We start from the raw sequence: 47,201 nt of genomic DNA on the forward strand, positions 1-47,201 counted from the left end.
CCGCTGTTCCTCACGATCCACTCGTAGGTGTCCGCGCCCATCGCCAGTGCCCCAACGGTTTTGATGAAATCGTCGTAGCCGAACGGTCCGTCGGGGTCGATCGTCCGGGAGATCAGCCAGTCCAGGCTGCCCTCCGCGTCCACGAGGTAACCATCCAGGCTTGAGCCGGTGTAGTAGACCGTTTTCACTGCTCACTCTCCCGTCATCGACGCCGTACAGCTGAAAGGATTCCGGTGGCTCACACAGCGCGTCAATCACGGTGTCAGCTGTCGAGCACGTCGTCGACCCTGGCTTCGAGGTCGACGCGGTCCTCAAGGTCACCCAGATCGATGCCGAACCGGCTGGTGAGTTCGTCGAGCACCTGGACGGCCGTGTCGAAGCGCACCCGTTCGGTGGTTCCGCCCTTGTGGATAGCCAGGTTCCGGCCCCGCAGGTTATAGCGGGCGTCGTCGGTGACCAACGCGGCGGTCAGACCGGTGACGAATATTCCACCGGGATACGTTGAGACATACCAACTTCCAACCTCGAGGTCGATGCGCTGCTGCGGCGCGGTGGTGAAGGTGTACAGCGTCAACCACTCGTCGCGGATCTGCGTCTGCAGGACGTATCCACCTTCGTGCTCCAGCAGCCGGTACGGCTCGTGACGGGTCTGCTGCACCGGCCCGGCGACGAGCCGGAGCGGCGAAGACGGCGTCTGTCCGCCGAATCCGACGTCGACCAGATAGCGCTCATCCGCACCCGGCGCCGTCACAGCCAGGACATTGTGGGTCTGGGCCGGCAGTGGCGCTTCGGGCTGACGCATCCACGCCACCCGGCAAGACAGCCGGTCGACCCCAAAACCCAGCCCGTCGAGCACGTAGCCGAGCAAGCCGTTGTGTTCGTAGCAGTACCCGCCGCGGCGCCGGCTCACCAGCTTGTCGGCCAGAGCCTCGGCGCTCAGGTCGACCACCGGGATACCCAGCAACGGGTCGAGGTTCTCGAACGGGATGGACCGGTTGTGTGCAGCGACGATATCGCGCAGCGTGTCCAGGTCGGGCCGGGCCGGGCCCTGATAGCCGATCCTGCCGAAGTACCCGTCAAGGTCGATTGCCGATGTGCCCACAATCGCCAATGATGCGTCCTCAACAGCGGTTCAGGTCAAGCAGGGGCAGACTTGTGTCATGCCCGCGCACCTCACCGAGCCACTCCGGGAAGATCTGCTCGCCCGCTGGTCGGAATCCCACCGCAAGCACCACAACGTCGAGCATCTGCACGAGCTCCTGGATGCGGTCCAGTCGCTCGCCGATGACGGCCTGAGTTTCGACCGCGAGGCCGTCGAGTTGGCGGCGTGGTTCCACGATGCGATCTACGAAATCGGCCGAGACGACAACGAGAACCGCTCCGCCGACTTGGCGCGTGAGCTCCTGGCGTCGTCCCCGGTGCGCGACGAGGTGGCCCGGCTGGTGCTGGCCACCAAGGCTCATGACGTCACCGACGACGACGTCAACGCAGCGGTGCTCAGCGATGCCGATCTGTCGGTGCTCGGCGCAACCCCCGCGCGCTACCACCGGTATGCCGCGGCAGTGCGCGAGGAGTATGGCGCGGTTGCCGACGACGTGTTCAAGCCGGCCCGGGCAAGGATGCTCGCCGAGTTGCTGGACGGGACGATCTTCCACACGGCACCCGGCCGGGACCGCTGGGAGGCGCAGGCCAGGCGAAATGTCACCGCCGAGATTACCGCGCTGATCAGCTGACGCCGTGGTCCGCCGGGCCGGTGTGGGCGTTACGCCCCGCCGGCCCGCCAGATAACGCGACGAGGAGCCACCGCCATGACGACGATCGATTCCCTGGCCGCCGTGCTGCCGGCCGGCGCGGTGTTGCGCGACCCTGACATCCTCGAGCGATACCGGCGCGATTCCGCGGCAGACCCTGGCGCCGGCAGGCCGCTGGCAGTGGTGCGCGCCACCTCCACCGAAGATGTACAGGGGGTGCTGCGCTGGGCATCGGCACACCGTGTCCCGGTGGTGCCGCGCGGCGCCGGATCGGGGTTGTCCGGTGGTGCGGATGCGGTAGACGGCGCCATCGTGCTCAGTACCGAACGGATGCGCGACATTCGGATCGACGTGGCCACCCGCACCGCGGTGGTTCAGCCCGGCCTGACCAACACCGAGGTCAAATACGCTGCCGCCGAACATGGTCTGTGGTATCCGCCGGATCCGGCCTCGGTCGATATCTCGTCGATCGGCGGCAATGCCGCCACCAACGCCGGCGGACTGTGTTGTGTCAAGTACGGCGTCACCGGTGATTACGTGCTGGGCATGCAGGTGGTACTGGCCGACGGTACTGCCGTGCGATTGGGCGGACCGCGCCTCAAAGACGTTGCCGGGCTGTCGTTGACGAAGCTGTTCATCGGTTCGGAAGGCATCCTGGGGGTCATCACCGAGCTCACCCTGCGACTCATCCCGGCCCAGCCCCCGGCGTCGACCGTGGTGGCCCTGTTCGGCTCGGTACAGGACGCCGCGAACGCGGTCGTGGCGATAACCGGGGTGGTACGCCCGGCGATGCTGGAATTCATGGACCACACCAGCATCAACGCGGTCGAGGACCATCTGAAAATGGGGCTGGACCGGTCGGCGCAGGCCATGCTGCTGGTCCAGTCCGACGCACCCGGCGCAGCGGCCGACGAGGTGACCGTCATCGTCGCTGAATGCGAGAAGTTCGGGGCGACAGAGGTATTCGCCACCGACGACCCCGCCGAAGGTGCGGCATTCACCGCGGCGCGCCGAGCGATGTTCCCCGCGGTCGAGAAACTGGGCAGCCTGCTCTTGGAGGATGTGGCGGTTCCGATACCTCAATTGCCCGCCATGGTCACCGGGGTCGAGGACATCGCCGCCGACTGCGATGTGCTGATCTGCACCGTCGCCCATGCCGGGGACGGCAACACCCATCCGGTCATCGTGTTCGATCCCACTGATGCCGACGCCACCGACCGCGCACACCGCGCTTTCGCCCGGATCATGGAGCTGGCGATCGGGCTCGGCGGCACCATCACCGGTGAGCACGGGGTCGGACGACTCAAACGTGACTGGCTGCCCGTCCAGCTCGGCGATGACGTGATGGGCCTGACCCGTCGCATCAAAGATGCCCTCGACCCGCATGGAATTCTCAATCCCGGTGCCGTATTGCGCTGAGCGATCCGCCCAGCCGGCGCTGGACGTCACCGCCGGCCTCGCGAGCGTGCGGGTCTGCTGCCCGACACGCTGGGTTTTACCGACAGTGCACGCACGCTCGCGGCGCCTACGCTCACGGCATGGCGGTCAGTCGAACTCGTCGTATGCGGGCGGCCCGCAAGCGTAAGCGTCGTCTCGACAATGTCGTCAACGATCTGACCGACGAGCAGTGGGTTGCAATCAAGGACGCGTGGAACGGTTGCGCATACTGTGGCTCGACCGGCCGGGCACTGCAGCGTGATTGCGTCATGGCGATCTCGCGGGGCGGGCGATACACCATCGACAACGTGGTGCCGGCATGCGCATCGTGCAATGCGAGCAAATGCAATGACGAGGTGACCGGCTGGCTGCGGCGCAAGCGGCTCGACGAACGCCTCTTCCTGACGAGGTACGTGGAGATCCGTGCTGCACTGGCCGATACTGCACGCTGACGGCGCCACGAGCGTGCGCGAAATGCTGCTGATTCACGGTGTGCCGGGCAGCAGACACGCACGCTCGCGGTGCCTGGGTTAGCGCACGGCGGCGCGGCTTCGGATCCGGCCGAGCACCACCAGGGCCAGCAGGGTGACCAACAACAGGATGGTCGTGCACGCCGCGGCCTGGAACGCCTGGCCTCGGTCGGTGAGCCCGAAGATGGTGACCGGCAACGTCTTCCACGTCGCGGGGTACACCATCACGGTGGCTCCCAGCTCACCCATCGACAGCGCCACGGCCAGCCCCGCCGACGCCCCCAGCGCAGGCATCAGCAGCGGTAGCGTCACTCTTGCCAGCACCCGAACCGGGCTCGCGCCAAGGGATTCCGCAGCCTGCCGATAAGCCGGGTCGATCCGGTCCAGCGCCGCCGACACCGCACTGAACGCGAACGCCAGTACCAGCACGGTGTGGGCCAGGATCACGATCCATCGGGTGCCGCCGAGGAGCAGCGGGCGGGAGTTGAAGGCGATGAGCAACCCGAGGCCGATCGCCACCGAAGGCACCGCGATGGGCAGGTGAAACACGGCATCGGTGATACGGCGCAACCACGCCGGGGATTCCACGACAGCCAGCGCCGCCCAGGTGCCCAGCACGAGCGCGATGGCGCCGGCCAGGAACGCGGTCTGCAGGCTCACCGAAAGGCTGGCCAGATTGTCCCCCGACAACGCGTTCTGGAAATGGCCGAATCCCAGGTGGGACGGCAGCGCCGAGGTCCACGTCCCGGCCAGCCCGGCCAACACCACTGTGGCCAGCGGCGCCACGAACACCACCAACACCACCGTCGCGAACAGTGCGAGCACAACGGTCCTAGTTCGCCGGTTCCACAGCAGCATCGACCGCACCCTTTCCAGTTGCCATGCGGGCGAACACCATTCGGTACACCGCGTACAGGCTGAGCGACAGGACGACCTGGACGGTCGCGATCACCGCGGCGCCCGGCAGGTCGAAGGTGACGATGCCGCGGGTGTAGATCAGCACCGGAAGCGTGATGACGCCCTTGGCCCCGGTGAACAATACGATGCCGAACTCGTTGAGCGTCAACAGCAATACCAGGCTGCCGCCGGCCATCAGCGCCGGCCATGCTTCCGGCATGATCACCGACCGCAACACCCGCAGCGGTGAGGCACCGAGACTGGCCGCCACATCGAGTTGCGCGCGCGGTAGCAGCGCGAACGCCGCCAGCAGCGGACGCACCACAAACGGTGTGAAGAAGGTGATCTCGGCGGCGACCACACCGGCCGGCGTGTAGAGGAAGTTCAGCACCGGTTCGTGCCCGCCCGTGAGGCTCAGGATCGCGGCGTTGACCGCACCCGCGGTCCCGTACAGGAACGTGAACGCCAGGGTGATGAGAAAGGACGGCAGCGACAGCACGGTGTCGATCAGCCGGCCCACCAGCTGCGAGCCTGGAAACGGCACGAATGCCAGCACAATCGCGAGGAAGCTGCCGAGGATCAGACACCCGACGGTGGCGGTGACGGCGATGGCCACCGTGCGCCACAACGCATCCCGGAACACCGCTGAGCCCAGTACCTCAGCCCAGCTGCCGGTGTCGGCGGCCTCGCCGAGCACGCGCAGCAGCGGGTAGAGCGCGATCAGCAGCACCACCAGCAGCGGCGGCACAACCCACAGCGCGGCACGCGACCGCGGCGGCGCGGGCCGGTCCACGGTCGTCACAGCCGGTTCGTCGAGAACGGTCATGTGGCCACGTGCACGAGCACCCCGGCCGGCTCCGGTATCCGGACACCGACTTCACTGCCCACCTCGAACTGCGCGTGGCCGGTTACGTCGAGCTCGACGAGGCAATCGGCAAGACCGTTGACGGACAACACAAGACGTGTCGTCGCGCCGCGCCACACCGCGGACTTGACCTCGGCTCGCATCGCCTCCCGGTTGCCCAGCGACACGAGTTGCAGCGCGTGCGGGCGGATACACAGCAGCGCTGCGGATCCCGGTGCCCAGTCGGCCTTGCCGACGGCAGGTTGCGGCGCCTCCGCGCTGACCGTCCGGCCGGCGATCGTCACCAGCGCGGAGGTCCCGATGACCCGGCCCACCGTGCACGGAATCAGGTTGGCCCCACCGAGGAACGCTGCAGTGAAACTGGTCGGCGGTCGTTTCCACAGATTCTCGGCGGTATCGACGTCCATCAGCCTGGCGTTGTTCATCACCACGATCCGATCGGCCAGTGCCAGTGCCTCGGATTGATCGTGCGTGACGTAGAGCATCGCCGTATCGGGCAACGACTCCTTGAGCTGCTGCAGTTCGGCCAGCATCGACTGGCGCAGCTGCGCGTCGAGCGCCGCGAGCGGCTCGTCGAGCAGCAGCACCTTGGGCCGGATCGCCAGCGCCCGGGCGATCGCGATGCGCTGCTGCTGGCCACCGGAAAGCTCACGGGGCAAACGCTTTCCGTAGGAGCTCATGCCGACCATGTCCAGCGCTTCGGCCACCCGTGGACCGATCTGCGCCCGCGGGACCCGCTGAGCCTTCAGGCCGAACGCCACGTTCTCGGCTACCCGCATGTGCGGGAACAGCGCATAGGACTGCAGCACCACGCCGATGCCGCGTTTGGCCGGTGGCAGGTCGGTGATGTCGCGCCCGGCCAGCCGCACCGTCCCCGACGTGGGCCGCGCGAAGCCTGCGAGCGCGCCCAGCGCTGTCGACTTCCCCGACCCGCTCGGCCCCAGCAGCGCCACCGTCTCTCCGGTGGCCACGCGCAGGTTGAAGTCGATCAGGGCCTGCGTCACGCGCTTGCCGCGCCCGTAGCGCACACCCACCCGGTCGAATGTGATTGCCGGGATGAGAGATTCCTGCTTCTCATCCTGCTCGTGTGCGGCGGTGGTCTTCGTTCCGCTCACTCGGATCTCGGTCATGTCAGTTCCCGGTGGCTTTCTGGTACTCAGCGACATCGGCGTCGAGCCCGCCGAGCACCTCGTTCCAGTCCGGCACCCACACTTCGACGCCGTTGAGCACACCGGCGGGTGTATTCGGCTGCGGTGCAATGCTACTGGCAAGGCTGTCCCGCACCGGAAGGCCCAGCGCACCGGGCGCGACGGTTTTCTGCACGGCGTCGGAGAGCAGGAAGGTCAGCAACTTCTTGGCGTTGTCGGCGTGCGGCGCACCTTTCGTGACACCGGCGACATAGGGCAGCGACACCGTGGTGCGCTTACCGTCATGAGCGGGGATGAAGATACTGAAGGTCGATCCGTCGTCCTTGATGGAACCCAGGTTCATCTGCACGTCGCCGTTGGCCACCAGCAGTTCACCGTTGCTGACCTTGGGTTGCAGCTTGCCCGTGGACGAGGACGGACCAACGTTGTTGGCTTGCAGCTTGCTCAGGTAATCGAGCGCGCCGTCACGCCCGCGCAAGTGCTGTAGCAGCACGAGCACCGCGGTACCGTCACCGGCCTGTCCCGGTGTCGAGTACTGCAGCTTGCCCTTGAACCGCGGGTCCAGCAGATCGTCCCACCCGGCCGGAGCCGGCTGAACCGACGGGTTGGCGATGAAGCTCAGCGCGTTGTTCACGATCGGCACGTACCTGCCGTCCGGCCCGACCTGCCCGGTCGCGATACCGGTGGTGTCGACCGCGCTGGGCACCAGAAGCCCGGATCTGTCCGCCTTCTGGATAAACGGCGGCAGCGTCACCAGCAGGTCGGCCTGCGGATTGGACTGTTCCTTCTCCACCCGGGATACCACTTCGCCGGAGCCTGCCTCGACCAGGTTCACCGCGATACCGGTGTCCTTGGTGAACGTGTCGAACGTCGACTTGTACCAGGCGCCAAGGCCATCGGCGCTGTAGACCGTGACGGCGCCCGCAGCGCCTGAGCCGCTTGACCCGGTGCCACCGCAGGCTGTGCTCACCATGCCGGTGAGCACGGTCGCGGCGATTGCCATCGCGCGCAGGAGATGTCGTGCCTTCATGAGTTCCTTCTCTGATCAACCAAGCAACAACAGGTCGACGAAATCGGTGACGGATCCGACCACGTGGGTGGCTCCGGCGGCCCGCAGCTGTTCTTCGGAATGCGCACCGGTGAGAGTGCCGGCGGCCACCGCAACGCCTGCGCGAAGCGCACTTTCGATGTCATTGGCGGTGTCGCCGAGAGTAGCGACGTTCTCCACTCCGTCGACCTCCAACCGGAGCAACGCTGTGAGAATCAGATCCGGGTACGGCCGGCCACGCACTCCCGGGCCCGGCGCGAGGACGAGATCGGCCAGGTCCTGCCAGCCGAGCGCGGCCAGTAGCTTGCCCTGGGTGACGGCGCTGAATCCGGTGGTCAGCGCGACCTTGATGCCAGCCTCACGCAACTCGGTGATCGCCTCTGCCGCACCGTCGATAGGCTCGGCACGCCCGCCGGCGATCAGCTCGGCGTAAGCCTGTTCGAATTCGGCGTTGGCACGCTGGGCGATGTCCTCGGCGCCGAACAATGCCCGGAATACCTCGATCTTGGACTGCCCCATGGTGTCGAGCACGTACTTGCGGGCGCGGTCGCGTTCCGGACCTTCGACGGGAAGTCCCACAGCGTTGCCTGCAATGTCGAAAGCGCTGACCACCAAGCCGCCGTCAGACACCGTGGTGCCGGCCATATCTATCACGGCGAGTTGTATGTCATCGAGTGTTATCTCATTGCTGGACATGCGTTTTCCCTTACTCAGAATTCGATCAGATCGGCGGTGTGCTCGGCGCCGAGAATCCCTCCACCGAACCATCGTCACGCGCATGGTTGATAACCATCGCCGCTGATCACGTCCGCCCGCAGTCTTGCGGGTGTTGCGACGCCGAACAGCAGGTTAAGACTGGTATAGACCAAATGTGGTTACACTCTCGGCATGCGAGAGATCGCCGAGCTCCGCCAGGTACTGGACTCGCTGCGCGGGGTGTGGGACGAGGAAGCCGTCGACGAACTGGACCACGCATTGCAGTCGGCGGCCCGCGCACTCGATGACGATGCCGACGACGAACTGGTGCTCGCCGCAGCGCTGCACGACCTGGCCCACAGCCCACTATTCGACGGACAGGACGGCGCCGACCACCACGACCGGTTCGCGCAAGACTGGCTCACTCTCCGGTTCGGTGAGCGGGTTGGTTGGTTGGCTGGCGCGCATGTGGCGGCCAAGCGCTACCTGGCCGCGACCGATCCGACGTATGCGCTTTCCAATGCGTCGGCCCTGTCGCTGCAGCACCAGGGTGGCGCGGGCGTGGACACGGCGTTCGTCGAGCACCCGTGGTGGCCCGACGCCCTGCGACTGCGGCACTACGACGACGCGGCCAAAGATCCGCATGGTCGCGGAGCCACCGTGGACGACGTGATCTCTGTCGCCGAACGAATTGTCCGGCAAGGTAACTGACCAGTGACCAAGCCGCTGCCGAAACCCTATGTGATTCGCACAGCGCTCGACACCATGCTTGCCGATCTCGCCGAGGGCGATCCGGTACCTGCCGAACGCGAGCTCGCCGGCCGGTTCGGCGTGGCTCGCGAAACCGTACGACAGGCGTTACACGAACTGCTCGTGGCCGGGCGCATCGAACGACGCGGTCGCGGCACCGTGCTCTCGCGTCCCAAACTCGTCCAACCCCTGGGCCTGCAGTCCTACACCGAGGGCGCAGTGGCGGCGGGACGAACCCCGGGCCGGCTGCCGGTCACCACGGAGATCATCGATGCCGGCGCTGAACACGCTGTGAGCCTTACGATTCCGGTAGGAGATCCGGTGCTGCACCTGGAGCGGGTCCTGCTCGCGGACGATCAGCGGATCGGCCTGGAAAGCACGTACTTGCCGGCGAAGCGGTTCGCCGGGCTGACCGCCACATTTGATCCCACCACCTCGCTCTATGCGGCGATCCGGGCCACGGGCGTGCAGTTCGGTTCGGCCACCGAACGGATCGAGACGGCCCTGGCGTCACCTCGCGAGGCCGAATTGCTGGAATCCACCACGACAATGCCGATGTTGCTGCTCAACCGCCGGTCACTGGACACCGACGGACTGCCTATCGAGTCTGTACGGGCGCTCTACCGCGGAGACCGAATCGCGTTCGAGACCGTGCTGACATAAGCGATGAGCACGACGTGTGATGCCCACCGATGCAACACCTTTGGCGTCAACTTGCGCGTTTGGCACTTGTCGGGCGCCAGATGACCGCCATCACTGCACATCCACCGGCGAGCACCACGAATGCCATCGGGAACGAGCCCGACGTGGCGAGTGCGCCGACCACCAAAGCGCCCATTCCGGTTCCGCTGTCGAAGCCGACATTCCAAGCCGCACTCACCGTGCCGCGGGACTGTCCGCCCGCGGTGACGAACGCCTGCACCAGGGTGAGGTTCTGCAGTCCGCCGTACGCCAGCCCGAGGAGTAGAGAGCCGACAATGATCAGCGCAGGGCTGTAGCTGATTCCCACGGCAATCACGGCCAATCCGGCAGCACCGAGATACAGCATCGGGGCAATGAATCGGGTTGCCCCGAACCGATCGGCGAAACCGCCGATCAACCAGCGCGCGAGCGTCGCCGGTCCGGTCAGTGCCAGCAGTGCCGCGAAGGACGTTGCCGCGTTGCCGAATTGGGGTGCAAACGTGAGGACGGCGCCACCCCCGGCGGTGATCACGACCAGTGCGCCGACCGGGCGCAGCAGCCCCCGGCTCACCCTGCGGAATTCTCCGCGCTGCACCGGAGGTCGGGGCACGGGATGAATGACCGTCAGCGCCAGCGGTACGGCCAGCAGGGGCGCGGACCCGAACACGAAGACCGGCGTGTATCCGACGTGGTGGACCAGCCACGTCGACATCGGGGTGAGGACGAATTGTGTTGCGGCGATGGCAAGTCCGTATGCGCCGGCCGCCCGACCCCGTTGCTCCTGGGCAAACAAGCCGGCAATACCGTCGACGCCGTACACCGTGAGAATGCCGAATCCCAACCCGCGCAACGCGGCGAGCAGCAGCACCGCCGGCAGGTCGTGGGCGACGAGATGCGCGATTGCGGGGGCGCCGAGCAGTGCCAGCCCGATCGCCAAGGTGACCGGCCACCGCAGACGGCGCAGTACCAGCCCGACCGACAGTTGTGCCAGCACAGTGCATGCCATCAGGACGGCGTTGACCAGTCCGGCGCCGAAATCGTCGGCACCGTTGTGCACCGCCCACATCGGCGCCACCGGCAGCAACAGGGCGAATCCGACGAAGCCCAGCACGGCGGCACCCAACAATGCCGGCATGCCGGGAGCCCTCCACACCGTTACGAGCGTCACCGGTGGAACACTACGGTCCCACCGATCACGGTGGCGGGCACTACCGCGTCAGGGCAGTCTCGTCGTCGGCGACGCGTTCGGCTACCCCCGCCGAGCGGAACGGCGCACGCAGCGTCGCGCCCACGTGGTGCCGGTTCACCACGAAGCCGACCAGCGCCAGTGCCGCGTACACCCCACACAACACCAGCCGACCATCCGTCGAGGTGATCGGGAACTGCACCACGAATAATACGAGCAGGGCCAGCGCAGTGTAGCGGTGGAACCGCAGCGCCAGGATCAGCGCGATACCCATCATGGTCTGGGTGGCGGTCAGCAGGACCTCTTCGATCTGTCGGCTGTCGAGCACCAGCGCGGTACCGCCACCGCCCGCGACGTAGGCGATAGGTAGCGAGCCCATGAGCAGCGTCCACTGGTTCACCTTTGACGAGATCAGCGTGGCGATCGCGGCGGTGCCGTTACCGCGGCTGGCGAAGATGATGGCGATGATGAACTCGGGTGCCTCCGAAGCCAGCGGCGCGAGCCACTGCACCAGCAGGAATTGGTCGATACCGAGCTGCGTGCCCGCTGCGATCAGGCTCTCGGCGAACGGTTTTGCGCACATCAGGATGACGGCGCCGGCGATGACGAAGAGCGCCACCACCGTCGACCGGCGGGCCCGCGTCGGCAGCGCGCCGATCGCGGCCGCGGTGCCGATAAGATCAGGTTCCTCGACCTCGCCGCGGCTCATCTTGTAGAGGTAGAACCCGAACCAGGCCAGCAGCGCGATACCGAGCACGAGGTGGATCCGCCCGGTCGCCGGAATCACGAAGGCGATCACGCCGGCGATCAACAGAAACCCCAGCTCGATACGGTTTCCAGGGTCCAGCAACATCGACCCGGTCTTCTTCCCGGACATCTTGCGGGCCACCCACAAGCCCACCAGGACGACGACGGGCCAGCCGATACCCATCAGCAACCGGTTGGAGCCGGTCATGTTGGCAGCGGCGAACTGCACGTAGTCCGGGTTGTGGCCTGCCGTGTAGGCGTAATAGAGGTCGACGGCGTATTCGGGTAGCACCGCGATCAGGGCCAGTACCGCGATGGCGAGGCCACCCGAGACGTCGATCTGCGCAGATTCAGCGGCCCAGGCCAGCAGGAAGCTGGCGGAGACTACGGCGGCGCCGTAGATCACCATCGCGACAACGGGGTCGGGATGCATGCCGCCGAACCTGATGATCACGGCGGGCAGGATGAAGAGGGACGTGGTGATCAGCGACCGGGCGAGTGTTCGTCCGTGCGTGCGGGTCACGTGAAGTCCTTAAGTCTTTCGCGGCGTCTTCCGGCGGTCCGTGACCTCATCGACGGCGCAACGAAACCTCGGACCGACACGAGCATGTCCGCCGAGGTCCTGCTCGCCGGATATCGCCTCAAGTGGATGGCCGGGCGGCTTCCGCCGCCAGGCTGTCGGCTATCCGTATCCCGCCGGCTGAGTCGACGGTGACGGTCAGGAACTACTCCCTTCGATGATGGGGAGGCTACCCTATGCCGTACCGCTCAGCAACGTAGCGAGGCTATGAATATCTGCATCCTGGCTGCGGAAATTTGCTGGTGAAAGCCTTGAACAATAGTTTTCGGGAGGCCCAAATATTGATTGTGGCAACCCTGTCTCTAGTTCACCGGCCACCGTAAGTTCACCCCGCAGCGGGGGCCGTCACGTTGCGTGACGTCACCAGGGTGCGCGAAATACCGACACATTGCGGCGCGTCTATCAGCAGACCCGCACGGTCGTGGTGTCAGGCCTGTTCGGCCAGGCGCTGCTTGAGCGCGTCGAACTCGGCCTTGATGCCGGTCGGCAGCTTCTCGCCGACGAACTCGAACCACTCCTCGATCAGCGGCAGCTCGGCCCGCCACTCCTCGGCGTTGACGACCAGGGCCTCATCGACGTCGGCCGCGTCGACATCCAGGCCGGACAGGTCCAGATCGGCGGCCGTCGGGACGACGCCGATCGGGGTGCTCTTGCCATCGGCCCGGCGCTCGATACGCTCGACCACCCACTTGAGCACACGGCTGTTCTCACCGAAACCAGGCCACAGGAAGCGTCCGTCGTCACCGCGGCGGAACCAGTTGACGAAGAACACCGCGGGCATCTTCGACTCGTCGGCGTTCTTGCCGATGTCGATCCAGTGCTGGAAGTAGTCGCCGACGTTGTAACCCATGAACGGCAGCATGGCCATCGGGTCGCGGCGCACCGTTCCGACCTTGCCCTCGGCAGCGGCGGTCTGCTCGGAGCCCAGGGTGGCGCCGATGAACACACCGTGCTGCCAGTCGCGGGCCTGCGTGATCAGCGGGACTGTGGTCTTGCGGCGCCCGCCGAACAGAATGGCCGAGATCGGCACACCCTGGGGGTCGTCCCATTCCGGCGCCAGCGTCGGGCACTGCGAGATCGGGGTGCAGTAACGCGAGTTCGGGTGCGCCGCCTTCTCCTCCGACCCCCGGTACCAGTCGTGGCCCTTCCAGTCGATGAGGTGTTCGGGATCGCCTTCCAACCCCTCCCACCAGGCCTCGTCGTCGTCAGTCTTGGCGACGTTGGTGAAGACTGTGTTGCCCGCTGCGATGGTCTTCATCGCGTTCGGGTTGGACGACCAGTTGGTGCCGGGTGCAACCCCGAAGAAGCCGAATTCGGGGTTGACGGCGTACAGCCGGCCGTCCTTACCGAAGCGCATCCACGCGATGTCGTCACCCACGGTCTCGGCGCGCCAGCCCGGGATGGTGGGCTGCAGCATCGCGAGGTTGGTCTTGCCGCAGGCCGACGGGAACGCGGCGGCGATGAAATAGGCCTTGTTCTCCGGCGAGATCAGCTTCAGGATCAGCATGTGCTCGGCGAGCCAGCCCTCGTCGCGGGCCATCGCCGAGGCGATGCGCAACGAGTAGCACTTCTTGCCCAGCAGGGCGTTGCCGCCGTAGCCGGAACCGTAACTCCAGATCTCGCGGGTCTCCGGGAAGTGGGTGATGTACTTGGTGTCGTTGCACGGCCACGGCACGTCTGCTTTTCGGACGCCTGCGCTGTCCACCAGCGGAGCACCGATCGAGTGCAGCGCCTTGACAAAGAAACCGTCGTCGCCGAGCTTGTCCAGCGCGCCCTGCCCCATGCGCGTCATGGTGCGCATCGAGACGACGACGTACTCCGAGTCGGTGATCTCCACACCCAGCTTGGGATCCTCGGCGCCCAGCGGGCCCATGCAGAAGGGCACCACCCACATGGTGCGCCCGCGCATCGAGTCGCGGTACAACTCGGTCATGATGCCGCGCATCTCGGCCGGGTCCATCCAATTGTTGGTCGGCCCCGCATCGATCTCGCGCTCCGAGCAGATGAAGGTCCGGGATTCCACCCGGGCCACGTCGGACGGGTCGGAGAGAGCGAGGTAGGAGTTCGGCAGCTTCTCTTCGTTGAGCTTCTGGAAGGTTCCGGCCTCGACCAGGTGGGCGGCGAGGCGGCTGAACTCCTCCTCGGAGCCGTCGGCGAACACCACTCGGTCGGGCTGCGTCAATTCAGCCACTTCACGCACCCAGGCCAGCAGCCCCTTGTGGTCCGTCGGTGCGGTGTCCAGACCCGGAATGGTCACTGAGGTCATCGAAATCTCCTGCGTGAGTTTTCTCCCGGAGCGCGTACCGCGTAACAGCGCGGTCACGGTGATTCCTGAGTACGAGGTTAACGCGGGTAAGAGACCCGTTGTGGCCAGTGCGATGTCCGATCAGTCACAGGAACGATTCAGTTGCCGGTTAATGTTCGGCCAGACGCCGACCCGCCATAAAGATCTGCCCGAACAGCGTCGAGGGCGCTCTGCAGCGCAGGTATCCGGCGATCTCGCTGAGCGGCCGCCTGGGCCGTCACGATGGCATGTTCGCGCAGTTCCGCATCGATGACGGCGACCTGTTTTGCCGCGGCGTCGGTCTCCGCGTCCTCGATCGCGGCCAGTCCGGTGATCAAGGCCGTCTCCGCGGCGAGCACTCGGGTTGCGACGAGCTCCTCGACCGTCGACCGCAACGACGCGATGGTATCGACGACCCAGCGGTCGAGCACCGCACGATCCCGCAGCAACCCGCGGACGCTGACCACCCAGATGGTCAGCAGCAAACCCACCACGGCCCCGACCGCGAGGCCGGCGACCGCCAAGTGCGGCGCCGCCCCCACCAGCATCCGGCTCACCGCGAACGCCACACCCAGGCCGAAACCCACGCCGAGCACCGCCATCAGCCGGGTTTCCAGCGCTCGTGACCGCAGCGACGGCGCCTCGACGACCGGTTCCGGTCGCAGCGCCGGAGCCGCGGGGGCCGCCAACTCGAATTCGGCCGCCACGTCGCCGAGGTGATGGGTGACGCCTTCGTCGACCTCCTCGACCACGTCGTCTGCCCGCCGCTGTACATATGCCTCGAACGCGTGCATGCGTCGCCGCCCGAGTTCGGCGATGTCCTCCTGTAGTTCGGTGCGCACCGAACTACACCGATTGCGGGCGAAATAGCCCAGCTGCACGCGGGCCTGCTGGAGTTGGCTGCGCAACGAGATGCTGCGCTCGGTTCGTGCCAGCCTGCGCGTGCGGGTGATCTCGTCCCGACGCCGGCGCAGCAGCTCCACCCGGGCCTTGCGGTCCGCGCCCGCGCCATCGGCCTCATACCGGTCGATCACCGCGCCCAACCGCGCTTCCCAGGCCCGCAACCGGTTGCGGCGATGCACTTCGGGATCGGCCAGCCGCACTGTCAGCAGGTCGACCAGCTCGTCGAGCCGAGGCTCACCCAGATCCGGCGCCGCGGCAACGCCGACCCACGGCAAGTGCGCGTACCGAGCGGCCCGCTCAGCCAGGATCACCGCATCGCCGTCCCGGGTCTCGCGCCAACCGCGGTGCGCGTCGGTCTTCGACACCACCCCGATCACCAGATCGGTGTGGGTGGACGCCGAATCGACCAGGGCGCAATCGGATTCGGTCAGTGGCGCGGCTGCCGAAACCACGAAGACGACAGCAACCGGGGCCTCGCCGGCCGCCAGTTCGGCGGATTCGACAAAAGCCTGCTGCGGCATCCGGTCCCGCAGTGCCGCCAGCACACTGGTGGTACCGGCCAGCCACGGCCCGGTGACGAGGACGACGTTGCGAGCCTGGACACCCGGCGACGTCAGCCCGGGGTCGACCTTCGCGACGACGGCGTCGGCCGCAGCGACCGGATCTTGATAGGGGTCGGCTTCGGTCATCGGGCGCCCAACAGCCGCAGCGAGCCACGGACGATATCCGCGCTACAGCTGCGGTGCAGCGCGTTCACCGGACCCCGACCATAATTTCGCCAGTATCTGGCTCGTCGCAGATGCGCTTGCGGCTCGGCACCCGGGTCAACGGCCAGACCGTGCGCCTGCATCACGTCGACCGCCGCGGCCATCACCGAGATCACGGTGTCGTCAGCCCCCAGAAAACGTCCGACCTCGTCGCTCTCGTCCTCACCCAACGATCGCAACTCGGCCAGCGCGCGACGCATCCGCCGGTAACGCACCGGCGCGGCCACCCCGGACAAGGCGGCGAAGACATCTTCGACGCCGCTGAGCCGGCGGAGCAAGCCCGGCAACTCGTCGACATCCGCTCCACGGGTCAGGGCCAGGCTCACGTGAGCGACACCAAACCGGTCGAGAGTGGCCAGCAACCGCGCCCGGAGCGTCTGCGACACCGGGTGCTCTGCAAAGACAAACGCATCGGCCGATGTCAGATCCGCCGGTTGAACCGCCAGGATCCGCATGGCCGCGACCAGATCGGCAGAAAGTGTCACGGTGGCCAACAACGCCACCATCGGAACCACGGGCAACCCGGTGAGTGTGTGCACTTCGGCCGCACGACGACGCGCGGTGGCCATCGGGCCGCCCGGACCCGAACCGGCCAGGTCGGCCTTGTTGAACACGATCAGAGCCGGGACCTCGGCACGACGGAGCTCGGCGAGCACCGCCCGATCTTCGGGCTTGCATACCTCGGCGATCACCAGGACGACGACGTCACCCGCGTCGGACACCACCACGCCGGCTCGGCGCAGCGCGTCGGCCACCGTTCCGGCGCCGACGCCTGGCCGGCCCTGCACGGCAATGCTCAGCGGAGCCGATACCCGAGCGCTGATCTGCGTCAATGGTGATCCACCGCCACGGCCGGCAAAGCGTGCGAGCTCATCTGCGAAAATGTGACGACCTTCCCTGCAACATCCAGCCACGATTCGGTCCCATTGGAAATCGTGGCACGTCCCAGGCAAGCTCACGAACGGCCATTTGGCCCCGACAGGTCAAGGCAACTGTTGGGTATCAATCTCTACCACGATGCGGGGACTTCGGCGCCGATGAGACACCATGGACAAATGCACGTGCCCTGGCCGGATGTCGCCGGTGGGCCGGCTCCGGAACCGCATGACGCCGGAACCGTCGACGGGCCACACCGCCTGCCCCGGGTGACCAGCTTCCGCACCCGGCGTTCGACCCTGTCCGGTGGCCAACAGGCGACCTGGGATCGGCGTTGGCCCGACCTGGGCATCCAAGCCCGCACCGACGACGGCAAACCGGTCATGAACCTGGACACCGCGGCCTGGTTCGGCCGGACCGCTCCACTGGTCCTGGAGATCGGCTCGGGCACCGGAACCTCGACGCTTGCGATGGCGCTGGCCGAACCCGATATCGACGTGATCGCCGTCGAGGTCTACCGCAAGGGCCTGGCGCAGCTGCTCAGCGGCATCGACCGGGCCGGCATCAACAACATCCGACTGGTCCGTGGGGATGGCGTCGACGTGCTGGAGCACATGTTCGCCCACGAGACGCTCACCGGGGTGCGAGTCTTCTTCCCCGACCCGTGGCCCAAGTCGCGGCATCACAAACGCCGGCTGCTGCAGCCGGCGACGGTGGCCCTGATCGCCGACCGGCTGCGCCAAGGGGGCGTGCTGCACGCCGCCACCGACCACGTCGGTTACGCCGAGTACATAGCCGAGGTCGGTGACGCCGAGCCTCTGCTGCGCCGGGTTGAAGAAGTGCGCGAGGAAGGAGCAGCCACCGAGCGACTCCCCATCTCGGTGCAGCGACCCGCCACCAAATACGAACAAAAGGCTCTCGCCGGCCCCGACATCACAGAATTGATCTGGGAGAAACGGCCATGAGTGTGATTCCTGAACTTCAGGACGGTGTGCAAGAGCACAGTGAGCAGGACAGTGTGCATGACGCGGCACAGAACGAATCCGCCACGGGCGCCCGGCGGGTTTTGCTGGTGTGGGACGCGCCGAATCTCGACATGGGGCTCGGCTCCATCCTGGGCGGTCGCCCGACCGCCGCACATCGGCCTCGCTTCGACGCGCTGGGCCGGTGGCTGCTGAGCTACACCGCAGAGCTCTCCGCCACCGAGCCGGGCATCTCCCTGGAGCCCGAAGCCACCGTCTTCACCAACATCGCCCCAGGTAGCGCCGATGTCGTTCGCCCGTGGGTGGAGGCCTTGCGTAACGTGGGGTTTGCCGTCTTCGCAAAACCGAAGATCGACGACGACAGCGACGTCGACATCGATATGCTCGACCACATTGCGCTGCGCCGCCGCGAAGGGCTGGCAGCGGTGCTGGTCGCGTCCGCCGACGGGCAGGCTTTCAGACAACCGCTGGAGGACATTGCCCGCGAGGGCACCCCGGTGCAGGTACTCGGATTTCGCGAACATGCAAGCTGGGCGCTAGCGTCGGATACCTTGGAGTTCGTCGATCTAGAGGATATTCCTGGTGTTTTCCGGGAGCCGCTGCCACGGATCGGCCTGGACTCGCTGCCCGAGCAGGGAGCATGGCTGCAGCCGTTCCGGCCGCTGTCATCGCTACTTACCTCGCGTGTGTAACAACTGCAAAAGGCCTGGAAAGTTGCCGAGAAATTCGATGCGCGGGTCTCCACGGATCTAGTTAGGAGCGTAAGTGTTCGCCTGGTGGGGTCGAACGGTGTACCGGTTCAGGTACATCGTCATCGGTGTCATGGTGGCGCTTTGTCTCGGTGGCGGCATCTATGGGGCCGACCTGGGAAAGCACGTCACGCAAAGCGGTTACTACAACGAGGAAAGCCAGTCTGTGCAGGCCTCGGTGCTGGGTGACGAGGCCTACGGTCGTGACCGAAACAGCTTGGTGGTGGCGATCTTGACCCCACCGAACGATGGGAAAGTCACCGACCCGGCTTGGCAAAAAAAGGTTCGCGACGAGCTGGACGCCTTCGTCAACGACAAAAATCACAAGGCCAAAGTCCTGCAATGGGTCGGGTGGTTGAAGGCCCCAGATGCCGACCCGAATACGCCGGTCGGCGCGAAGGTTCAGGCGATGAAAACCGCCGATCTCAAGCACACCTTCGTCACCATCCCGATCGCAGGCGACGACGACGACACGATCCTCAGTAACTACCAGGACGTGGCGCCTGACCTGAAGAAGATCAACGACGGCAATATCAAACTTGCAGGCATGGAGCCACTGGCCTCCGAGCTGACCGGCACCATCGGCACCGACCAGAAGCGCGCAGAGTTCGCCATCGTGCCGCTGGTAGCCATCGTGCTGTTCTTCGTGTTCGGCGGTGCGGTCGCGGCGGCCCTCCCGGCGATCATCGGCGGCCTGACCATCGCGGGTGCCCTGGGCATCCTGCGGCTCACCGCCGAATTCGGGCAGGTGCACTTCTTCGCCCAACCCGTGGTGACCATGATGGGCTTCGGTATAGCGATCGACTACGGCCTGTTCATCGTGAGCCGATTCCGCGAGGAACTCGCCGAGGGCTATGACGTGGAAGCCGCCGTGCGGCGGTCCGTCATGACCTCGGGTCGCACGGTGGCGTTTTCCGCCGTGATCATCGTGGCCTCATCGCTGCCGCTGCTACTCATCCCGCTCGGCTTCCTCAAGTCGATCACCTACGCGATCATCGCATCGGTGCTGCTGGCCGCTATCCTGTCCAACACAGTGCTGCCCGCGGTACTGGGTATCCTGGGTCCCAATGTCGACGCTCTTGGCGTCCGCACGCTGCTGAGGATCCCGTTCCTGGCCAATTGGCCGTTCTCGCGCCGGATCATCGACTGGTTCGCGGAGAAAACCCAGAAGACCAAGACCCGCGCAGAGGTCGAACAGGGCTTCTGGGGGCGCCTGGTGAATGTCGTGATGAAGCGCCCACTGGCCTTCGCCGCACCGATAGTCATAGCGATGATCCTGATGGTGATCCCGATCGGGCAGCTGGCACTCGGCGGCCTGAGCGAGAAGTATCTGCCGCCGGACAACCCCGTACGCATGGCACAGGCCGAGTTCGACCACATTTTCCCGGGCTTCCGCACCGACCCGCTCACCCTGGTGATCAAGAGCAACGACGGTCAACCGATCACCGATCAGCAGATCGATCAGGTCAGGGCCAGCGCCTCAACCATCAGCGGGTTTGTCGTGCCGGACGACGACCAGTCCAAAATGTGGGGAGAACGCGATGGCAAGACCAACGACCCGTCTATTCGCGTTTTGCAAAACGCTCTGGTCAATCCCAATGGCGTAGCAGAGAAACTCAACGAACTGCGTGCGCTGCAGGCACCGCACGGCCTCACCCTTCTTGTCGGCGGCACCCCAGCGCTGGCGCAAGACAGCATCAGCACCCTGTTCGAGAAACTGCCGCTGATGGTCGTGCTCCTCGTCGCCACCACTAGCGTCCTGATGTTCCTGGCGTTCGGTTCACTGGTGTTGCCGGTCAAGGCCGCCTTGATGAGCGCGCTGACCTTGGGCTCCACGATGGGCATCCTGACCTGGATGTTCGTCGAATCCGGCCACGGGTCCGGGCTGTTCAACTACACACCACAGCCGTTGTTGGCACCGATGATCGGCCTGATCATCGCGGTGATCTGGGGTCTGTCGACGGATTACGAGGTATTCCTGGTGTCCCGCATGGTCGAAGCCCGCGAACGCGGCATGTCGACCGCCGAAGCCATCCGCATCGGTACCGCGACAACCGGTCGACTGATCACCGGTGCGGCCCTGGTGCTTGCCGTGGTGGTCGCGGCATTCGCCTTCTCCGACCTGGTGGTGATGAAGTACCTGGCCTTCGGCCTGTTGATCGCGCTACTCCTGGACGCCACGGTAATCCGGATGTTCCTGGTGCCTGCGGTCATGAAGATGCTCGGCGACGACTGCTGGTGGGCGCCGCTGTGGATGAAGCGACTCCAGCAGCGCATCGGCCTCGGCGAGACCGAACTGCCCGACGAGCGCAAGCGTCCCACGGTGCGCGAGCCCGCGGACGACGAACGCGCCCTCGTGGGTGCAGGTGCCCCGCCGGCGACGTCCACCCGTCCGCACGATCCGACTCATCCGAGCGCCGAGCCGCGTCCGATACCGCCCCGCACCAACGCCCCATCGGCGGCGGGCACCACCCGAATGGCTCCCTCGGAGCCGACGCGGCAAGTGCCATCGGCTTACCCCCCGGGCGTTCCCGTCATGCAGCAGCAGGCCGAAGAGCCGCCGACGACCCGGCTGGCGATGGCCCGTAACGCTGTGCGTAACGCGGTCACCAGTGCGGTCAACACCGCGACCGGTCATGGCAACGCCCCGACCCAACGCGCACCTCTGCCTCCCACCCAACCCACGCCGCTACCTCCCACCCAACCCACCCCGCTGCCACCGGCTGCTGCGCCGCAGCGCGAGGAACGGGAGATCGAGTCCTGGCTGGGCACGCTGCGCGGTGGGCCGTCGGCCAAGCCGGCCTCTCCTCCCCCGCCGGTGCGGCCGTCCGCGGACTCCACCCGTGCGATGCCGCAGTCGCATAACGACGACGCGGCACCGACGACGGCGTTCAGTGCGCAAAAGCCCACTGCTGACAGGGGCAGCTCGGATGCCACGACAGCGATGCCGTCGCTGCGTCAGCATGATCAGGAACCGTCCACCGAGAAACTCAACACCGGGGACGACGAGCCGAAGCGGCGCGGCGGCGGGATGAGCGCGCAGGATCTGCTACGGCGCGAGGGCCGGCTTTAGCTCTTCAGTCTTCGGCTGGAGGCGTGTCGGGCGTGGCTTCGATCCGCACGCCATCCTCGGACTCGAGGCGGGCCTCCTCGGCCGCCGGGTCGGGTGCGACCAGCACCCGGATCGCGCTGTTGAGTACCGCGACGGCAGGCACTGCGAGCAACGCGCCCACGATCCCGGCCAGCACAGCACCGCCGGCGATGGCGAGCACCACGGCCAGGGGGTGGATCGACACCGCCCGGCCCATCACGAGCGGCTGCAGCACATGGCCTTCGAGCTGCTGAACCGCGATGATCAACCCGAGGGTGATCAGGGCATAGATGAAGCCCTTGGCCAACAGTGCCACCACCACCGCCAGGAAGCCGGCGATCACAGCACCGACCAGCGGGATGAACGCGCCCATGAACACCAGTGAGGCCAGCGGCAGGGCCAGCGGGATCCCCATGATCGCCAGACCCGTGCCGATACCGACAGCGTCGACCAGAGCGACCAGGAACGTCGCGCGGACATAACCGATCAGTGAGTGAAAGCCTGCGCGACCGGCGTCGCGCACGCGCTCACGCACGTTGACGGGAAACACCTTGGTGACGAACCCAAAGATGTTGCGTCCGCCGTGCAGCAGGAAGATCAGCGTGAACAGCGTCAGCAGGGCGCCGGTGAGCAGCTCAGTTAGCGTCCCCGCGGTCGACAGCGCGCCCGTGGTGAGTTTCTCCTGGTTGTCGCGCAGGGCGTTGATCGCGGTGTTCCCGGCCTGATCGATCTGTTCCTTGCTCAGATGGGGCGGCCCGTTGATCAGCCAGTGCCGCAGGCCGTCGATGCTGCGGGTCATCTGCTCGACCAGGGCGGGCGCGCCCTCGACAAACTGGCTGACGACGAAGGTGAGAATACCGCCGACCACGGCGATACCCGTCAGCAATACCAGGGCCACCGCGATACCCCGCGGCACGCCGCGGGTGTCCATGAAGTCCACGGCGGGCAGCAGCAACGCGGTCACCATGGAGGCCAGGGCCACCGGGACGACGAGCACTTCGAGTCGTTTGACCAGCCACAGCACCGCGACGACGGCAGCGAGGATGATCAGCAATCGCCAACACCAGGCCGCAGCCTTGCGGACCAATGGTGTCACGGCATCGTCAGCAACCGAATCCGATGGCATGCCGGTAGCGTAGCTGCGCCACGCCAGGACCAGTGTTCATGATGGCGCGACCTGCGCGGTTACCCTGTAGTACGTGTCATACGACGCGCCGGCGCTCACTGCCCGGAGCCGGCCGCGATCCACGCGGGGCAAGTACCGGTGGCTGCGGTGGCTGGTCCTGGCCGTCGCGGTCGCCGTGCTGGCCGTCGAATTGACGCTGGTGTGGGATCAGCTCGCCAAAGCGTGGAAGAGCCTGCTGACGGCGAACGCGTGGTGGGTGCTCGCCGCAGTGCTGGCCGCGATGGCGTCGATGCACAGCTTCGCCCAGATTCAGCGCACGCTGCTGCGCTCGGCCGGGGTCCCGGTGCAGCAGTGGCGCTCGGAGACGGCGTTCTACGCCGGCAATGCACTGTCCACCACAATGCCCGGCGGCCCGGTGCTCTCGGCCACCTTCGTCTACCGTCAGCAACGCATCTGGGGCGCCTCGCCGCTGGTCGCGTCGTGGCAGCTAGTGATGTCGGGCGTGCTGCAGGTGGTCGGCCTGGCCCTGCTCGGTCTCGGCGGCGCATTCATGCTCGGCGCGAGCAAGAACCCACTGTCACTGATCTTTTCGCTCGGTGGCTTCCTGGCGATCGTCCTGCTGGCCCAAGCGGTGGCGTCCCGGCCTGAACTGATCGAGGGGATCGGAGTCAGGGTTCTGACCTGGGTGAACTCCCTGCGCGGCAAACCCGAGGGAACCGGCATCGGGAAATGGCGTGAGCTCCTGCGCCAGCTGGAATCAGTCAGTCTGGGCCGACGCGACCTGAGCGTTGCCTTCAGTTGGTCGCTGTTCAACTGGGTCGCCGACGTGGCGTGCCTGGCGTTCGCCGCCTACGCGGCCGGTGGGCGCCCGTCACTGGTCGGCGTGGTCGTCGCCTACGCGGCTGCCCGCGCCGTGGGGTCGATCCCGCTGATGCCGGGCGGGCTGCTGGTCGTCGAGGCCGTGCTGGTGCCCGGCCTGGTGTCCAGCGGGATGACGCTGGCCTCGGCGATCTCCGCGATGCTGATCTACCGCCTGGTGAGCTGGATCTTCATCTCCGCGATCGGCTGGGTGGTGTTCTTCGTCATGTTCCGCACCGACAACGACATCGACCCCGACGCCACGGCGCCGGCCCCCGCAAGCCGCGACACGAAATCGGCCGAGCCGGCACCCGCCGACCCGGAACTCGAACGCTAGGAGCACTCATGCGGTATTCGGCCGTGGCCCTCGCACTGGTCCCTGCGCTCGCCGGCGCGCTGACCGCATGCTCGTCGTCCCAGTCCCCGCAGACCGACACAACCACCGCCACCACACCACCTGCTGCCGCCACCCCGGTGATCGGTTCGGTGATCGCCGACCCCGTCCCCGTGCCGACGACCGACGGCCGTACCCACCTGGCCTACGAGCTCATGCTCACCAACACGATGCCCGCTGACGTCACGTTGACCTCGCTCACCGCGTCGGCCGGCGACCGTAAGCTGCTCACGCTGTCCGGCGACAACCTCAAGTACTGGACCAGGCTGGTCGCCTACCCTGCCGTCGGAATCAACGTGCTGGGGCCCGGTCAAAGCGCCTATGTCTGGCTCGATGTGATCGCCAACGATTCGGCGCAAGTGCCGACCGAGCTCACGCACACCATCGATGTCGAAGTGTCCAAACCGATGCCGCCGCTGATACCTCCGAAGCTCACCGAGACGATAGCGCCCGTCTCGGTGCAAACCCGCAAACCGGCATCCGTCGCACCGCCGCTGACCGGTGAGGGCTGGGTCGATGGTGACAGCTGCTGCGGTATGACCGCCCACCGGATGGCTCTCAACCCCATCAACGGAAAGCTTTGGGCCGCTGAGCGATTCGCCATCGACTACGTCCAGCTCGACGCGCAGCATCGACTCTTCACCGGGGACAAGGCGAAGGTAGACAGTTACCCCTACTTCGGCGCCGACGTCCACGCCGTGGCCGACGGCAAGGTGGTCGCGGTGCTCGACGGACAGCCCGAACAGGTTCCGGGGGTGACACCGACGGGGTTGACGCTGCAGCAGTACGGCGGCAACCACATCGTGCAGGACATCGGCGACGGCAATTACGCCTTCTACGCCCATCTCAAGCCGGACAGCTTGAAGGTCAAGCCGGGCGATCAGCTCAAGACCGGGCAAGTCATCGCCGCACTGGGCAATTCGGGTAACTCCGACGCGCCGCATCTGCACTTCCATGTGATGGACGGGCCCGATCCACTGGCGTCCAACGGGTTACCATTCGTGTTCAAATCGTTCCGGCTGGACTCTCGGCTGGCATCGCAGGATGCGCTCCAACCGCTGCTCGACGGCAAGCCCGCCGCGTTGCAGCCCGGCTTCGCTGCCCGCGACCAAACCGAGGTCAGCCCACTGGTATTGGATGTGATGACGTATGCGACGGGCTAGCGCTCCGGCAGAATGTCGCCGCCGGCGCGGCTCCGCAGCTCTGCTGACCGACCTGATCGCCGTCGTGGTGTTCTGCACCATCGGCCGGCGCAGCCATGCCGAAGGCATCACGGTGACCGGGGTCGCCGAGACGGCGTGGCCGTTCCTGGTCGGAACACTGACGGGCTGGCTGGTGTCGCGCGGCTGGCAGCGTCCGACATCGTTGGCGCCCACCGGAATTGCGGTCTGGATAGCGACCGTGGTGGTCGGCATGCTGTTGCGCAAGCTGACTTCGGCCGGAGTAGCCGGCAGTTTCATCGTGGTCGCTTCCCTGGTGACTGCGGTGTTCCTGCTGGGCTGGCGCGCCGCGCTGGCCGGCTTGCGCCGCAACCGCGTTCAGTCCAGCTGATCGCAATATCCCACGGGGTCAGGCGAAGTCGGCGACATTTCCTGTCGCAGCGCTTGCCCCCGACACCGTCAGGGTGGCTCGTAGCCCGCCCAAAGGGCTGTCGGACAGGCGGATCGACCCACCGTGCAACTCGGCCTGTTGCACCACCAACGCCAGCCCGAGCCCGGATCCGCCCGCACCCGCGGTGCTGCCCCTGCGGAACCGGCCCAGCACCGTCTCGTGTTCCTCGGTGGGCAGGCCGCGGCCGTTGTCATCGACGATGATCGTCAGCACCGGCTCATGCCGCTGCGCGGTCAGCACGATCCGGCTGGCTTCGCCATGGGTGACGGCGTTGCGTACCAGGTTGTCCACGGCGAGCCGCAGTCCGGCCGGCCAGCCGAGCACCGATCCGACATCGGCCGCCGCGTGGACCTCGACCTCGACCGATCCGCCGCGCATGTTCTCCCGGGCCACCCGGTAGAGCATCTCGGTGACGTCGATCAACTCACGGTCCTCATGGCGGGCGAGCTGGCCGGACGCGAGCTGGCCGAGAGCGGTGATGATCGCCTCCACCCGGCGCTGGGCGCGCGACAGGTCGGCCACCACCTCGTCACGCTCGTCCTCGGGCAGATCGTGGATCCGCAGGGTGTCCAGGTCAGCCCGCATCGCGGTGAGCGGGGTACGCAGCTCGTGTGCAGCGTTGGCGGCGAAGTCCTGGGCGGCCTGCAGCGAATTGGTCGTGGCTTGCTGCGCGGCGGCCAGCCGGGTCAGCATGCCTGTCATCGCCTCGGACAGATCCTCGGCCTCACGTACTCCCCGCACCTCGGGCATGGTCGCGGTGTCGCGTCCGAGCTTGCTGGTGTGTTCGGTCAGTTTGCGCAGCGGCCGGATGGCCGGGCCGGCCAGCAGCCAGCCCAATCCGCCGGCGATCAGCACCGTCACCACGCCGACCACGATGTAGAGCGGTATCCGCTTGGCGCTGAGCAGGATGCTGTCCGCCCGGATGCCGATCGACATCAGCAGACCGCCGTCCTGATCCAGCACGATGGTGCGGACCCGGTACTCGGCGCCGTTGACCTCGACGGTCGCCGTCCCGGGCGGCAGCGGGGGCAGCTGCGGCCCACGCTGGAACACCAACTCGCCAGTGGCCTTGGCGCGGCCGGTGGTCAGCACGCCGCGGCGCGGATCCTGGAACTGATCGGGGTTGAAGCTGGCGTCGATGATCGAATCCAGCCGCCGGTCGAGCTGCGCAGCGTCATTGTTGACCAGCACCACCGAGGTCAGGATGGTGAACACGGCCACCACCGCAGACGCCGCCACGGCGGCGGCGATCGCCACCCGTGTGCGCAGCGAGGTCGACCGGACCAGGCTAGACAGCCGCACCTAGCCCCCGGACCCTCACGACTCGTCCCGTAGCACGTACCCGATCCCACGCACGGTGTGGATCACCCGGGGCAGATTGTCACGTTCCAGCTTGCGGCGCAGATAGGAGATGAACACGTCGGCCACGTTGGTGTCGACGTCGAAGTCGTAACCCCATACCAGCTCCAGCAGCCGCTGCCGGGACAACACCACACCGGCGTTCTCGGCGAGCACCGCCAGCAGGTCGAATTCCCGTTTGGTCAGCTCCACCCGCTCGCCGCCGACGAACACCAGCCGCCGCGCGGTGTCGATGGTCAGCGGGCCGACGGTCATGCTGGCCGACTGCCGGTCGGTGTGGCCGGACCGGCGCAGCAGCGCGTTCAACCGGGCCACCAGCTCGCCCAGGTCGAACGGTTTGGTCAGGTAGTCGTCGGCCCCGGCCTCCAGACCGGCGATGCGGTCGTTGACAGTATCCCGCGCGGACAGCACACAGATCGGGATGTCGTTGCCCAGCGCCCGCAGCGCAGTCACCACCGCCACACCGTCGAGCTCGGGCATCTGGACATCGAGTACCAGCGCGTCGTGTGAATCGCTGGACAGCAGTCGCAGTGCTTCCTTGCCGCTCGCCGCGACCCGAACGTCAAACCCGGAGTGCCGCAGACCGCGGGCCACCGAGGTACGAACGTCCGGGTCGTCGTCGACCATCAGGACCGTGTAACTCGCACCTTCGGGCACAACCGGTCCTTCGCCGCTCGCGGGGGTTGATCCCACCCGCACGCGGTTACGGGGCTGGAGGCGGGGTGGCGCCGCAGCGATTCTTCAGGTCGACCAGAGGCTGACGGATCCCCATCAGTTCGGCCTTGGTCTGCGGGTTCTGCTCCAGATAGTCGTGCACCTTGGGGTGCACCTGATCCCGGGGCAGGCCCTTGAGTCCGGTGAAGAACGCGTTCACGTCCGGGTGGGTGAAGAGGTAGGCGGACGTCGAGGCGGACACGCCCGCGGACACGCCGGCGAGGTCAGCCGCAGTGCAGTTGGGCGGTTCGTCGGCCATCGCCGACGGAACCGCGCCGAACAGCATCGCACCGGCAACAGCGCCGGCGCCGGCCACGCCGGCTACGACGCGCCGCGCGTTGAGGGCCGAGAGCAACATGGTCAAGCTCCTTTATCGGATAGGGCAGGCCGTAACCCCGGGTGGGTCTGGCATTGCAAGCTAAGCAGAATCCCGTGAGAGTTTCCGGTCTTGGGCCGAATGAAATTGTCGGCAGCGTACAAAGAGGTCGAATGCACGACCGGCGCCCTGAGGGCTAACGGGTGATGGCGGGACCGGGTAGCGGCCCGCTGCCGGCGCTCACAGGCGACATCTGCGCGGCAGGCAAACCGCCGGGTGCGCTCTGCTGCGCGCCCTGCAGCAGGCCCATCAACTGCGGCAGGCTGACCGGCAGCCGGCACCGGGTACCGAGGTTGATCAGAGGCGACTGCAGTTGCTGCAGGTCCTTGGCCACCGCAGGGTTGGCGTCGAAATAGGCCTTGAGTGTGCCCATTGTCTGCGGGCCGGCCTGCTGCTGGCTGATGGTGGTCAGCGCCTGGTTGGTCTGCGGGTGGGCGTCGAGGTAGTTGCCGGTGTTGGCGGCGACGGCGCCGACCGTGCGGGCGACCTCGCTGGCCGCACACGGATCAGTCCCGGCGGTCGCGGTCGGTCCCAGGAACAACGTCGCTACCACGCCCCCCGCTGCGGATATCGCAAATGCACCGGCAAGGCCACGGCGCAGTCCGGCAGAAATCGGCTTCATGACAAGCTCCTCACGATTGGCGGCATGCGGAGCCCCCGACGAGAGCACAGCCGGGGGCATCTTGCCGCCTATGTCGCCGGGTCAGCGAATTGCGTTAGCCGGATGGACGGTAATGCAGCCCACATCACAGTGCGATCTCAGTGCCGACCGACGAGCGGGTGAGCCTACCGCAGTCCGAGGTACGCTTCCGTACGCAACGCCGGGGGAGAAAGAGGGGACGTCGCATCCAGCAGTTCATGATGCGCTTGAGCAGCAATCTGCGCAGATTCCGCTGGGCGGTGTTCGCCGCGTGGTTGTTGCTGCTGGTGCCCTCCATCTACCTCGCGATGAACCAGTCGTCCAATTTGACCGGCGGCGGATTCGAAGTCGAGGGTTCGCAGTCGCTGTACGTGCAGCGCCAGCTCGAAGCTCATTTCCCCGATCAGGGCGCCTCCCCGTTGGCCCTGGTCGCCGCGCCGCGCGCCGACGCGTCGTTCGACGACATGAACGCCGCGGTGGTGCGGCTGGAACAGATCGCCAAGCAGGTCCCCAGCGTCAAGATAGTGCCCAACCCGCAGCAGCCCGCGCCGCAGCCGGACCGCCCGTATGTGCTCACCCTGCAACTGGACTTCAACAACACCGGCGCGGTCGACGTCGCCAAGCAGCTGCGGCAGAAGGTCGGCATCCACGGCGACCAACCCGGCGAGAGCAGCAACGGCAAGGTCAAGTTCTACGTCATCGGGCAGGGTGCGCTCGGCGCCGCCGCCACCCAAGCCACCAAACACGACATCGCCGCGGCCGAGAAATGGAATCTGCCGATCGTCCTGATCGTCCTGCTGGCGGTGTTCGGGTCGCTGGCCGCGGCGGCGCTGCCGCTGGTGCTGGGCATCTGCACGGTCGTGGTGACCATGGGCCTGGTCTATCTGCTGTCGATGGTCGCGACCATGAGCGTGTTCGTGACGTCGACGGTGTCGATGTTCGGTATCGCGCTGGCCATCGACTATTCGCTGTTCATCCTGATGCGATTCCGCGAGGAACTGCGGGCCGGCCGCGACCCCACCGAGGCGGTCGACGCCGCGATGGCGACGTCCGGGCTGGCGGTGGTGCTCTCGGGCCTGACCGTGATCGCCTCGATGACGGCCATCTACCTGATCAAGACGCCGGTGCTGATGTCGATGGCCACCGGTGCGATCCTCGCGGTCGCGGTGGCGGTGCTGACGTCGACGACGCTGACGCCGGCGGTGCTCGCCACGTTCGGCCATGCGGCCGCCAAACGCTCGTCATACCTGCACTGGTCACGCCGGGTCGAGGCCAGCCAGTCCAAGTTCTGGACCCGGTGGACCGGTGCGGTGATGCTGCGACCATGGGCGTCGGCGCTGGCGGCCGTGTTACTGCTGCTAACACTGGCCGCGCCGGCGTTCTCGATGGTGCTCGGCAACAGCATGCAGCGCCAGTTCCCGCCGACGCACGAGATCCGTGGCGGGGTCAATGCGGCAGCCGACGCGCTGGGTCCCGGTGCGCTCGGCCCGATCCGGGTGCTGGTGACCTTCCCTGACGGCACGGCGTCCACCGAATCCGCAGTCATCGACGCCGTGCGCCAGCAGATGAGCCAGGCGCCCAGTGTGATCATGGTCCAACCGCCGGCATTCTCCGACAACGGCAACAGCGCGCTGCTCTCAGCGGTGCTTTCGGTGGATCCCGAGGACATGGCGGCCCGCAAGGCCATCGACTGGATGCGAGAGAAGCTGCCCCCGGTGGCCGGGCCCGGCGTCCGCGTCGACGTCGGCGGCCCCACCGCCCTGATCAAGGACTTCGACGATCGAGTGTCGGCCACGCAGCCCTGGGTGTTCGTGTTCGTCGCACTGATCGCGTTCGTGATGCTGCTGGTGTCGATCCGGTCGCTGTTCCTGGCCCTCAAAGGCGTGCTGATGACCGTGCTGTCGGTGGCCGCGGCCTACGGCAGCCTGGTGGTGGTCTTCCAGTGGGGCTGGTTCGAAGGGCTGGGCTTCGAGAAACTCAGCTCGCTGGACAGCACGATCCCCCCGCTGGTGCTGGCCATGACCTTCGGCCTGTCGATGGACTACGAGATCTTCCTGCTGACCCGCATCCGCGAGCGGTTCTTGCAGACCAACAACACGCGCGACGCCGTCGCCTACGGTGTGAGCACCAGCGCGCGCACCATCACCAGCGCGGCGCTGATCATGATCGCGGTCTTCATCGGTTTCGCCTTTGCCGGCATGCCGCTCGTCGCGCAGCTCGGGGTGGCGTGCGCGGTGGCCATCGCGGTGGACGCGACGGTGGTCCGGCTGGTGCTGGTGCCCGCGCTGATGGCGATGTTCGACGAGTGGAACTGGTGGCTGCCGCGTTGGCTCGACCGCATCCTGCCCGAGGTGGATTTCGAGAAGCCGCTGCCGAAGATCGAAGTGACCGATCTGGTCATCATCCCCGACAACATCGCCGCGACGGGCCCCACCGGCGCGGATCTGCGCATGATGGTCCGTTCCGCAGCTCGGATGAAAAGCCTTGCCCCACAAACCATTACCGTTACCGATCCGTTGGCGTTCAGCGGCTGCCGACAGTTGGCCACCAGGTTGGCCGAGCAACGTCCGGGCCTGACGAAACCGTGCGCCGTGCATCCCGTGACGATGTGGCGCGGCCGGTTGTCGGTCGCCGTCGACGCGCTGGAAACCGAAGCCGACACCAAACGCGCCCCCGTCGCGCGGCGCGGCCCGATGGAGACCACCAATGTCCAGCTGCCCACCGGCGACCGCCTGCAGATTCCGACGGGCGCAGAAACCCTGCGGTTGAAGTGCTACCTGATCATGTGCCGCAACAGCACCAAGGACTACTCCGAGTTTGCTGACCTGGTCGAATCGATGGAGACACACACAGCTGCCCTGGTGTTGTCGGGTATGGACCGGTATTACTGTGGTCAGCAACCCAGAAGTCGGTGGGTGGCGACCCAATTGGTACGCCGCTTGGCCGATCCGCGGCCGTCGGACGAACACGATGTCAGAATGTCTGAACCCGAAGCTGCGGAAGAATGGGCGAAAGTCAGGCAGCGCTGCCTGTCGGTGGCAGTAGCGATGCTGGAGGAGGCGAAGTGACGTTGGCCCCGGAGGGGCGGGACACTCGCGAACCACACCGCGAGAACGTCGCCCCGCACGGGCGGTCTCGCTCCCCTCGACCTGCCCCGTCCCAGCGCACTCCCTTCGACGACCGGCCCGTCGAGTACTGGCCCACCGCCGCGATCCGCGCCGCACTCGAGACCGACGACATGTCGGTATGGCAGCGGATCGTGGCCGCGGTGAAGCGAGACCCCTATGGCCGCACCGCGCGTCAGGTCGAGGAAGTCCTGGAGACCGCGCACCCGTACGGAGTGTCGAAGGCCCTGTCCGAGGTTCTGGTGCGCACCCGCGAGCATCTCGAGGCCAACGAGCGGGCCGAGGTGGCTCGCGGCATCCAGGGGTTGCTGCGCCGGTCCGGTCTCGCCCCGCAGGAATTCGCTTCCCGCACCGGGGTGTCCAACGAGGACTTCGCCCATTATCTGGAAGGCAGCGTGAGCCCGCCCGCCTCGCTGCTGCTGCGCATGCAGCGGTTGTCGGACCGGTTCGCCAAGCTCGCCGCCCAGCGCTCGGCGCAATAACGACCACCCACGTAAGAAGCCGCTGTCCCCCTATCGCGAGTGCAGCGGCACGACGTCGTCGACCACCCAGCGGTTGTCGGACTTGGTCAGCGTGACACGCAGGGCCAGCACGGTGTTGTCGGCAGGCTTGCCGGGCACGCTCTGAGTCCCGCGCAGCACCACCGCGACGCTGGCCGCCGAGGGGCCGAGCGCCTCGACGCCCGCCGAGATCGTGCTGGCGGTCGCCGAGACGTTCTTGCTCGTCAGGTCCTTGGTGACACCGGAGAATTCCTTCTTGAACGCCTCGGCGCGCTCAGGCGTCATCATGGCCGCGGCGCGGTCGATCGACGCGGTCGGGCTCTGCGGCGCGAAGGTCGCGGTGGCTTCGGCGACACTGCTGGCGATCCGAACCACCTGGTCGCGGTCCCGGCTGAAGGTGTTGTCGGGCGCTGTCCAGCGCAGGTACCCGACGAGCACCGCGGCCACCAACGCCACGGTCGCCACCCCGACCACGGCGAGCCGTAGCCCGGGCCCGTCGTCGTCGGTGCCGACGGTGACGCCGTCGCGGCGGGCCAGCACCACGTTGACAATCACGCCCTGCACGATCAGCAGGCACAGTACCGAGCACAGCGAAACCCACCACAGCGGCCAGGCCAGCGCCGAGCCGATGAACACCAGCGCCAGGATCGCCCCCGCCGGCGCGGCGACGTCGAACGCCGCGACCCTCAACCGGTTCCTCATCGGATCGGCTGCAGCCGCGAGATCATCAGCTTCCCGTCGACATCGGAGACATCGAGCCGCAGTGTCCAGCGCACGGTCTGTGGTTTGTCGGAGCCGGCGTTCTGGCTCACCGACGTGGCCACCACCAGGACATGGTCGATGCGCGAGACCAGACCGGTCAGCTCAGGCTGGGGTGGCTGCTGCGGTGCGCCGTTCGGCCCTGGCGGCGGGTGGTAGATCGATTCGATGGACACCGAGTCGATCTGTCCGGTCGAGTCGGACTGCAGCCGCTTGACCAGGTCCCGGAAGGGTTGGACAGTGGCGTCGAAGTCGGTGTTGAGCTGGCCCACGGTGCCCTCGTGCAGCTTCTGCACGCCCGATTCGACGGTGTCCTTGTTCAGGTTGATCAGCACGTTGGTCCAGTCGGCCGCGGCTTGCAGCACGCGCGTCTGATACGCCCGCTCGGCGGCCTCGCTGCGGTGTCCGGTCCAGATCAGCGCGCCAAGGGCGACGGCGGCCACCGCGATCACCGCCAGTACCGCCGACGCGACGCCGTAACCGGTGAAAACCCCCGCGGCGGTGTCCGCACGACTGTCGTCGGTGCGGTCCTCGGCAGGAGCTTCGGGCATGCGCGTGAGGGTACCGGTGCACTGCAAGGTCCAGAGCACCGCCGAGGCGTCTGGAAGAATGTCGGGGTGACGGTGGAAGCTATCAAGTCCGGTATAGACCTGAGCCATGTCGACGCCCAGGCCCGCCCCCAGGATGATCTGTTCGGCCACGTCAACGGTCGCTGGCTGGCCAAGTACGAGATCCCTGCAGACCGGGCCACCGACGGTGCGTTCCGGTCCCTCTACGACCGGGCCGAGGAACAGATCCGCGACCTGATCACGCAGACCAGTGAAAAGGCTGCCGCGAGCGGCACCGACGAGCAGCGTATCGGTGATCTGTACGCGAGCTTCATGGACGAGCGGACCATCGCCGCGCGCGGGCTGGCCCCGCTGCTCGACGAGCTCGCCACCATCGATGCGGCTACCACCGCCGATGAGTTGGCCGCGGTGCTCGGTGCGCTGCAGCGCACCGGTGTGAGTGGCGGCGCCGGCGTTTACATCGACACCGATTCCAAGGATTCGACGCGCTACCTGCTGCACGTCAGCCAGTCGGGCATCGGGCTGCCCGACGAGTCGTACTACCGCGACGAGCAGCACGCCGAGATCCTGGCGGCCTATCCGGCGCACATCGCGCGGATGTTCGGGCTGGTCTATCGAGACACTGCCGGCGATACCGCCCAAATCGCCGCCCGCATCGTGGCCTTGGAGTCCAAGCTGGCCGCCGCGCACTGGGATGTGGTGAAGCGCCGCGACGCCGACCTGACCTACAACCTGCGCACGTTCGCGGAGTTGCCCGCCGACTCACCCGGCTTCGACTGGTCCGGCTGGGTTCGCGCACTGGGAACGACGCCGGAGACCGTGGCTGAGCTGGTCGTGCGCCAGCCCGACTATCTGACAGCGTTCGCCGCCCTGTGGTCCGGCGAGAATCTCGAAGACTGGAAGGCGTGGGCGCGCTGGCGGGTCATCCACGGCCGCGCGGGGTTGCTCACCGACGACCTGGTGGCCGAGGATTTCGCGTTCTACGGTCGCACGTTGAGCGGCACCGAGCAGATCCGCGACCGGTGGAAGCGCGCGGTGTCGGTGGTGGAGAACCTGATGGGCGACTCGCTGGGCAAACTCTATGTGCAGCGCCACTTTCCGCCGGAGGCCAAGGCTCGGATGGACGAGCTGGTGGCCAACCTGCGGGAGGCCTACCGCGTCAGCATCACCAATCTGGCCTGGATGACGCCGGAGACCAGGGCCAAGGCGCTGGACAAGCTCGATAAGTTCACGCCCAAGATCGGCTATCCCGCACGCTGGCGCGACTATTCGGCGCTGGTGATCGGACGTGACGATCTGTACGGCAACTATCGACGGGGCAACCTGGTGAACTCCGACCGGGAACTCGCCAAGCTCGGTCAGCCGGTGGACCGCGACGAATGGTTCATGACGCCGCAGACGGTCAACGCCTACTACAACCCCGGCATGAACGAAATCGTGTTCCCCGCAGCCATTCTGCAGCCGCCGTTCTTCGATGCCGACGCCGACGACGCCGCCAACTACGGCGGGATCGGCGCCGTCATCGGCCACGAGATCGGCCACGGCTTCGACGACCAGGGCGCCAAGTACGACGGCGACGGCAATCTGGTGGATTGGTGGACCGACGCCGACCGGACCGAATTCGGGCTCCGGACAAAGGCTTTGATCGACCAGTACGAAAAGTTCACCCCACGCGAGCTGGATGCCGGCCACCATGTGAACGGTGCCTTCACCGTCGGCGAGAACATCGGAGATCTCGGCGGGCTGTCCATCGCGCTGCTGGCCTATGAGCTGTCACTCAAGGGCGAGGAAGCACCTGTGCTCGACGGGCTGACCGGCGTGCAACGGGTGTATTTCGGCTGGGCTCAGGTGTGGCGCACCAAATCCCGTGACGCCGAAGCGATCCGGCGGTTGGCGGTCGATCCGCATTCGCCGCCGGAGTTCCGCTGCAACGGCGTCATCCGCAACATCGACTCGTTCTACGACGCGTTCGAGGTCTCCGATACCGACGCGCTGTACCTCGATCCCGGGCAGCGCGTACACATCTGGAACTGACTCCCCGCGAGTAGACACAGAGTCGCACTTCTTCAACCGAGATAGTGCGACTCTGTGTCTCTTGAGTGACTCCGCAAAACCCTTGTTGCATCCCGAATTACGAGCGTCGCCGCAGGGCAGCGGAGCCGATGTCAAATCACGTTGGAGATGTCGGCCTTGACCGGGATGTTGCAGCGATTGCGCAAGTCCACCGCAGGCCTACGGATGGCGTCGAGCTCGGCGTGCACCTGCGGATTCTTGTTGAGATAGTCCTTCGTCTGCTCAGCCACCGCTGACTTGGACTGACCCTGAAGTCCGGTGAAGAAGGCGTTGACGTCTGGGTGAGTGAACAAGTATGCGGCCATATCCGTCGAGACACCTGACATCACCGCGACCACGTCAGCGGTCGTGCAGTTCGGCGGCGGCGGCTCGGCGGATGCGGTTGCCGATGCGCCTAGGATCAGCGCGCCACCGCTCACTGCCACCACGGTCGTGCGGCGTAGCCAACGCGTTACAGGATTCATGGAACTCCCTCAATCGATCGTATCCAGCTCACGAACAGTGTGGCTTATGTTTGGCCGTAACCTTAACGTGCGCGACAATAGAAGTTCACGGGTTCGCCGTAAACCCGCGGGTAGACGGTTGTTGTGGCTATGCTTCGCACCTAGACGAAAGGAATCCACGCAAATGCCCCAGGTTCGCAAAATCTTCATCGGGAGTGCCGCGGTGGTCGGCGCGGCGGTTGCACTGTTGGGCGCGCCGGTTGCTGGTGCCGATCCCTCACTGCTGCCGCAATGTGAGGTGATGGGTGGCAGTGCGATAGCTGGTGGGCAGACTACCGACTGCGCATCCGAGGGTAATTCCCAAATCGACGCAACGCCCAGCGTCTATCCCGGCGAAGAGGAATTCTACGGCTTCCCCGGGTTCGGCTTCATCTGATCCCGGACCCCAACCGGCCAACCTTGTTGTACGCCAGCGTGTTTGCGGGTAGCCACGATCGCGCGTGAGCCGGTTCGTCGGTAAAGGCCCGTTCGCCCGCAAACTTTCTGACCTGCCCGGTCGATTCCCACGCCACGGTGCGACCCAGTCTCATGGTTTCGTTTCTGGCCCAAGGATTTCCGAATCACGTCCGACCCTCGAGTGGACCTTGAGCTGGCTGGTGACGCGTCACCAGCCGGCTCAAGTTCTTAGAAGATCTGCCAGTCAGACGCACCGTCGGGCTGGTTGTACAGGCCCGTGGAGTTCTTGACCACGACCGGATCGCCGCTGCCGAAGTTGTCGTAGAACCACTGCGCGTTCTCCGGGCTCAAGTTGATGCAGCCGTGGCTCACGTTGCGCTTGCCCTGGTCAGCCACCGACCACGGGGCGCTGTGCACGAACGCACCGCTGTTGTCGATGCGGACCGCGTCCTGCACCGTCAGCTTGTAACCCTCCGGCGACGTATTCGGCACGCCGTAGGTGGACGAGTCCATGACGATGCTGGGGAACTTCTCCAGCACGTAGTAGGTGCCGTTCTTGGTCTCGTGCTTGCCGTCGGGCTTACCCATCGATACCGGGAACGTCTTCTCCAGCTTCCCGTTGCGCATGACCTGCATCTGATGGGCCTTGTCGTCGACCGTGGCCACCAGGTAGTCACCGACGCGGAAGCTGGACTTGGTGCCCGCCGCGTCGATGTTCACCACGGTGTTGGCCGGCCAGAAGTCCTGGGGACGCCAGCGCACCTGGGTGTCGTTGACCCAGTAGAACCGGCCGGGAACCGGCGGGTTCGACGAGATGTGGATCGCGTCCTCGGCCATCTTGCGGTCGGCGATGGGCCGCTGAAACTGGATGTAGATCGGCTTGGCCACTCCCACCATCGATCCGTTGACCGGGTTGAAGGTGGGCGGCAGGAACACCGGGTCGCCGGTGTACGGCGTCGGGTTCTGGCCGGCCGGGGTATCGCCGGAGATGACCGCGGGGGCTCCGTAGTGGGTGGCCGCCGGTGCAACGGCCGCCGGTTGTGCGCCCGGCGCAAGCGGGTCGGCCGCCGCATTCGCGTCAGGCGCAGGCAGCACGCCCGGGGGTGGCGGCGGGAAAGCTGGGTCGACGGGCACCGGTGACGAGTCAGGCTCCGCCAGTGCGGACGGGCTCAACACAAGCCCGCCGACCAATCCCGCGGCCATGAAAACCGTGATCAGTCCACGTTTTGCCGATTTCGGCATAGGTTACCTCCAGACAGCAGAACTCGTTCCAGTGTCGCACAGCGCAGAGACCAGCTACTGCTTACAGAGACCGTCACGCCCCGACTCCGGCCGCATCACGGCGCTGAACTGCATTGTCAGTCGTCGCACACGTGTCAGGCGTTACTTCCCGCCGGTCACGCAGGAAACCTTGAAGAGGCCTCGGGTGGCCAGCACTCCGACCATCGCGACGGTGATCAGCGCGGCGGCGGCAGCGATCATGACGGGCAGGCCGGCGTTGTCGTAGATCATGCCTCCGGCCAGCGAACCGGCCATGATGCCGACCTGGAATGCGGCCACGTAGCGCCCGGACGCCCCGTCCGGATCCTCGGGCGACGTACGCATCGCCGACGCCTGGAGCATGGGCGGCAATGCCGTCGACGCGGCACCCCACACCACTACGGCAGCCACCCCGACCAGCACCGTCGTCAGGTCGGCGCCGCCATCGAACGCCAGCGTCGTCAATGCCACCAGGGCGGCGGCCAACGCGGCCAGGCACGCGACCACCGAAGCCTTGGGCCAGTGGTCCAGGGGCCGGGCCATGGCGGCCATCGCGATGAGCCCGGCGACGCCGTAGCCGGCCAGTAGCCAGGCCAGCTGCGGGCCGTGCACGCCGACCACGTCCCGGATGATCACCACGATGAACGTGTAGGCGATGAAGTGCCCGGTGACCCCGATGAACGTCAGCGCCGACAGCGTCATCAGCCGGGTGTTGCGGTGGTGCACCGGCCGGGCGCGCACGTCGTCGCGGGCCACCGGCATCGGCGGCAACGTCACCAACGCCGCGAGCGTCACCAACGCCGCGGCGGCTGCCAGCACGGCGACGGCCGACCGCCAGCCCCACAGTTCGCTCATCGCCGCGGTCAGCGGATTGCCCGCGACCAGGGCCAGACCCGTACCGACGTAGACCGCCGCGGTGGCCCGGCCGGCATGGCTGGGCGGCACCAGCCGCGCGCCGATCGGCGCGATGACCGACCACATCAGGCCGTGTGTCAGCGCGCACAGCACCCGGCCGCCGGCCAGCACCGCGAAGTTCGGCGCAACAGCCGAAACCGCTTGGGACACAGTCAGACACACCAGCGTCGCAAGCAACGTGCGGCGCCGCGGCCAGTTCGCGGTCAACCGCACCAGCCCCACCGTGGTGGCCGCGGCGACCAATGCATAGCAGGCCATCAGGCTGCCGACCAGACCTTCGCTGACCCGCAGATCCGCGGCGATCACCGGCAGCGCGCCGACCGGCAGGATCTCTGCGGTGACGTAGATGAACGCCGAGGCCGCCAGCACCGTGAGCGATACGCCGACGCGGGCAGTCCACGGGCGGGCGGGTGTCGACGACAACTCGACGGTCATGATGGGATGCCACGGTAATGGCTTGGCGTTGCAGTTTCGGCCAACCGAACCGAAAGGATGCGTAATGGTTGCTGTACCGCAGGGGTTCGAAGACCTGCTCGATCGGCCGTTGTTCGGTCATCTGGCCACCACCCGGCCGGACGGCACGCCTCAGGTGAATCCGATGTGGTTCGACTGGGACGGCTCGCGGCTGCGCTTCACCCACACCACCAAACGGCAGAAATACCGCAACGTGACGGCGCATCCCGAGGTCGCGATGTCGATCCACGATCCCGACAATCCGTACCGCTACCTGGAGGTCCGGGGTGTGGTCGAGGAGATCGTCCCGGATCCGACGGCGGCGTTCTACCTCAAGCTCAACGACCGCTACAGCGGCTCGCTGACCGAGGTGCCGCCGGATGCCGCCGACCGCGTGGTCCTCGTGGTCCGTCCGACTCTGTACAGCAAGCACTAGGGGCGCGACATGATTGTCGCCTTCAGCGTCAGCCCCATGGGTGGTGATGAGTCCGGCGGAGTCGGCGCCGCCGTGGCCGAAGCCGTACGGGTGGTCCGCGAATCAGGCCTGCCCAACGAGACCAACGCGATGTTCACCAACGTCGAGGGTGAATGGAACGAGGTCATGGCGGTGGTCAAGCGCGCCGTCGAGGCTGTGGCTGCGGTGTCCCCGCGCGTCAGCCTGGTGCTCAAGGCCGACATTCGTCCGGGCTACACCGGCCAGCTCACCGCGAAGGTGCAGCGCATCGAGCGCGAACTCGGCAGCTAGGACCGCACCAGGCGCGCGATCGCGGCCGACGCCTCGGCGAGTTTGGCCTCGGCCTCGTCCCCACCCTCGGCGACGGCCCGCGTGACACAGTGGCCGAGGTGCTCGTCGAGGAGCCCCAGCGCCACCGACTGCAGTGCACTGTTGACGGCGCTGATCTGGGTGAGGACGTCGATGCAGTACTTGTCCTCGTCGATCATTTTCGCGATGCCGCGGACCTGTCCCTCGATCCGGCGCAGCCGTTTGGCGTAGTTCTCCTTCTGGGCCGAGTAACCATGAGCTTGGGGCGGCGTGCCGCCACTTGCCCCAGAACCCTCAGTCACATCCATCAGACCAGCATACCGGTACCCCTCCGGGGTATGAATACTGGTTTGGCCGGGAGAAACGGCGCGGGCATACTGCTTGCATGCCCTCAGACTCATTGTCGAATTCTGGTCTTCGCGCAAGCGGCTCATTGCCGGATATCAAGCCGCGCAGCCGCGACGTCACCGACGGCCTGGAGAAGGCCGCGGCCCGGGGAATGCTCCGCGCAGTAGGAATGGGCGACGACGACTGGGGCAAACCGCAGATCGGCGTCGGATCGTCGTGGAACGAGATCACGCCCTGCAACATGTCGCTGCAGCGGCTCGCGCAATCGGTCAAGGACGGCGTGCACGAGGCCGGGGGTTACCCGCTCGAGTTCGGCACGATCTCGGTGTCCGACGGCATCTCGATGGGGCACGAAGGCATGCACTTCTCGCTCGTGAGCCGCGAGGTGATCGCCGACAGCGTCGAGACCGTGGTGCAGGCCGAGCGCCTCGACGGCACCGTGCTGCTGGCCGGCTGCGACAAGTCGATCCCCGGCATGCTCATGGCGGCGGCCCGGCTCGACCTGGCGAGTGTCTTCTTCTACAACGGCTCGATCATGCCCGGCGTCGCCAAGCTGACCGACGGCACCGAGAAGGAAGTCACCATCATCGACGCCTTCGAGGCGGTCGGCGCGTGCGCGCGTGGGTTGATGTCGCGCGAGGACGTCGACATCATCGAACGCGCGATCTGTCCGGGTGAGGGTGCGTGTGGCGGCATGTACACCGCCAACACCATGGCGTCGGCGGCAGAGGCCCTCGGGATGTCGCTGCCCGGCAGCGCCTCACCGGTTGCCGTGGACAAGCGGCGCGAGGAGTTCGCCCGCAAGTCCGGCCACGCCGTCGTCGAACTGCTGCGGCGCGGAATCACCGCCCGCGACATCCTGACCAAGGAAGCTTTCGAGAACGCCATCGCGGTGGTCATGGCCTTCGGCGGGTCCACCAATGCGGTGCTGCACCTGCTGGCCATCGCCCGCGAGGCCGAGGTTGATCTGACCCTGGCCGATTTCACCCGCATCGGCAACAAGGTTCCGCACCTGGCCGACGTGAAACCGTTCGGCAGCCACGTCATGAAGGACGTCGACGAGATCGGCGGGGTGCCCGTGGTGATGCGTGCGCTGCTGGATGCCGGCCTGCTGCACGGCGATTGCCTGACCATCACCGGCCAGACGATGGCCGAGAACCTCGCGCACATCGCCCCGCCGGATCCGGACGGCAAGGTGCTGCGCGCTCTTGACAACCCGATCCACCCGACCGGGGGTATCACCATCCTGCACGGCTCGCTGGCCCCCGAGGGTGCCGTGGTGAAGTCAGCGGGCTTCGACTCCGATGTGTTCGAGGGCACCGCAAGGGTTTTCGAGCGCGAGCGGGCTGCCCTGGACGCGCTGGAGGACGGCACCATCACCCACGGCGACGTCGTCGTCATCCGCTACGAGGGCCCCAAGGGCGGACCGGGCATGCGCGAGATGCTGGCCATCACGGGCGCGATCAAGGGCGCCGGGCTGGGCAAGGATGTACTGCTGATGACCGACGGCCGGTTCTCGGGCGGGACGACGGGCTTGTGCGTCGGGCACATCGCCCCCGAGGCCGTGGACGGCGGGCCGATCGCATTCGTGCGCGACGGTGACCGGATCCGCCTCGACGTGGCCAACGGCACGCTCGACGTGTTGGTCGACGACGCCGAATTCGAAGCCCGGAAAGTTGGTTTCGAGCCACTGCCCCCGCGGTACAAGACCGGCGTGCTGGCCAAGTACACCAAGCTGGTGCAGTCTGCCGCTGTCGGCGCAGTCTGCACATAACCCTTTGCACTGCCGAGCGTGCGTGGAATGCCGACGTTTTACGGTGTGCCGGCCGGCAGACGCGCACGCTCGCGGTGCAAGGGCAGGCTACTGGTCCGGCTCAGGCGTGCCGCGCATCTGAGCTACGCACGCGCATACCGAGGTACGCCGCGTACAGGCCGAGCACAAAAACCACCGCCCCGCTGAGCACGTGCGACCAGATCATGCCTGCGGTCGGCCCGCTGACGTAGATCCACGGTGAAATAACCAGCCACACACCGAAGAACGGCAGTGTCCAAGTCATGCCGTGGCTGCGGTCGAGTGCGCAACCGAAGCACAGGGCCAGAACCCCGACGGTGCCGCCGACGAACAAGTCGTTGGCCGACAGCCGAGTGAAGCCCTGGTACCCGATGATCCACGGCGACAAGGCGACGTAGAGCGCGGCCATCAACGTCAGGCCGAAGGTCGCCTGTGCAGCCATCGACTCGGCGACGCGGTCATAACGGGCCCGTAGCGCCAGGATGTCGGGGTGTTGATCGATTGACGAATGGACCGTGGCCATCTTTTACCCCTTCCGTTACGCGACAAGGGTTTTCCGCCCTGCCGCACCCATCCATCACTGACCAGATTACGCGCGTTCGCAATGGTCGGAGCGGGCGAGATTGGCGCGCGGACGGCACGCCGCGACTACCCGCGAAAGCCGCCCCGCACGATCGCGGCGAGTTCCTCACGTGAGCTCGCTCCTACCCGTTGGCAGGCGCGGTACAGATGGCCCTCCACGCTGCGCACCGACATCACGAGGCGCTCGGCGATCTCCCGGTTCGACAGCCCGGCGACGACGAATTCGATGATCTCCCGCTGCCTTTGGGTCAGCGGTTGGCCTGCCGGATGACGCAGGGCCGGCGTGCATATGCCGCCGCAGTCGGTCGCGAGTTGGCGAGCCACCGCGGCGGCGTAGAGGCCGCGTTTGCCTTGTCCGGAACCACTGAAAGCAACCGCGGCCTGGGCTGCGGCGTCCGCGGCGGTCACGCGGTCGCCGATCGCCTGGTACCGCGCCGACGCGTCCAGCAGGCCGGGCCCGTTGCCGGCAGCCAGCGCCGCGGCATGGCGGGCAACGGCATCGGCCAGCGGGAGTGCCAACTCGGCCGCCAGTTCGGTGGCCCGGGCGGCGCCCGAGCTGTCACCCCACTGTGTCGCCGCCTGCAGGCAGGCGAGTTCATGGGTGGGCTGGCGACGTTCGCGGGCCTGGACGGCGGCGGTGCGGACGAGTCCGACGGCCTCGGTCAACGAGCCGCCCGCGGCCAGGGCCCAGCCGGTCGCCAGGGAGAGATTGGTCTGCATGAACACGTAGTCGTCGGGTACCCACTGCTTGGCCTGCGCCAACGCCTCGGCCGCCTGGTCGGCCTGCCCCAACTTGCCATGCGCCTCGGCCAGGCCGAAACAGCTGGCCGGACGCAATCCTGTTGAACCACCGTGTGTTTCGACTCCAGCGAGCGCCTCGTGCAGCAACCCGACCGCCTCGGCTATCGCGCCACGGGCCAATTCGGCATGGCCGAGCAGGAACGCCAGGTTGGCCTGCGCGAGGCCGGGGAGATCCCGCGCCGAATCAGCCAATTGCCGGGCGTTGCTCACACATTGGTCGATGCGGCCAGTCAGCCGGCAGGCCCGTGCGTACACCCCGCCGAACCAGAACCGCGCCGGCGACGACTCGAAGGATGTGATCGCCCGGTCGATCGCATCGGTGGCCACCGCGGTGAGATCGTCGACCTCGCCCAGCGCACCCAGCGCCATCGTCAGTGCCACTGCCGCGACCATCGCGTGGTAGTCCGTGAGCAGCCCCGATGCGATGGCCGCGCGGGCTTTGTCTCGCGCGGCTTCGCAGTGCCCGAGCACTGCGTCGACGGCAGCTTGGATCGCCGTGCGGGCCATCCGCTCACTGTCCGACTCCGGGCCGGCGGCCAACTGTTCCAGGATGGCCGCGGCATCGCGGGGGCGGCCCAGCATGAAGGTCAGGTTGGCGGCGCGCAGCGTCGCCCAATGATGCGCGTCGGGCCGCCCATCCGAACTGATCTGGGCCAGTACGGTTTCCGCCTGGGCGCCTCGGCCGAGCAGCAGCAGCGACATCGCACGCATCGGCGCGGCCTCGTAGGCGCCACACTCGTCGGCCGCGGCGGCGAACCGGTCCGCGGAATGCGGATCCAGCAGCGTCATCGCGGCCCGGGCGGCGTCCAGGTAAAGCTGCGGATCGGGCTTGAGGTCCGAGCTGAGCATCAGCAGCGCGCGCCGTACCGTGGCGTGCAGATCCCCGTCGGGTTGCGACGACAGACGTTCGACGAGCCGGCCCCGCAACCCGGACAGGTACATCTCACCGGCAGTGGAGCGGCGCAGTTCACCGTAGAGCGGGTGGGCCAGCCGGGCCTGCAACCGCGACCCGTTGCGTTCGACGGTGACCACCCGCCGCGTCTCGGCGGCCTCCAGATCCCCGCGGCCGACTAGATCGCACAGCACGTTGACGTCGAGAGGCTCGCATTGCGACAGCAGGTCGACGACCATGGCCGGGCCGGACGGCAACCGGTCCAGGTGGCTGCCGACCATGTCGGTGATGCTCTGCGAGACAGCCAGGTCGCCGTCCCATATCCACACCCCGGCCACTTGGCGCAGGCGTTTGCCGTCGATCTGATCTTTGAGCACCTGCTGCAGATACAGCGCGTTGCCGCCGGTAAGCTTCCAGAACCGTCGCGCGCTGCGGCTGTCGACCGCCCCGTCGAGCGTCGACTCGATGAATGCGCGCGTCGCCTCCGCCGAGAGCGGCTCCAGGTCCAGCCGGGCCAGCAGGCCGTCCTTCCACAGTGCGGTGACGGCATCGGGGGCGGTGCCGCCGGTCCGGGCGGTGACCACCAACCGCACCCCGCGAGTCTGGGCCAGCTGGTGCAGCACGTGGGCGGACAGCTCGTCGAGCAGGTGGGCGTCGTCGAACCCGATGATGCTGCGCCGTTGGTGTTGTTGGGCGACAAAGGAATCGATCAGCCTACGGACGCTGGGCAGCGGGTCGCACATGTCCTGGCTGATGGCCCCGGTGAAGGCACCCAGAGGCAGCGAGCGGGCAGATTCGGTGCCGACGAACCAGCTGGTCCGGTCACCGGTGGTGGCGGCCTGGCTGAGCGCCTGACGGGCCAGGGCGGTCTTGCCCACACCTGCGGGGCCGACGATCATCACCCCGCAATGCTTGCTGCCGTGCAGCACTCGACGGATGGCGCCGAGCTCATCGCTGCGTCCCGTCAGCCTCATACCGTCCCTCGCAAACCGGGTTGCCCGAGGTCAGGATAGGGCGCGAAACGCTCACAGGGACCGTTATCGACCCACCCATTCGATACCGCCGAGCATCTGCGGCGATGACGTCTGGCGTCGCCGACGGCTCGTCACCGGGTCACCGGGATGGAGTAAGCTCCCGGCGATCGTCGCCTCCGCGTTGCGTTGCCAGCAACCGCTGCGTGCAATCCAGGAGCACCTGCTGCAGGTCGGCGTCGCCGACGTCGCTGAGCTTGGGATCGGTTGCGCTGCCGTAGATCCCGGATGCCAGCAGGGAGATGACGATCCGGGTGGTGATGTCGGGGTCATCGCCGAGCAGCATCACGGTGAGCTGCTCGATGATCTCACCCAGGTCGGCCCGGCTGTTGACCAGATTATCGATGGCCGGGTCACCGTGGAACACGGCGGTCACCCTGCGGTGGCGTACCGCGAGTTCGACCATGCCGTTGACCGCGACCTCACGTTGCGCGTCGGGTGTCGACATCGTCTCGGCGAGCCTGACCAACCGGGACAAATCGTCGAACACCGGCTGCACAACGGCCAGGACGATCTCGTCCTTGGAGTGGAACTGGTAGTAGACAGCAGCCTTGCTGACGCCGAGCCGGTCCGCGATCATCTGCAGGGACGTGCCGTTGACTCCGTGTTCTGCGAATAAAGCGAGCGCGGCTTCCAGCACCCGTTCACGCGCGAACCCGCGCGGCGCCACGGCCTTCGCCACACTCGTCCCTTCGTCGCCAGGAGCCTACCCAAGGGCGTCTCGCGTCACACCACCAATAACTCAACCGACTTGATTGAAGTTAGCCGACTGTATAGGTTTCACTTGTCGTACGGCAAGGATAGCTGGCCTCGCACCCGAAAGGCTGAGCGGACATGAAGCTCTTGAGACGGTTCTGGATTCCGGTGCTCATCGTGGTGGTGGTGGCGATCGGGACGTTCACCGTGATGCGGGTCCGTACCTTCTTCGGGGCCGGTGATGGTTCGGGGGTCGCCAGCGCGAAAGTCGATGACACCAAGCCGTTCGACCCCAAGGTCGTGGTCTACGAGATCACCGGGGAACCCGGCGCCACCGCCGACATCAACTACCTCGACCTCGACGCCCAACCACAGCGCGTCGACGGCGCGGCGCTGCCGTGGACACTGCGCCTGCAGAGCACCGCGCCGTCGGTGTTTCCCAACATCGTGGCCCAAGGCAACGGTGACACGATCAGCTGCCGGATCACCGTCGACGACGAACTCAAAGATCAACACACCTCCACCGGCGTCAACGCCCAGACTTTCTGCTTGGTGAAATCTGCATGAGCACCCCCACCCACGACGCGCCCACCGACGCGTTCCCGGCGAACCCACCGCCCAAGCACGCCGCCGAGCGCAGCGGTATCGCCAAGTGGATCCGGCGCCTGGCACTGCCGATCATCCTCGGCTGGATCGCCGTCATCGCGGTACTCAACGTGATCGTCCCCCAGCTCGAAGAGGTGGGGGAAATGCGCT

46 protein-coding genes (1 of these 46 only partly in view) are annotated in these 47,201 nt (G+C 66.7%); 20 read left to right on the forward strand and 26 right to left on the reverse strand.

Going from position 1 to position 47,201, the window contains the following annotated elements:
• Positions 1-188 carry the 5' portion of a dihydrofolate reductase family protein gene (locus H276_RS0113070; RefSeq protein ID WP_019971761.1) on the reverse strand. The gene continues 340 nt to the left of window position 1, outside the view, so 188 of the gene's 528 nt are visible here — the first part of the coding sequence; it begins with the start codon at positions 186-188; its stop codon lies off the left edge, out of view.
• A 74-nt stretch (positions 189-262) separates the two neighbouring features.
• Positions 263-1,102 carry an arylamine N-acetyltransferase gene (locus H276_RS0113075; RefSeq protein ID WP_019971762.1) on the reverse strand — a complete coding sequence of 280 codons (840 nt, stop codon included), beginning with the start codon at positions 1,100-1,102 and terminating at the stop codon, positions 263-265.
• Positions 1,103-1,160: 58 nt separating this feature from the next.
• Between H276_RS0113075 and H276_RS0113080 the strand changes: the two genes are divergently transcribed.
• The 3 genes from H276_RS0113080 to H276_RS0113090 all read left to right on the forward strand — a co-directional run bounded on the left by H276_RS0113080 (position 1,161) and on the right by H276_RS0113090 (position 3,640).
• Positions 1,161-1,733 carry a hypothetical protein gene (locus H276_RS0113080; protein ID WP_019971763.1) on the forward strand — a complete coding sequence of 191 codons (573 nt, stop codon included), beginning with the start codon at positions 1,161-1,163 and terminating at the stop codon, positions 1,731-1,733.
• Between the two features lie 75 nt (positions 1,734-1,808).
• The gene (locus tag H276_RS0113085; protein WP_019971764.1) at positions 1,809-3,170 is read left to right on the forward strand and encodes an FAD-binding oxidoreductase; all 1,362 of its coding nucleotides are present in this window, start codon (positions 1,809-1,811) and stop codon (positions 3,168-3,170) included.
• 119 nt (positions 3,171-3,289) lie between these two features.
• Positions 3,290-3,640: an HNH endonuclease gene (locus tag H276_RS0113090; protein WP_026356942.1), complete on the forward strand. Its 351-nt coding sequence runs from the start codon at positions 3,290-3,292 to the stop codon at positions 3,638-3,640.
• 78 nt (positions 3,641-3,718) lie between these two features.
• On the opposite strand, the gene H276_RS0113095 is transcribed toward H276_RS0113090, so the two are convergent.
• Genes H276_RS0113095 through H276_RS0113115 form a run of 5 tightly spaced genes read right to left on the reverse strand, consistent with a single transcriptional unit; the run spans position 3,719 to position 8,312 of the window.
• Positions 3,719-4,516, reverse strand: a complete 798-nt coding sequence (locus tag H276_RS0113095; RefSeq protein WP_026356943.1) for an ABC transporter permease — start codon at positions 4,514-4,516, stop codon at positions 3,719-3,721.
• Entirely contained in the window at positions 4,491-5,381 is an 891-nt protein-coding gene (locus H276_RS0113100) for a 2-aminoethylphosphonate ABC transporter permease subunit (RefSeq protein WP_019971767.1), read from the reverse strand. Before H276_RS0113100 ends, H276_RS0113095 begins: the two co-directional genes overlap by 26 nt.
• Complete coding sequence (locus H276_RS0113105) at positions 5,378-6,550, reverse strand: ABC transporter ATP-binding protein (RefSeq protein WP_019971768.1); 1,173 nt, start codon at positions 6,548-6,550, stop codon at positions 5,378-5,380. The genes H276_RS0113100 and H276_RS0113105 overlap by 4 nt, the downstream gene beginning before the upstream one ends.
• A 1-nt stretch (position 6,551) precedes the next feature.
• On the reverse strand, positions 6,552-7,598 hold the full coding sequence (locus H276_RS0113110; protein WP_019971769.1) for a 2-aminoethylphosphonate ABC transporter substrate-binding protein: 1,047 nt from the start codon (positions 7,596-7,598) through the stop codon (positions 6,552-6,554).
• A 15-nt stretch (positions 7,599-7,613) separates the two neighbouring features.
• A complete protein-coding gene (locus H276_RS0113115) occupies positions 7,614-8,312 on the reverse strand; it encodes a phosphonatase-like hydrolase (RefSeq protein WP_019971770.1) in 699 nt (232 codons plus the stop codon).
• Positions 8,313-8,504: 192 nt separating this feature from the next.
• Here H276_RS0113115 and H276_RS0113120 point away from each other — a divergent pair, with 192 nt between their 5' ends.
• On the forward strand, positions 8,505-9,023 hold the full coding sequence (locus tag H276_RS0113120) for a hypothetical protein (protein ID WP_019971771.1): 519 nt from the start codon (positions 8,505-8,507) through the stop codon (positions 9,021-9,023).
• A 54-nt stretch (positions 9,024-9,077) separates the two neighbouring features.
• Positions 9,078-9,725, forward strand: coding sequence for a GntR family transcriptional regulator (locus H276_RS0113125; RefSeq protein ID WP_051111440.1), 648 nt, complete (start codon positions 9,078-9,080; stop codon positions 9,723-9,725).
• 46 nt (positions 9,726-9,771) lie between these two features.
• Here H276_RS0113125 and H276_RS0113130 read toward each other — a convergent pair whose 3' ends face one another.
• From H276_RS0113130 to H276_RS0113150, 5 genes are all read right to left on the reverse strand, one after another.
• The gene (locus H276_RS0113130) at positions 9,772-10,911 is read right to left on the reverse strand and encodes an MFS transporter (RefSeq protein ID WP_026356944.1); all 1,140 of its coding nucleotides are present in this window, start codon (positions 10,909-10,911) and stop codon (positions 9,772-9,774) included.
• Between the two features lie 40 nt (positions 10,912-10,951).
• A complete protein-coding gene (locus H276_RS0113135; RefSeq protein ID WP_019971774.1) occupies positions 10,952-12,199 on the reverse strand; it encodes a sodium/hydrogen exchanger in 1,248 nt (415 codons plus the stop codon).
• Between the two features lie 484 nt (positions 12,200-12,683).
• Positions 12,684-14,522, reverse strand: a complete 1,839-nt coding sequence (locus tag H276_RS0113140; protein ID WP_026356945.1) for a phosphoenolpyruvate carboxykinase (GTP) — start codon at positions 14,520-14,522, stop codon at positions 12,684-12,686.
• 137 nt (positions 14,523-14,659) lie between these two features.
• Positions 14,660-16,132: a hypothetical protein gene (locus tag H276_RS0113145; protein ID WP_019971776.1), complete on the reverse strand. Its 1,473-nt coding sequence runs from the start codon at positions 16,130-16,132 to the stop codon at positions 14,660-14,662.
• Positions 16,129-17,043: a hypothetical protein gene (locus tag H276_RS0113150; RefSeq protein ID WP_026356946.1), complete on the reverse strand. Its 915-nt coding sequence runs from the start codon at positions 17,041-17,043 to the stop codon at positions 16,129-16,131. Before H276_RS0113150 ends, H276_RS0113145 begins: the two co-directional genes overlap by 4 nt.
• A gap of 204 nt (positions 17,044-17,247) precedes the next feature.
• Between H276_RS0113150 and trmB the strand changes: the two genes are divergently transcribed.
• The 3 genes from trmB (at position 17,248) to H276_RS0113165 (ending at position 21,891) form a co-directional block, all read left to right on the forward strand.
• On the forward strand, positions 17,248-18,051 hold the full coding sequence (gene trmB, locus H276_RS0113155) for a tRNA (guanosine(46)-N7)-methyltransferase TrmB (protein WP_026356947.1): 804 nt from the start codon (positions 17,248-17,250) through the stop codon (positions 18,049-18,051).
• A complete protein-coding gene (locus H276_RS0113160) occupies positions 18,048-18,761 on the forward strand; it encodes an NYN domain-containing protein (protein ID WP_019971779.1) in 714 nt (237 codons plus the stop codon). Before trmB ends, H276_RS0113160 begins: the two co-directional genes overlap by 4 nt.
• Positions 18,762-18,834: 73 nt before the next feature.
• A complete protein-coding gene (locus tag H276_RS0113165; protein ID WP_019971780.1) occupies positions 18,835-21,891 on the forward strand; it encodes an MMPL family transporter in 3,057 nt (1,018 codons plus the stop codon).
• A gap of 4 nt (positions 21,892-21,895) precedes the next feature.
• Here the strand turns inward: H276_RS0113165 and H276_RS0113170 are convergent, their stop codons facing one another.
• Entirely contained in the window at positions 21,896-23,035 is a 1,140-nt protein-coding gene (locus tag H276_RS0113170; protein WP_019971781.1) for an AI-2E family transporter, read from the reverse strand.
• Between the two features lie 73 nt (positions 23,036-23,108).
• Here H276_RS0113170 and H276_RS22965 point away from each other — a divergent pair, with 73 nt between their 5' ends.
• Genes H276_RS22965 through H276_RS0113190 form a run of 3 tightly spaced genes read left to right on the forward strand, consistent with a single transcriptional unit; the run spans position 23,109 to position 25,838 of the window.
• Positions 23,109-24,230: a YbhN family protein gene (locus H276_RS22965; protein ID WP_019971782.1), complete on the forward strand. Its 1,122-nt coding sequence runs from the start codon at positions 23,109-23,111 to the stop codon at positions 24,228-24,230.
• Positions 24,231-24,238: 8 nt separating this feature from the next.
• Complete coding sequence (locus H276_RS0113185; RefSeq protein ID WP_019971783.1) at positions 24,239-25,450, forward strand: M23 family metallopeptidase; 1,212 nt, start codon at positions 24,239-24,241, stop codon at positions 25,448-25,450.
• Positions 25,437-25,838 (forward strand): DUF3054 domain-containing protein, encoded by a 402-nt coding sequence (locus H276_RS0113190; protein ID WP_019971784.1) that lies wholly within the window; start codon positions 25,437-25,439, stop codon positions 25,836-25,838. The genes H276_RS0113185 and H276_RS0113190 overlap by 14 nt, the downstream gene beginning before the upstream one ends.
• 18 nt (positions 25,839-25,856) lie before the next feature.
• Here the strand turns inward: H276_RS0113190 and H276_RS0113195 are convergent, their stop codons facing one another.
• The 4 genes from H276_RS0113195 to H276_RS0113210 all read right to left on the reverse strand — a co-directional run bounded on the left by H276_RS0113195 (position 25,857) and on the right by H276_RS0113210 (position 28,969).
• Positions 25,857-27,155, reverse strand: coding sequence for a HAMP domain-containing sensor histidine kinase (locus H276_RS0113195; protein ID WP_019971785.1), 1,299 nt, complete (start codon positions 27,153-27,155; stop codon positions 25,857-25,859).
• A gap of 60 nt (positions 27,156-27,215) precedes the next feature.
• Positions 27,216-27,914 carry a response regulator transcription factor gene (locus H276_RS0113200; protein ID WP_019971786.1) on the reverse strand — a complete coding sequence of 233 codons (699 nt, stop codon included), beginning with the start codon at positions 27,912-27,914 and terminating at the stop codon, positions 27,216-27,218.
• A 46-nt stretch (positions 27,915-27,960) separates the two neighbouring features.
• Entirely contained in the window at positions 27,961-28,329 is a 369-nt protein-coding gene (locus H276_RS0113205; protein ID WP_019971787.1) for a heme-binding protein, read from the reverse strand.
• A gap of 154 nt (positions 28,330-28,483) precedes the next feature.
• Positions 28,484-28,969, reverse strand: coding sequence for a hemophore (locus H276_RS0113210; RefSeq protein ID WP_026356950.1), 486 nt, complete (start codon positions 28,967-28,969; stop codon positions 28,484-28,486).
• 236 nt (positions 28,970-29,205) lie between these two features.
• On the opposite strand from H276_RS0113210, the gene H276_RS0113215 reads away from it, so the two are divergent.
• Both H276_RS0113215 and H276_RS0113220 read left to right on the forward strand, forming a co-directional pair.
• Complete coding sequence (locus tag H276_RS0113215) at positions 29,206-32,055, forward strand: MMPL family transporter (RefSeq protein WP_019971789.1); 2,850 nt, start codon at positions 29,206-29,208, stop codon at positions 32,053-32,055.
• Positions 32,052-32,594 (forward strand): hypothetical protein, encoded by a 543-nt coding sequence (locus tag H276_RS0113220; protein WP_019971790.1) that lies wholly within the window; start codon positions 32,052-32,054, stop codon positions 32,592-32,594. Before H276_RS0113215 ends, H276_RS0113220 begins: the two co-directional genes overlap by 4 nt.
• A 30-nt stretch (positions 32,595-32,624) precedes the next feature.
• Here H276_RS0113220 and H276_RS0113225 read toward each other — a convergent pair whose 3' ends face one another.
• Both H276_RS0113225 and H276_RS0113230 read right to left on the reverse strand, forming a co-directional pair.
• On the reverse strand, positions 32,625-33,314 hold the full coding sequence (locus H276_RS0113225; RefSeq protein WP_019971791.1) for a hypothetical protein: 690 nt from the start codon (positions 33,312-33,314) through the stop codon (positions 32,625-32,627).
• Positions 33,311-33,922 (reverse strand): hypothetical protein, encoded by a 612-nt coding sequence (locus H276_RS0113230; protein WP_019971792.1) that lies wholly within the window; start codon positions 33,920-33,922, stop codon positions 33,311-33,313. The genes H276_RS0113225 and H276_RS0113230 overlap by 4 nt, the downstream gene beginning before the upstream one ends.
• Before the next feature lie 66 nt (positions 33,923-33,988).
• Here H276_RS0113230 and H276_RS0113235 point away from each other — a divergent pair, with 66 nt between their 5' ends.
• A complete protein-coding gene (locus H276_RS0113235; RefSeq protein ID WP_019971793.1) occupies positions 33,989-35,974 on the forward strand; it encodes a M13 family metallopeptidase in 1,986 nt (661 codons plus the stop codon).
• 131 nt (positions 35,975-36,105) lie between these two features.
• Here H276_RS0113235 and H276_RS0113240 read toward each other — a convergent pair whose 3' ends face one another.
• Positions 36,106-36,477: a heme-binding protein gene (locus H276_RS0113240; protein WP_019971794.1), complete on the reverse strand. Its 372-nt coding sequence runs from the start codon at positions 36,475-36,477 to the stop codon at positions 36,106-36,108.
• Between the two features lie 163 nt (positions 36,478-36,640).
• Between H276_RS0113240 and H276_RS0113245 the strand changes: the two genes are divergently transcribed.
• Entirely contained in the window at positions 36,641-36,892 is a 252-nt protein-coding gene (locus H276_RS0113245) for a hypothetical protein (RefSeq protein WP_019971795.1), read from the forward strand.
• Positions 36,893-37,140: 248 nt separating this feature from the next.
• On the opposite strand, the gene H276_RS0113250 is transcribed toward H276_RS0113245, so the two are convergent.
• Complete coding sequence (locus tag H276_RS0113250; RefSeq protein WP_019971796.1) at positions 37,141-38,154, reverse strand: L,D-transpeptidase family protein; 1,014 nt, start codon at positions 38,152-38,154, stop codon at positions 37,141-37,143.
• 141 nt (positions 38,155-38,295) lie between these two features.
• On the reverse strand, positions 38,296-39,522 hold the full coding sequence (locus H276_RS0113255) for an MFS transporter (RefSeq protein ID WP_019971797.1): 1,227 nt from the start codon (positions 39,520-39,522) through the stop codon (positions 38,296-38,298).
• A gap of 64 nt (positions 39,523-39,586) precedes the next feature.
• On the opposite strand from H276_RS0113255, the gene H276_RS0113260 reads away from it, so the two are divergent.
• Both H276_RS0113260 and H276_RS0113265 read left to right on the forward strand, forming a co-directional pair.
• On the forward strand, positions 39,587-39,976 hold the full coding sequence (locus H276_RS0113260; protein ID WP_019971798.1) for a PPOX class F420-dependent oxidoreductase: 390 nt from the start codon (positions 39,587-39,589) through the stop codon (positions 39,974-39,976).
• Between the two features lie 9 nt (positions 39,977-39,985).
• On the forward strand, positions 39,986-40,285 hold the full coding sequence (locus tag H276_RS0113265; RefSeq protein WP_019971799.1) for a thiamine-binding protein: 300 nt from the start codon (positions 39,986-39,988) through the stop codon (positions 40,283-40,285).
• On the opposite strand, the gene H276_RS0113270 is transcribed toward H276_RS0113265, so the two are convergent.
• Positions 40,282-40,611, reverse strand: coding sequence for a metal-sensitive transcriptional regulator (locus H276_RS0113270; RefSeq protein WP_019971800.1), 330 nt, complete (start codon positions 40,609-40,611; stop codon positions 40,282-40,284). The two genes, H276_RS0113265 and H276_RS0113270, sit on opposite strands and share 4 nt — an antisense overlap.
• Before the next feature lie 77 nt (positions 40,612-40,688).
• Between H276_RS0113270 and ilvD the strand changes: the two genes are divergently transcribed.
• Entirely contained in the window at positions 40,689-42,425 is a 1,737-nt protein-coding gene (ilvD, locus tag H276_RS0113275) for a dihydroxy-acid dehydratase (RefSeq protein WP_051111434.1), read from the forward strand.
• A gap of 100 nt (positions 42,426-42,525) precedes the next feature.
• On the opposite strand, the gene H276_RS0113280 is transcribed toward ilvD, so the two are convergent.
• The 3 genes from H276_RS0113280 to H276_RS0113290 all read right to left on the reverse strand — a co-directional run bounded on the left by H276_RS0113280 (position 42,526) and on the right by H276_RS0113290 (position 46,431).
• The gene (locus tag H276_RS0113280; RefSeq protein ID WP_019971802.1) at positions 42,526-42,966 is read right to left on the reverse strand and encodes an SPW repeat protein; all 441 of its coding nucleotides are present in this window, start codon (positions 42,964-42,966) and stop codon (positions 42,526-42,528) included.
• 125 nt (positions 42,967-43,091) lie between these two features.
• Positions 43,092-45,692: a LuxR C-terminal-related transcriptional regulator gene (locus H276_RS0113285; protein WP_051111435.1), complete on the reverse strand. Its 2,601-nt coding sequence runs from the start codon at positions 45,690-45,692 to the stop codon at positions 43,092-43,094.
• A 139-nt stretch (positions 45,693-45,831) separates the two neighbouring features.
• Positions 45,832-46,431: a TetR/AcrR family transcriptional regulator gene (locus H276_RS0113290; protein ID WP_019971804.1), complete on the reverse strand. Its 600-nt coding sequence runs from the start codon at positions 46,429-46,431 to the stop codon at positions 45,832-45,834.
• A 152-nt stretch (positions 46,432-46,583) separates the two neighbouring features.
• Here H276_RS0113290 and H276_RS0113295 point away from each other — a divergent pair, with 152 nt between their 5' ends.
• A complete protein-coding gene (locus tag H276_RS0113295) occupies positions 46,584-47,012 on the forward strand; it encodes an MmpS family transport accessory protein (protein ID WP_019971805.1) in 429 nt (142 codons plus the stop codon).
• Positions 47,009-47,201, forward strand: a 193-nt coding sequence (locus tag H276_RS0113300) for a hypothetical protein (protein ID WP_026356953.1), incomplete at its 3' end; no start/stop codon positions are given. The genes H276_RS0113295 and H276_RS0113300, both read left to right, overlap by 4 nt.

This window comes from Mycobacterium sp. 141 (assembly GCF_000382405.1).
Lineage (GTDB): Bacteria > Actinomycetota > Actinomycetes > Mycobacteriales > Mycobacteriaceae > Mycobacterium.

What these genes read in the sequence shown, in the direction of transcription:
- H276_RS0113080 (WP_019971763.1), top strand. Translation starts at nt 1,161, where the DNA reads ATGCCCGCGCACCTCACCGAGCCACTCCGGGAAGATCTGCTCGCCCGC.
- H276_RS0113085 (WP_019971764.1), top strand. Translation starts at nt 1,809, where the DNA reads ATGACGACGATCGATTCCCTGGCCGCCGTGCTGCCGGCCGGCGCGGTG.
- H276_RS0113090 (WP_026356942.1), top strand. Translation starts at nt 3,290, where the DNA reads ATGGCGGTCAGTCGAACTCGTCGTATGCGGGCGGCCCGCAAGCGTAAG.
- H276_RS0113095 (WP_026356943.1), bottom strand. Translation starts at nt 4,516, where the DNA reads ATGCTGCTGTGGAACCGGCGAACTAGGACCGTTGTGCTCGCACTGTTC.
- H276_RS0113100 (WP_019971767.1), bottom strand. Translation starts at nt 5,381, where the DNA reads ATGACCGTTCTCGACGAACCGGCTGTGACGACCGTGGACCGGCCCGCG.
- H276_RS0113105 (WP_019971768.1), bottom strand. Translation starts at nt 6,550, where the DNA reads ATGACCGAGATCCGAGTGAGCGGAACGAAGACCACCGCCGCACACGAG.
- H276_RS0113110 (WP_019971769.1), bottom strand. Translation starts at nt 7,598, where the DNA reads ATGAAGGCACGACATCTCCTGCGCGCGATGGCAATCGCCGCGACCGTG.
- H276_RS0113115 (WP_019971770.1), bottom strand. Translation starts at nt 8,312, where the DNA reads ATGTCCAGCAATGAGATAACACTCGATGACATACAACTCGCCGTGATA.
- H276_RS0113120 (WP_019971771.1), top strand. Translation starts at nt 8,505, where the DNA reads ATGCGAGAGATCGCCGAGCTCCGCCAGGTACTGGACTCGCTGCGCGGG.
- H276_RS0113125 (WP_051111440.1), top strand. Translation starts at nt 9,078, where the DNA reads ATGCTTGCCGATCTCGCCGAGGGCGATCCGGTACCTGCCGAACGCGAG.
- H276_RS0113140 (WP_026356945.1), bottom strand. Translation starts at nt 14,522, where the DNA reads ATGACCTCAGTGACCATTCCGGGTCTGGACACCGCACCGACGGACCAC.
- H276_RS0113145 (WP_019971776.1), bottom strand. Translation starts at nt 16,132, where the DNA reads ATGACCGAAGCCGACCCCTATCAAGATCCGGTCGCTGCGGCCGACGCC.
- trmB (WP_026356947.1), top strand. Translation starts at nt 17,248, where the DNA reads ATGAGACACCATGGACAAATGCACGTGCCCTGGCCGGATGTCGCCGGT.
- H276_RS0113160 (WP_019971779.1), top strand. Translation starts at nt 18,048, where the DNA reads ATGAGTGTGATTCCTGAACTTCAGGACGGTGTGCAAGAGCACAGTGAG.
- H276_RS0113170 (WP_019971781.1), bottom strand. Translation starts at nt 23,035, where the DNA reads ATGCCATCGGATTCGGTTGCTGACGATGCCGTGACACCATTGGTCCGC.
- H276_RS0113185 (WP_019971783.1), top strand. Translation starts at nt 24,239, where the DNA reads ATGCGGTATTCGGCCGTGGCCCTCGCACTGGTCCCTGCGCTCGCCGGC.
- H276_RS0113190 (WP_019971784.1), top strand. Translation starts at nt 25,437, where the DNA reads ATGCGACGGGCTAGCGCTCCGGCAGAATGTCGCCGCCGGCGCGGCTCC.
- H276_RS0113205 (WP_019971787.1), bottom strand. Translation starts at nt 28,329, where the DNA reads ATGTTGCTCTCGGCCCTCAACGCGCGGCGCGTCGTAGCCGGCGTGGCC.
- H276_RS0113210 (WP_026356950.1), bottom strand. Translation starts at nt 28,969, where the DNA reads ATGAAGCCGATTTCTGCCGGACTGCGCCGTGGCCTTGCCGGTGCATTT.
- H276_RS0113215 (WP_019971789.1), top strand. Translation starts at nt 29,206, where the DNA reads ATGATGCGCTTGAGCAGCAATCTGCGCAGATTCCGCTGGGCGGTGTTC.
- H276_RS0113225 (WP_019971791.1), bottom strand. Translation starts at nt 33,314, where the DNA reads ATGAGGAACCGGTTGAGGGTCGCGGCGTTCGACGTCGCCGCGCCGGCG.
- H276_RS0113230 (WP_019971792.1), bottom strand. Translation starts at nt 33,922, where the DNA reads ATGCCCGAAGCTCCTGCCGAGGACCGCACCGACGACAGTCGTGCGGAC.
- H276_RS0113240 (WP_019971794.1), bottom strand. Translation starts at nt 36,477, where the DNA reads ATGAATCCTGTAACGCGTTGGCTACGCCGCACGACCGTGGTGGCAGTG.
- H276_RS0113245 (WP_019971795.1), top strand. Translation starts at nt 36,641, where the DNA reads ATGCCCCAGGTTCGCAAAATCTTCATCGGGAGTGCCGCGGTGGTCGGC.
- H276_RS0113250 (WP_019971796.1), bottom strand. Translation starts at nt 38,154, where the DNA reads ATGCCGAAATCGGCAAAACGTGGACTGATCACGGTTTTCATGGCCGCG.
- H276_RS0113255 (WP_019971797.1), bottom strand. Translation starts at nt 39,522, where the DNA reads ATGACCGTCGAGTTGTCGTCGACACCCGCCCGCCCGTGGACTGCCCGC.
- H276_RS0113260 (WP_019971798.1), top strand. Translation starts at nt 39,587, where the DNA reads ATGGTTGCTGTACCGCAGGGGTTCGAAGACCTGCTCGATCGGCCGTTG.
- H276_RS0113265 (WP_019971799.1), top strand. Translation starts at nt 39,986, where the DNA reads ATGATTGTCGCCTTCAGCGTCAGCCCCATGGGTGGTGATGAGTCCGGC.
- H276_RS0113270 (WP_019971800.1), bottom strand. Translation starts at nt 40,611, where the DNA reads ATGGATGTGACTGAGGGTTCTGGGGCAAGTGGCGGCACGCCGCCCCAA.
- ilvD (WP_051111434.1), top strand. Translation starts at nt 40,689, where the DNA reads ATGCCCTCAGACTCATTGTCGAATTCTGGTCTTCGCGCAAGCGGCTCA.
- H276_RS0113280 (WP_019971802.1), bottom strand. Translation starts at nt 42,966, where the DNA reads ATGGCCACGGTCCATTCGTCAATCGATCAACACCCCGACATCCTGGCG.
- H276_RS0113285 (WP_051111435.1), bottom strand. Translation starts at nt 45,692, where the DNA reads ATGAGGCTGACGGGACGCAGCGATGAGCTCGGCGCCATCCGTCGAGTG.
- H276_RS0113295 (WP_019971805.1), top strand. Translation starts at nt 46,584, where the DNA reads ATGAAGCTCTTGAGACGGTTCTGGATTCCGGTGCTCATCGTGGTGGTG.